The following is a 54684-nucleotide window of genomic DNA, read 5'->3' as shown; positions in this document are numbered from 1 at the left end:
CACCCACACCAGCAGGGCTGCGAAGGAGCCCGCGGCGCCCAACGCCGACTGCGTGGCCGTGGTGGCCACGTACAGGCTGATGCCGAAGCGCCCGAGCATGAACAGGCCCGCCGCCACGGCCGCGCCGATCAGCGCATGCCGCTTGGGCAGCCGGGTGGTCGGCAGCCAGCGGATCATGGCCGCGAACAGCAGCGTGATCACCGCCCATGACCACAGGCTTTCCACCAGCGCCAGCAGCGGCGCCAGCAGGGGCCAGCGCACCGACACCCACTTCAGCGCCACCAGCGCGGCCGTCTGCACCAGCAGCGCCACCGACAGCAGGAAGCCGCAGCCCAGCACCATGCCGGCGGCCAGCAGCCGCACCCGCAGCAGCCGCCACCAGGCCGCGCCGCTGGGCTTCTCGTTCAGCATGGACTGCAGCGCCGCACGCATCTCCACGAACACCGCGGTGGCGCCCACCAGCGTGGTGCCCAGCGCCAGCCAGGAGCCCCAGGCCGTGTTCTCGGCCGACAGCCGGCCCGAGGCCTGCTCCAGCAGCTGCTGCAGCACCTGCGTCTCGCGCTCGCCGATCAGCCGGGACATGGTCTCGAGCAACGACGCCTGCGCGCCCTGGTCGCCGAGCAGCCACACCATCACGCTGGTGACCACCACCAGCATCGGCGCGATGGAAAAGGCTGCATAGAAGGCCACCGCGCCGCCATGGCTGGCGCCCTTGGCATCGCTGAATCGTTCGAAGGCCGCCAGCGCGATGCGCAGCGGCAGCCATCGGGTGACACGTTCGGTCCAGGTGGTGACGAAGCTCATCCCGACAGTGTCATCCCTTGAGCAGGTAGGCCAGCCGCACGCCCCAGCGGGTGTGCGCGGCCACGGTCTTGAGCAGCGCGATCAGCACCGGGCCGAGGAACAGGCCCCATACGCCCCACAGCGCGCCCCAGAACACGATGCCGATGAACACCGCCGCCGGGTTCATCTTGGCCGCGCGGCCCTGCAGCCAGGCCGTCACCAGCATGCCGATGACGGTGGACAGCGCCACCACGAAGGCGGCCATGCCGATCATCGCGGTCCAGGTGCCGTGGGCCAGGAAGGCCTCGGCACCGGCGAGTGCCGTCATCAGCGCCATGCCGATGTACGGCACCATGTGGAGCACGCCGGCCGTCAGGCCCCAGCTGCCGGCGTCCGGCAGGCCGGCGGCCAGGAAGGCGATCCACACCGCCACGCCGGTGAGCACGTTGGTGATCATCAGCACCACGATGTAGCGGCGCACCTGCTGGGCGCACTCCACCATCGCGATCTCCACCCGCCGCCGGGTGCCGGGATGGTCGCCCCAGAGGTCGATCACCCGCAGCCGCATGCGGCGGCCACCGGCCAGCACGAAGAAGGCGGTGAAGAAGATGATGAGCAGGTCGGCCACGAACTCCAGCACCACGCCGGAGCCGCTGACCGCGGTTTCCTGCAGCGCGGCGGCGGCGCGGTCGCTGAGCGCGGGCGCCGAGGCCGCATCCGCCGGCGCGCCCGCGGCGGCCGGTGGCGCCACCCGCGTGCGGGCAGGCCGCGGCGCCGAATCCGGCGCGGGCGGCGAAGCGCCCATCACCCGGTTGGCCGCGCGGTCCAGGTCGCGCAGCGCACGGCGTGCGCGGCTGAACAGGGTGTCCTGCGCCGGCTCCATCTCGGCCACCCGCTGCGCGGCCAGCGAGATCATCTCCGGCACCCGCTCGGCCATGCGCACCAGCTGGCCGCCGAAGGCGCCCACCGCCACGCCGATCACCGCCAGGCACACCACCAGCGCGATGCCCGCGGCGGCGGCCTGCGTGCGCAGCAGCCGCCCCAGTGCCGCCACGGCCGGCATCAGCAGCATGGCCAGCAGCAGCCCGGTGACGACCGGGATCATGAAGCGCTGGCCCCACCACAGCACCGCCACCACCGCCAGCGTGGCCAGCACGATGGCCGCCGTGCTGGAACGCGGCCGTGGTGCCGGCGGGCGGGGCGCCGACTGCGGGTCGGCGGAGGCCAGGGCGGGCCAGGGAGGGTCGGCGGACTTCATGGGGTGGCTTCGAACAACAAGGGCCCGATGTCCACCAGGGGAGCATCGGGCCCGTGCGGGCCGCCCATGCGAAGGCTGCCCGGATCAGTCATGCAGGTGCGCCGTCAGATGCGGTCACGCTCGTTGGCAAACCAGTTGTCGGTGGCGCTGCGTTCCCAGCTCGCAACCTGGCGTTCGGCTTCGTCCCGGGCGACGCCGTAGCGTTCCTGGATCTTGCCGGCCAGCTGCTCGCGCCGGCCGTTGACGACGTCGAAGTCGTCATCGGTCAGCTGGCCCCACTGCTCCTTGACCTTGCCCTTGAGCTGCTTCCAGTTGCCTTCGATGCGGTCCCAGTTCATGGCGGGCTCCTGCAGGTCTCGCGGCTGCCTTACGGGCGGACCACGATGGAGTTGCGCACGCCCTTGACGTTCTTCACGCCGCCGGCCAGCGATTCGGCCATGGCCTTCTCGCCCGAGCTCTTGGCGAAGCCGGCCAGCTGCACGGTGCCGTTGAGCGTCTCCACGTTGATGGCGCCGGCGTCGACCTGCTTGCTCTCGATGAACTTGGCCTTCACCGCGGCGGTGATGGCGGCGTCGTCGACATAGGCGCCCGCGGTCTGCTGGTCGCGCACGACGGCGCAGCCGCCCATCACGGTCAGGGCAACGGCGGACACGACGGCGGCGAGGATGGTACGGACGTTCAGCATGGAGGTTCTCCTTCTCTTTCGGGTGCAGGGTCTGGGTGGTTGTTGCTGTCTGCGGGACTCACTGGTCCAGCAGGTCGGCCATCTCGTCGGCGTGCTCTTCCTCATCACGGAGCACGTCTTCGAGCAGCCTGCGGGTGGTCGGGTCCTTGTCGCCGATGAGGTCGATCATCTGGCGGTAGGTCTCGACCGCGACACGCTCGGCGACGAGATTGGCCCGGACCATGGCCTTGAGGTCCAGGTTCTCGTCGTAGTCGGCATGGCTGCGTTGCAGCAGCGTGGCCGGCGAATAGTCGGGTTCACCACCGAGCTGCACGATGCGCTCGGCAATCTTGTCGCTGTGCGCGGTCTCTTCCTGCGCATGCACCATGAACTCGTCGGCGATGGCCGGCGAGGCCATGCCCTTGGCGGTGAAGTGATGGCGCTTGTAGCGCAGCACGCACACCAGCTCGGTGGCCAGCGCGTCGTTCAGCAGCTTGACGATCTGGTCGCGCCAGGGGCCGTAGCTGGGCGTCACCGCGCCTTCGTCCAGGCTGCGCTTGGCGGCTTCGATGGCTTGCTCGTCCAGCTTCAGCTGGGGCGCGTCGTTCGATTCGTTGTCGTTCATGGGGTCTTGCCTTCTGGGTCGGACGGTTAGAGCTTCTTCTTCACCGCGCCGATGCCCAGCAGTGCCAGGGCCACGACCACGATGAACATCACCAGGAACACCACGAACAGCACCTTGGCGATGCCCGCGGCGCCGGCCGCCACGCCGCTGAAGCCGAGCACGCCGGCCACCAACGAGATGACCGCGAAGATCAGTGCCCACTTCAACATCGTGTGTCCCTCCTGCTGTGCGATGAGGTGACTCTAGGTTTCAGGCCTTGCGCAACGAATCGGAAGGCGGGCCCTCCCGCTGTAGGACGGGGCCGCGTGTGGTGTTACGTTTGAAACGCCTGGCTGCAGGCCAAAAAAAAGCGCGCCGAAGCGCGCCTGGAAAAGTCCATCGCTGGGGTTCCGAAGTGCTGAGGGAGGAGGGAGAGATGCACTTCGAGCGATGGACGTTGGGGTCCTGTCAGGGCGGCGGACCGCCGTTGGCGGGCTTGCCGCCGGTGAACTTCATCAGGGCGGCCATCACCGTGTCCAGCGGCACCGCCGAGACCAGCCGCGAGGCCACTTGCGAAGCCAGCCCGGCGAAGAGGGCCGACTTCAGCACCAACCGCCACGGCCGCATGCGCAGCAGCAGCGCGCCGCCCACCACCGCCGCGGCCACGGCCGCGACCGGATGGCGCCGTACCAGCGGGCCGGCCGCATCCCGCGCGGCCGAGCCGAGGATCACGCCGAAGGCATGCACCGGATGGCTCTTCCACCAGTTGGTCACCGCATCCACCACGGCCGCGGCCATGGGATGCTCCTGCAGCTTGGCCATGAGCAGGTCGATGCCCGGCAGCGCCGACGCATCGCCCACCGTGGCGCGACGGCGGCGGCCGGCCGCGGTGCGCTCCATCAGGAAGCCACGCATGCGGGCTCGCGAGATGGCCAGCCGTTCGGCCGGCGACAGCACCGGCAGCGGTTCACCCGCGGGCGGCAGCGGCGGCTCCTGGCCCGCGGCCTGCTGGTCGAAAGGATCGGGGGCCAGGCCGCTCATGACGCGCTCACTTCACGCAGCATCGCGGCATCGGCGGCCAGCTGCTCGCGCAGCGTGGCAAAACCGCTGCCCTTGGCCTGGCTGCTCAAGGCAGACCAGCAGCCGATGGCCACCACCGCCGGCACCGCGGGCACCACGACCAGCAGCCACGGCGCGCGCATCGCGGCGTCGGGGGTCACCGCCCACAGCATCAGCGCCATGCCCGCCAGCATCAGCATCACCAGGCCCGAGACGGCGCCCACGGTGCCCAGCACCAGGCTGCGCTTCCAGCGGGCACTGGCGGCCTGCATCTGCTGCGCGATGAGGTCGGCATAGCCTTCGGCATGCTCGGCCAGCAACTCCGGCTGCGAGGTGATGAGGCGGAATATCGCGTGGAACATGGGCGGCTGGAAAAAGGGGGAAGGGAAGGGGCTTGCCGGCTTGCAGCCCCGTACCGCTTCATCGGGGTGCACTCGTGACAGCGCCCGGACCTGCAGCGCACTGCAGGGCCCGGGCGCCCGGGTGGATCAGTCGTCGCGCGAACGGCTCAGCAGCGACACCAGCGCCATCAGCGCCGCACCGGTGGCGGCGGCGATCAGCATGGACTTGACCGGCTCGTCCTTGATGTAGCCGACGGTGTTGTCCGACACGCGCACCGCGCGGTCGCGGATCTGGGCGCTGCGCTCACGCATCGTGTCCAGGCCGCGGCGCGCCAGCGTCTCGGCTTCGCTGGCCAGGCGGTTGATCGCCGGCACCGCGGTGTCGCGCAGCTCGTGGATCTTGTCGGAGAGCTGGTCCAGCGACTCGTTGGCCAGGCGCTGGGTGGAACGGATCGCGCTGTCGGCAGACCGGGCGGCCTGGTCGGCAACGTCGTTCGCGCTCTTGGCCGGGGCTGCAGACGTGGTGGAAACCATGGTGGATCCTTTCTTTCGGTTCAGAGGGGAAGAAAAATCAACCGTCGAGACTGCATGCGGTGGCCTGCTAGGTTAACGGCTGACAACGGTGCGTCAACCCTTGCGGATCGCACCCATGATGAAGCTGGCAACGGCCAGGATCACGAACACGAAGAACAGGATCTTGGCGATGCCTGCGGCGCCGGCAGCGATGCCACCGAAGCCAAAGAGCGCTGCCACCAGCGCGATGACGAAGAAGACGACGGCGTAATGCAGCATGGGGCTCTCCTGTTCTCTTGGTGGGGGCTGGGATGGATACAGCGTAAGGCGAGGGCCCGGCGCCGCCCATGAGAGGGCGGGCCGCTGCGCTGTCGGTGGACCTGTTCGCGCGCTGTAGGACAAGGCCCACAGGCGGCGAAGTCTCAGGCGGTCGCGCCCGCCGGCTTCATCGGCAGCAGGGCCAGCACCTGCGTGCCCAGCCCGGGCGTGGAGACGATGCTCAGCTCGCCGCCCGCGGCCTCCACCCGGTAGCGCATGCCCAGCAGGCCATGGGCCGAGCGGGTCTTGCCACCGGTGTCGAAGCCCACGCCGTTGTCGCGCACCGCCACCTGCACCATGCCTTCATGCTCCTCCAGCGTCAGCTCCACGCGGCTGGCCTGCGCATGCTTGGCGATGTTGGTGAAGGCCTCCTGCACCAGCCGGTAGGCGGTGAGCTCGTCGGCCGGCTTGAGCGACACCGGCGACATGCGGTTGAACACCTCGATCTGGCTGCGCTCGCCGAACTCGCGCGCCAGGATCTCCAGCGCGGGCACCAGGCCGAAGTTGCTCAGTGTGGAAGGCCGCAGGTCCTCGATGATGCGGCGCTTGAGCGCGATGCCGCTGTTGAGCGTCTCGCTCAGGTGGGCCAGCCGCTCGGAGGCCTCGGGCGAGTTGCCACCCAGGCGCGACTTGATGCGCGCGGCGTCCAGCTTGGCCGCGGTGAGCAGTGCGCCCAGCTCGTCGTGCAGCTCGCGCGCCAGGCGGCTGCGCTCGTCCTCGCGTGCGGTCTGCAGGTGCTGCGCCAGCTCGGTGAGCTGCCGGGTGCGCTCCACCACCTCGCGCTCCAGCTCGTCGCGCTGGCGGGCCATGGCCTGCTGGCGCTCCTCCTGCTCGGCTTCCAGCGCGCGCGTCTGTCGCAGGTACATGAACAGCGCCAGCAGGCTCACGGCGCTCATCGCACCCACGCCGATGCGGTGCAGCAGCAAGGTGTCGTAGATGCCGCGACGTCCGCTTTCCACGCGACGCGACTCCACGCTCAACAGGTCTTCCGACAGGTTTCTGATCTCGGCCATCTTTTCTCGTCCGATGTCCAGCAGCAGCAGGTTGCGCCAGGCATCGTGTCTCCCTTCGCGGTAGAGCGTCATCACCGTGGCCAGTTCCGACAGCTTGGCATCCAGGGCCTTGTTCATGCGGGTCATCAGACCGGCGTGGTCCGGCATCGCGCCGTAATAGTCGCTCAGGAAGCGCTGCGACGCATGGATTTCATTCAGTGCCGCACGGTAGGGGTCCAGGTACTGCTCGCGCCCGGTCAGCAGGAAGCCGCGCTGGCCGCTCTCGGCATCCACGGTACGTCGCAGCAGCGTCTGCAGGTGCTCGCGCGCACGGGCGGTGCGGCCCAGGTCATCCAGCGTGCCGGTGGCCTGAACATAGGCCGTCTCGGTGATCAGCACCATCGCCATGCCGGCGACCAACGCCAACGGAAAGAGGAAGGGACTGCGCTTGACCCGCGCCAGGATGTTCAGGGCCGCGGCTTGCATCTACACTTGCCTTCGTATATCAGACGTTCGTTGGGGTTGTATCGAGCATGATCAGAATCGCCATCGTGGATGACCATGCCATTGTGCGCTCCGGTCTCAAGCAGTTTTTCTCCGAGCAGGTGGACCTTCGCGTGACGGGCGAAGCCTCCAACGGCCGGGAAGCGCTGGACCTGGTGCGCAAAGGGGAAGTGGATGTGCTGGTCATGGACTTGTCCATGCCTGACCAGAGCGGCGTCGATGCGCTTGCGGCCATCAAGGCCCGTGCGCCCGACCTGCCGGTGCTCATCCTGAGCGGCTTTCCGGAGGAGCACTACGCCACCACGCTGCTCAAGCAGGGTGCCAGCGGCTACCTCAACAAGGAATGCGATCCGGAAGAGATCGTCACCGCCATCCGCACCGTGTACCGTGGCCGCAAGTACATCACCTCGGGCGTGGCGCAGCTGCTGGCCGACGGCCTCTCGGGCGCGGGCGACAAGGCGCCGCACGAGACGCTGTCCGAGCGGGAGTTCCAGGTGTTCCTGCGGCTGGCCAAGGGAGAGACCATCGGCCACATGGCCGACAGCATGTCGCTGAGCGTGAAGACGGTGAGCACCTACCGTTCGCGCGTGATGGAGAAGATGAACCTCTCCTCCAACAGCGACCTGACGTACTACGCCCTGAAGAACGGGCTCATCCAGTAGCCTGCGGCGTGGCAGGGCGGCGGGTGCAAGGCCCGCCGCGAGCGGCCTCAGATGAGGTCGCCGTGGTGCGTGTCGCCGCTGCCGCCGGCAGCCAGGCGCTCGCAATAGTTGATCAACGCATCGATCTCGTTCGACTTGTCGAACACCTTGTCCGCGCCCAGTTCCAGGCACTTGCGCCGCATGTCCGGCGTGGCGTAGTTGCTGAACACGACCAGCTTGCAGCGCCCGCGTGCATTCACGGTGGAACGCAACACGCCCAGGCCGGAGCCGCCCTTGAGGAAGATGTCGATGATGACCAGGTCGCATTGCTGCGCGTGGTGGCTGAGCCAGTAGACGGCGCTCGATTCGTCCTCGGCGGTGCCTACCACTTCCAGCGGCACCATCTCCTCGAGCGTGGCGATCAGGTTTTCGCGAATGACCGGACTGTCTTCGACGATGTAGGTCTTCAGATTCACCATCGAATGCTGCGGCATCTGGGCACCGCCAGCGACGGCCTGCGGCGGCGTGGCTGGCTTGTTCTTCGCCGGTGGGTGATGGCTACCAATATTCAAAGACACGATCAAAGTCCCGGCGCGCTCGCAAAACTCTAACAGCCACCCGCAAGGCGAAGCGTCAGACGATTCCTACAGGAGCGCACGACCGTAGGAACCAGGCTGGCGAGGCGGGACGTATGGAGCACATTGGGCGCCTGCCAGGCTCTCGCTGCCATCGGCTTCCTGCCCGAGCCCATGTCGGACATCGCCTTGCCCGCGCCGGCCGGTAGGACGTGAACTACGGTGCATCAGGGCGCAGTCCGCTGGGGCCTGCGGCGGGCGCTCCAGATACTTTCGCCAGCCCTGCGGCACCCGCTGCGGGCCTTGAAGGAGAACAAGACATGAACAAGACCTTGATGCTGAAGAGCGTGTGCATGGCCGGCGTGCTGGCCCTGTGTGGCGGCGTGAGCGCGGCCGACAAGATTCCCGCGGCGGAGTACCGCGCCGCCAAGGACCGCATCGAGGCGGACTACAAGGCCGACAAAGCCCGCTGCGACGCGCTCTCCGGCAACGCCGAGGACATCTGCGAGGAAGAGGCCGAGGCCAAGGAAAAGGTGGCCAAGGCCGAGCTGGAATACCGCCGCACCGGCAGCGCCAAGGACGCCGAGAAGCTGGCCCTGGTGAAGGCCGAGGCCGCCTACGAGGTGGCCGAGGAACGCTGCGAGGACAAGGCCGGCAACGACAAGGACGTGTGCCTGAAGGAAGCCAAGGCCGCGCGCACCAGCGCCGAGGCCGATGCCAAGGCCGCGCGGGCCGGCGGCGAAGCCCGCCGCGAGGCCGCCGACGACAAGCGCGAGGCCAACTACGAGGCTGCCGCGGAGAAGTGCGACGCCCTGGCCGGCGATGCCAAGTCGCAGTGCATCGGCAGCGCCAAGGCGCGTTTCGGCAAGAGCTGAGTGACCGCCTCCATGTCTCCCGTGCTGGACAGCGTGGCCGCCGACGAGGCGCGGCTGGCCCGGCTGCTGGACACCTATGGCGTGGTGGCCGGCCGGGCCGATGCCGCCGCCGAAGCCCAGGCCATCGCCGAGCAGCTGGCGCTGGAGATGCATGCCTATTCGGTGGCGGTGCGGCAGGCGCTGTTCCCGGCGCTGCCGCAGCCTGGCGAACGCCGGCCGGAGGACAGCGACGCGCTGGCCAGCTGCGAATGGCTGGCCGCCCGCGCCGCCGCCAGCGACCTGAGCGGCCCGCAGCGCGACCAGCTGGTGGACCAGCTGCGGCAGGCCACGCTGCAGCTGGCCGCGCACCAGCGGGACCAGCTGTGGCCGCAGCTGCAAGGCGGCGACGGCCCCGCGCTGGCCGCCCAGTACCGCGCCGCCCACGAGGCCGCGCGCGAGACCTGGAAGCGCCTGCGTTCGCGCGGCCAGCCGCCGGAGGACGAGGCCGCCGATCCGGTGGGCACGCCCGTCGGTTGAAGGCGGCCCGGGGCGCGGCGCTTCAGGCGGGCAGCGGCCGCGGGCCGCAGAAGCGCCGCAGCGCCCACAGGCCGCTGGCGGCCGCCGCGGCGCTGAGCACCGCGCCCCAGGCGATGTCGATCACCACGATGTGCAGCGGCCAGCCCTTGAGCGTGGCCAGGTTGGTGAGGTCGTAGGTGGCATAGGCCAGCGCGCCGTACAAGGCGCCCAGCGCCAGCGCGCGCCGCGGGGCTGCTTCCCGCCACGCCGGCAGCACCGCAAACACCACGATGCCCACCGGATAGGCCAGGTAGAACACCGCGGCCGCGCCCCAGCGGGGCTCGGGCAGCAGCAGCTCGCCCAGCGCGGCCGTGTACACCGGCCCCATCACCACGCCCAGCCACACGGCGTCCAGCACCAGCAGGCCGAGCAGGGCGCCCAGGTAGGCGATCAGGAAAACAGGCATTCGCGCGCTCCGGGCCGGCAGCAGCGCCGGCAGCGCGGGTGAGAGTAACGCCTCAGGGCTCCAGTTCCAGCCGCGGCAGCATGTCCATCAGGCGGTCGGCGGCGGCCGCGCCGGCCAGCTGCAGCACGGCGTCGATCTCGGCTTCCTCGTAGGCCAGGCCATAGCTCATCGGATGGCCTTCCAGCCGGCGCGTGCCCACGCGCGTGGCCGCATGCAGGCGGCGGAAGCCGGTGTGGCGCGCATCGGCGGCGATGCGCAGGGCCAGCGCATGCACTTCGGCGGCCGGGCCTTCCAGGTACTGGCAGAAGCGGCCGCCGTCGAAGACGAGCACGCCGGTGATACCGTGGGCGGCGTTCCACACCCGCGCGCGACGGACGATGCCGGCGATGGCCGAGACCTCGACCGCCGGTTCCAGTTCGCTGGTGTAGAGCACTTCGTACAGTGTTGGTGCGGTCACTCTGCCTCTTGTCACACTTCGATGGAGCGGCAGGCTAACCGCCGGACCTGGCCGCCGCCATGTCAAATGACATCCACCATGCTGATTCCGCAGTTCCAGCGACATACCTACCCCGGCCCGCCTTGCGTGGCATGCCCCATGCGGCGGATGGACGCCTTCAAGCCCAACACCGCGGACGAGCTGGCCTTCCTGCAGAGCTTCAAGGAATCGCACCTGGCGGTGGCGGCCGGCCAGCCCATCGTGTGGCAGGGCCAGCCGGCCACGCTGAGCACGCTGTTCTCGGGCTGGGCCTTCCGCTTCAAGTCGCTGTCCGACGGGCGGCGGCAGATCCTCAACTTCATGCTGCCCGGCGACCTGATCGGCCTGCAGGACCAGAGCCACGAGGTCTCGCCGCACGGGGTGGAGGCCATCACCGACGTGGAGCTGTGCCGCTTCGACGCCGACAAGCTGTGGACGCTGTACAGCCGCTTTCCCAAGCTGGCCTACGACATCACCTGGTTGGCCGCGCACGAGGAGAGCCTCGTCGACGAGAACCTGCTGACCGTCGGCCGGCGCAGCGCGGCCGAGCGCATCGCCACGCTGATGCTGCACCTGTACAAGCGGGCGGTGTCGCTGGGCATGGCGCGCGAAGGGCGGGTGCCCTGGCCGATCAACCAGCAGCACATCGCCGATGCGGTGGGCCTGTCGCTGGTGCATACCAACAAGACGCTGCGCCGCCTTTACCGGCAGGGCCTGTTCGCGGTGGACGAGGGCTGGCTGTACCTGCCCGACGTGCATGCGCTGGGCCGGCTGGCCGACTACTACGAGCAGCCGGTGCCGCGCCGGCCGCTGATCTAGCGCCCCGCCGCGGCGGCGGTGCCGCCGGCCGCCTGGGCCACCGCGTCGGCCCAGCGGGCCACGGCGGTGCGCATGGCGGCCACCAGGGCGGCCTCCGAGCCGCCTTCGGCTGCCACCGTGGTGTCGAACACCCGCGGCGGCGGTGCGGCCTCGGTGCCGGCGGCCCGCAGCGTCCACACCACGCGCAGCTGCGCGCGCGCGGGCGTGCCAGCCAGGTCGAAGCGCTGCACGTCGGCGCTGAGGCGCCAGTCCGGCTGCGCCACGCCAGCGGCCGGCCAGGCGGTGACGGTGGCGCCGGGCAGGCGTTCGGCCAGCAGCAGGGCCATCGCCCGCGGCAGCTGGGCCTTCACCGGCTCGACCCAGCGCTGCCCGTCCAGCACCGCCAGCCCGCTGCCCTGCGCCACCACCAGCGGCGAGCGGTCGACCGCCTCGGGCACCGAGATGCGGCCGATGCTGATGCTGGGGCCGGCCGCGGCCGCCGGCAGGTCGGTGGCCGCACCGGCCGAAGCCGCCTCCGGCAGCAGGCTGTGCCAGGCGGGAGGCGGCGAGCTGGCGCAGGCGGACAGCAGCACGGCTGCCGACAGGAGGGTGGCGCGCAGCGGCTTCATCGGGCGGGCTCCAGTTCAGTCTCGCGCTTGCCGCGCAACAGGGATTCGGGCTGGCGCTCCAGGGTGTCGGCCAGCTGTCGGATGGCATCGGCCGCACGGGAGAGGTCCTGCATCGCGCCGCGAACGTCCTGCGGCAGCGGTGCATCCTGGGCCAGCAGGCCGCGCACGTCCTTCACCGCACCGCGCACCTCGTCCAGCGTCTGGCGCACGCTGGGCACCACCTCGCCCTGCAGGCCGCCCATGGTCGTCTCCACGCTGCGGGCTGCGCCTTCGATGCCCACCAGCGCCTTGCTCATGTCGCCGGCCAGCTTCTCGAACGGCACTTCCTCCAGCCGCTTGGCGATGCGGGCCACCTGCGCCTGCAGCTCGCCGAAGGCGTCCTGCACCGTCGGAATCTCGCGCTGGCCTTCGCTCAGGCCGGCCACCTTCTCGCCGCGGTGCTCGGGGAAGAAGTCGATCGCCACGTAGCGCTGGCCGGTCAGCAGGTTGGCGCTGCGCAGCTGCGCACGCAGGCCGCGGTCCACCGAGCGGCCCGACAGCAGCCGCTCGATCGGGAAGCGCGCGCCGTTGCCGTCGTCGGTGCGGCGGGCGGTGGCCTCGCGCGCGGCCACGGTGGCGGCGGTGTCGCGGTAGATGTGCAGCTTCACCGGGAAGGCGAAGCCGCCGCCTTCGCGGTCGAAGCGGATGCCCAGCGAGGCCACCTCGCCGATCACGAAGCCCTTGAACTCCACCGGCGCGCCCACCGCCAGGCCGCGCACGCTGTCGGTGAACACCGCGGTGTATTCCAGCACCTGGGCCGCGCCGCGGCGCAGCGCCGCCGCCTGGCCTTCGAACAGGTTGAAGGTGGTGCCCGCCTCGGCCGGCGTGCTGGCGTCCAGTTCGGCCGGCGTCTCGAAGGCCACGCCGCCCACCAGCACCGACAGCAGCGATTCGGTGCGCAGCCGCAGGCCGGTGCTGGCGTCGAAGGACACGTCCACCCCGCTGGCATGCCAGAAGCGCGCATTGCTGCTGACGAAGCGGTCGTAGGGCGCCCGCACGAACACCCGCAGCCGCAGGCCCTGGCCGTCGGGCGAGAGGTCGGCCGACAGCACCTGCCCCACGCGCACCCGGCGGAAGTACACCGCCGAGCCGATCTCCAGCGAACCCAGGCTGCTGGCCTGCAGCACGAATTCCTTACCGGCCTCGTCCACCGACACCACCGGCTGCGTTTCCAGGCCGGTGAAGCTGCGGCGGGTTTCTTCGCTCTTGCCGCCGTCCACCCCGATGTAGGCACCCGACAGCAGCGTGGTCAGGCCCGACACCTCGCCGCCGGCCACCCGCGCACGCACCACCCAGAAGCGGGTGTCGTCCACCAGCAGCGGCGCGGCATTGCGCTCCATCTGGGCGGTGACCAGCACGCCCTTCAAGTCGGGCGCCAGCCGCACCGCGCTGACCTGGCCCACGTCCACGTTGCGGTACTTGATGCGGGTCTTGCCGGCCTCGATGCCTTCGCCGGTGGCAAATCGGATGGTGATGCTGGGGCCGCGCTGCAGCCATTCGCTGGCGGCCAGCCAGCCCACGGCCAGCACCGCCACCAGCGGCACCAGCCAGATGGCCTGCGCCATCGACCAGCGGCGCCGCGGCGCGGGCACCGCGTCGGGGATGCTGGCGGGCAGCGGCGCGGCCGGCGGGCGGGCCGGCGTGTCGGGGGATTCATCAGGCTGCATCGGGCTGCCGGACCTCGGTTCGTTCGGGGGAAGGGGGAAGGCCCGCGGCGGCGGGAGGCTGCCACAGCAGCCGCGGATCGAAGCTCTGCGTGGCCCACATCGTCAGCCACACCACGGTGCCGAAGGCCACCACGCCCGGCCCGGCCGAGACCTGCGCGGCCGGGCCCAGCTGCACCAGGGCGGCCAGCATGCCCACCACGAACACGTCCAGCATCGACCAGCGGCCCACCGTCTCGATCAGCCGGTACAGCGTGGTGCGGTGGGTGCGGCCGCGCTGCCAGCCCAGGTGCACCGCCAGCACCAGGTAGCTCAGCACGCTGAGCTTGAGCAGCGGCACCATCACGCTGGCCACGAAGACGATGGCCGCCAGCACCCAGGAGCCGGCCTGCGCCAGCGCGGCGATGCCCGACAGGATGGTGTCGCCGCGCTCGCCCACGGCCGAGCGCGTGACCATGATGGGCAGCGTGTTGGACGGCACGTACAGCACCGCGGCGGCCAGCAACAGGGCGGTGGTGGTGGCCACGCTGCGCCGCAGCGGGCCGCGCAGCTGGGCTTCGCAGCGCGGGCAGCGTGCGGGGCGGCCGTCGCCGGCGGTCAGCAGCAGCTGGCAGGCCGGGCACTGGCGCAGCCCGCAGGCCGCCAGCGTGGGGCCTTCGGCGGCCGGCACGGCAGCGGATGCCGGCTGCGCATGCGGGGCCAGCGGAGGGCGGCGCCAGGGCCTCATCGCACCGGCACCTCGCGCGGGTCCAGCAGGGCCCACGCATCCACCGGCGACAGCAGGCGCAGCGCGGCCAGCCGCAGCGCCAGGAAGGCCATCAGCGCCACCAGGCCGGGGCCGACGATCAGCGTGGCCAGCTGCCCCAGCTTGACGAGCGCCACCGCCATGCCCAGCACCAGGATCTCGGTCATGTTCCAGTCGCGCATGCCCTGCCACAGGTGAAGCACCGGCGGCAGCCAGCGCGGCGGCGGGCCGGCCCGGCTGCCCGTGCGGGCGCGCCACCACAGCGCCGCGGCCACCAGCAGCATGGCGCCCATCTCGGTGGCCGGTGCCACCACGGTGGTGATGAACAGCGCCGTCGACAGCGCCAGCCGGCCCTGCTGCCACAGCACCAGGGAGGCGCCGCTGAGCGTGACCGAGCTCTCCAGCCCGCGCAGCGCCAGCGAGACCATCGGCTCGATGTGCGTGGCCACGATGCACACCCAGGCGGCCACCAGCAGCGCCACCACGCCCGACAGCCGCGCCGCCGATTCGGCGCTGCCGCCGTGGTGCAGCGTGTGCAGCGGCGAGCCGCAGCGCCAGCAGGTGGCGGGCTGGCCGGGCTGCACGCGGTTCAGCGCGTCGCACAGTTCGCAGCCGGCCAGCAGGCCGCCCGCGGCATCGCGCGGCGCATCGGTGGCGGCAGGCAGGGCAGGAGAGGACAAGGGACGCGCGACGGTGGTGGACCCGGACCACGCATGATGCACGGGCCAGCGGCTGGGCAGTGTAGGTGCTGTCCGACGGTGCTTGTGGGCGCGGTACGACCGACCCGCCAGGCGCCGCTTCCCACAATCGGAAGCATGGCTGCCAGCACCCCGACTTCCTCTTCCGCACCGGCCGCAGATGCCGCGCGGGCCCGGCGCAAGCGCCATCCGGTGCTGCGCTGGATCCGCATCGTGCTGGCCGTGCTGCTGGCCTTCGTGCTGGTGTCGGAGCTCCTGGGCTGGCGCTACCTGCGCGGCCCCATCGAGCGTTATGCTAGCGACAGCCTGGGCGTGCCGGTGCGCGTGGGCGCACCCTTCCGGCTGCACCTGCTGCGCCCGCCGCAGGCCAGCGCCGGCAGCTTGTGGGTGGCCGCGGCGCCGGGCAGCCAGGCGCCCTTCCTGGTGGATGCGCAGTCGGTGCTGCTGCGTTGGCGCTGGGGCGACATCAATGCCTTCCGCAAGGGCGAGGCGCTGCGCATCGTCGCGCTGCAGGCCGACCGGCTGGAAGCCCATGTGCTGCGCACCAAGGACGGCCAGGCGAGCTGGCAGTTCAAGACCGACCCGAACGAGCCCAAGACCGAACGCGATCCGCCCAAGGTGGAGCGGGTGCGCCTGCGCGAGGCCGCCATCCATGTGGACGACGCGGTCAGCCAGGTGAAGGTGGAAGCGCACGCGCGCATGAACGAGAGCGCGCCGCGGGCCGGCCAGCCGGCGGCCTCGGCACCGGCCGGCGACGCCGCGGCGCAAGGCGACTTCGGCCTGGTGGCCGATGCGCAGGGCACCTACCGTGGCATGCCCATCAAGGTGGAAGCACGTTCGCCACAGGTGCTGCCGCTGCTGGACGAGGACCAGCCCGCGCCGCTGCAGGTCAAGGTGGAGGCGCTGATCGGCCGCGCCCGCCTGGCCTATGACGGCGTGGTGCACGACCCGCTGGGCGCACGCGGCATCGAAGGCGAGGTGCGCCTGAGCGGCCCCTCGCTCGGGGCGGTGGGCGAGGCCCTGAACGTCACCCTGCCCACCACGCCGCCCTTCAACCTGCGCGGCACCTTGCGGCATACCGATCCGGTGTGGCATGTGGCGGTGGCCAGCGCCACCATCGGCAAGAGCGCGCTGCGTGGCGAATTCGCCTACGACCCGCAGCCCGGCACGCCCAAGCTCACCGGCACGCTGGCCGGCAGGCGGCTGGACCTGGCCGACCTGGCCCCCGCGGTCGGCGCCGACGGCAAGCCTTCCACGCCGCCGCCCAACACCCGCAACGGCGGCCCGCGCGTGATCCCCGACCGCAGCTTCGACCTGCCTTCGCTGAAGGCGATGGATGCCGACGTGCGCGTGGCGCTGGACGAGCTGAACCTCAACACCAGCGCGGTGGAAACGCTGCGCCCGCTGGCCGGCCGCATCGTGCTGGACGGCGGCGTGCTGCGCATCACCGAGCTGCAGGCCACCACCGCCGGCGGCAGCGTCACGGGCTCCACCGGGCTGGACAGCAATGCCAAGCCGCCGCGCTGGGACACCGACCTGCGCCTGCGCGGCGTGGACCTGGCCGGCTGGCTCAAGGGCGCGCGCAAGGACACCTCCGACGTCAACGCCCGCAGTAGCGCCACCAAGCTCAAGCGGGAGCGCGAGGCCGCCCGCAGCGGCGACGAGCCCGTCACCGCCTACATCACCGGCGAGCTGCAGGCCGAGATCAAGCTGCGCGGCCAGGGCAACAGCACCGCGCAGCTGCTGAGCACGCTGGACGGCAGTGCCCGCGCCGTGGTGCGCAACGGCACGCTGTCGCACCTGATCGTGGAAGCGCTGGGCATCGACGTGGCGCAGGCGCTGGGCGTGTTCGTCAAGGGGGATGCCAGCCTGCCGCTGAACTGCGCGGTGGTGGCCATGGATGCGAAGCAGGGCGTGCTCACGCCCAGCGTGGCGGTGCTCGACACCCGCGACAGCACGGTGACCCTGAGCGGCACCATCGACCTGAAGAACGAGCTGCTGGACCTGCGCAGCGAGACCAAGCCCAAGGACTTCAGCTTCGCCACCCTGCGCTCGCCCCTGCTGCTGACCGGCAGCTTTTCCTCGCCCGACGTCGGCGTGGCGCCCGGCCCGATCGCCGCGCGGGTGGCCGCCGGCGCGGCGCTGGCCGCGGTGGCCGGCCCGCTGGCCGCGCTGCTGCCGCTGCTGGACCCGGGCAGCGGCGACAAGGAGGACAACTGCCAGGCGCTGGTGCAGCAGTCCGACCCGGCCAAGGCCGCCCCCGCGAAGGCCGCAAAATCGCGGCCATGAACAAGGCGTTCACCAAAGAGACCGACCGCGAGGACGACGACGACGAGCTGGGCGGCCTGCCGCCCCTGCCCGCGGGCAGCAAGAACTACATGACGCCCGCCGGCTACCAGCGCCTGCGGGCGGAGCTGCTGGGCCTGATCGACGACGAGCGGCCGAAGATCGTGGAGATCGTCTCCTGGGCGGCCAAGAACGGCGACCGCTCGGAGAACGGTGACTACCTGTACGGCAAGAAGCGGCTGCGCGAGATCGATCGCCGCATCCGCTTCCTCACCAAGCGGCTGGACGTGGCCGAGGTGGCCGATCCCTCGGCCCACCACGGCAGCGACCAGGTGTTCTTCGGCGCCACCGTCACCTATGCCAACGCCAAGGGCGAGGAACGCACCATCACCATCAAGGGCATCGACGAGGTGGACAACCTGGCCGGCGAGGTGAGCTGGATCTCGCCCATCGCCCGCGCGCTGCTCAAGTCGCGCGAGGGCGACGAGGTCACGCTGATGACGCCCGGCGGGCTGGAGACGCTGGAGGTGGTGGCGGTGACCTACCCGGCCCCCGACGGAGCGGGCTAGGGCTTGACCCGCGCGACCCGCAGCACGGCGGGTGCGCGCTTGAGCACCCGCAGCACGTCGGCCAGGTGCAGCCGGTCGCGCACCGACAGCGTCAGCCGCATCTCGGCGGTCTGGCCGTCCAGCTGGTCGTCCATGTCGATGTGGGTGATGTCGGCCTCGGCGCTGTTGACCGACTGCGCCACCCGCGCCAGCACGCCCTTGCCGTTTTCCAGCAGCAGGCTGACGACGGTGTCGAACGGCCGGCTCAGCTCCTCGGCCCAGCCCACGCGCAGGAAATGCTCGGGGTCGCGCTCGTGCAGCCGCTTGCCGATGCTGCATTCGGCGGTGTGCACCGTCAGGCCTTCGCCGCGGCCCAGGTAGCCGACGATGGCATCGCCCGGGATCGGCCTGCAGCAGGCCGCCAGCTGCACCGAGGCGCCTTCGGTGCCGTCGATCATCACCATGCCCTGGCTGGGCACGCTGTCGTCCACCGCGTAGCGGCCCATGGACAGCGTGACCGCATCGGGCCGCGCGCCGCGCTCCACCATGTTGTGCGCCAGGCGCTTGGCCACGATGTTGGCGATCTTCTTGCCCAGGCCGATGTCGGTCATCAGCTCGTCTCGGGTGCGGTTGCCGCTCCAGCGGGTGAGCTGCTGCCAGGTGGCGGTGGCATTGGTGTCGGAGGGATCGTAGGAGGGCATCAGCATGCCCTCGGCGCGCAGCGCCTGCGCCAGCAGCTTCTCGCCCAGGGCGCGCGATTCCTCGTGCTCCATGTTCTTCAGGTAGTGGCGGATCTTGCTGCGCGCACGGCCGGTGCGCACGAAGTTCAGCCAGGCCGGGTTGGGCCGCGCGCCGGGCGCCGTCACCACCTCCACCACGTCGCCGCTCTTGAGCTCGGTGCGCAGGGCCACCGGCTCGCCGTTGACGCTGGCGGCCACGCAATGGTCGCCCACGTCGGAGTGGATGGCGTAGGCGAAGTCCACCGCGGTGGCGCCGCGCGGCAGCGCCAGGATCTTCGACTTGGGCGTGAAGACGTAGACCGCATCGGGGATGAGGTCGATCTTCACGTGCTCCAGGAACTCGGCCGAGTCGTTGTTCTCGTCCTGGATGTCGAGCAGCGACTTCAGCCACAGCGCGCCCAGGCGCTGCGCTTCCTCGGGCTGGTGCACGTCCTTGGTCTTGTACATCCAGTGCGCCGCGATGCCGCTCTCGGCCACTGCGTGCATCGGCTCGGTGCGGATCTGGAACTCCACCGCCGTGCCCAGCGGGCTCACCAGCGTGGTGTGCAGGCTCTGGTAGCCGTTGGCCTTGGGGATGGCGATGTAGTCCTTGAAGCGGCCCGGCACCGGCTTGTACAGCTGGTGCAGCACACCCAGCGACAGGTAGCAGTCGGAGAGCGTGGGCACCACGATGCGGAAGCCGAACAGGTCGCTCACCTGGGCGAACGACGTGTGCTTCTCGGTCATCTTGCGGTAGATCGAGTACACGGTCTTCTCGCGCCCGGAGACCTGCACCTTCACCTTGGCATGGGCGAAGGCCTTCTCCACCTCGCGCTGCACGCGGTCGACGATGTCCCGCCGGTAGCCGCGCGAGCGCTGCACCGCCTTCATCAGCGCCGCATGCCGCCACGGGTGCAGGAACTGGAACGACAGCTCCTGCAGCTCCCGGTAGGCGCGGTTCAGGCCCAGGCGGTGGGCGATGGGCGCGTAGATCTCCAGCGTCTCGCGGGCGATGCGTGCGCGCTTCTCGGGCGCCATGCCCGTCATCGTGCGCATGTTGTGCAGCCGGTCGGCCAGCTTGACCAGGATCACGCGCACGTCGCGCGCCATCGCCAGCAGCATCTTGCGGAAGCTTTCCGCCTGCGATTCCTCGCGGGTGCTGAAGTGGAGCTTGTCCAGCTTGGTCAGGCCGTCCACCAGGTCGGCGGTGGCGGCACCAAAGTGCTCGATCAGCTGCGGCTTGGTGACGCCGCAGTCTTCGATGGTGTCGTGCAGCAGCGCGGCCATGATGGCCTGCGCATCCAGCTTCCAGTCGGCCACCAGGCCGGCCACCGCAATCGGATGCGTGATGTACGGCTGCCCGGTGGCCCGGAACTGCCCGAGGTGGGCCTCGTCGGCAAACTTGTAGGCCTCGCGGATGACCTTGACGTCGGTCTTGGGCAGGTAGCCCAGCTTGTCCAGCAGGGCCGCGAACGAAGCGGCCTCCTGCGGTTCGGCCGTGCGTTGCGCAGCAGTGCGCGCGGCAACCAGCGCGCTTGGCAACAGTTCGGCGGCGAACGATCGAATCCCCATGGCACCGAATCTAGCAGGACTGTCGGCGCCGCCCGGCCGGCGGTGGCTTTATTCCAGGCCCACCAAGGAAAACGGGCGCCGAGGCGCCCGCTGTGCGTGGTGGCCGAGGCCGCTTACACCGGCACCTTGCGCAGCATTTCGAGGCCGATCTCGCCGGCGGCGATCTCGCGCAGGGCGGTGACGCCCGGCTTGTTCTTGCTCTCGATGCGCGGGGTGTGGCCCTGGCTCAGCATGCGTGCCCGGTAGGTGGCGGCCAGCACCAGCTGGAAGCGGTTCGGGATCTTGTTCAGGCAGTCTTCGACGGTGATGCGGGCCATGGCGTAGTCCTGGTGTGTTGTCAGATCAGGTCCAGCGCGGCAAAGACCTGGGATTTGTTACGCCGCTGGGCGGCGTACTTGAGGCGCTGCGAATGAACGACCGTCTTCAGGTCGAAAAGCGCCGTCTCGAAGAGGGCATTGATTATAACGAAGTCGAAGTGGCGGGCCTGGGCCACCTCGGTGCGGGCATTGGCCATGCGCTGGGCGATCACCTCGGGCTGGTCCTCGCCGCGGCGCTGCAGCCGCTGTTGCAGTTCGTTCCAGCTCGGTGGCAGGATGAAGATCAGCACCGCGTGCACGAACAGCTGCTTGATCTGCAGGGCGCCCTGCCAGTCGATCTCCAGCACCACGTCCTCCCCGCGGTTCAGGCGGTCCTCGATCGCCGATCGAGACGTACCGTAGAGGTTGCCATGCACCAGCGCCCATTCGAAGAAGTCGCCGCGGTCGATCATGTCGCGGAAGGTGGCCTCGTCGGTGAACACGTATTCCCGGCCCTGCTGCTCCTGGCCGCGCGGCGCGCGGGTGGTGTGCGAGACCGATACCGCCAGGTGCGAATCGAGCTCGAGCAGCGCCTTCACGAGGCTGGATTTGCCAGCGCCACTGGGGGCGGCGACGACGAAGAGATTGCCAGGCGTTTCCATGGGCGCAGGATGGTAGCAGCGGCGTGTGTCCTCGCCGCCGGCGCGGTGGCGGGGCTGGGCGGCTGCGCCGGGCCGCTGCCCGCGGCGACCAACAGCCTGGGCATGCAGTTCGTGCGCTTGCCGGCCGGTGAATTCCGCATGGGCAGCGACGAGCCGGCCGAGTCCCTGGCGCGCAGCTATCCGCAGCTGCCGGCCCGGCGCTTCGGCCTGCTGGACGACGAGGCGCCGGTGCATGTGGTGCGCATCACCCGGCCCTTCGAGATGGGACGCCACGAGGTGACGGTGGGCCAGTGGCGGCGTTTCCTGGCGCTGTCGGGCCATGTGCCGGAATCGGTGGCCGACGGCAGCGGCGGCTATGGCTACAGCGCGGCCTACGACCCGGCCGGCAGCGCGCGCGGCGATGCGTTCGAGGGCCGCTCGCCGCGCTACTCCTGGCGCGACCCCGGCTTCCCGCAGACCGAGGACGACCCGGTGGTCAACATCACCTGGGGCGATGCGATGGCGCTGGCACAGTGGCTCAGCCGCACCGAGCAGCGACGCTACCGCCTGCCCACCGAGGCCGAATGGGAATACGCCTGCCGCGCCGGCAGCCGTGGCCGCTATGGCAACGGCGACGACCCGGCCAACCTGCGGGGCGCGGCCAACCTGTTCGATGCCGACGCGCTGCCGCCATGGCGCGAGCGCTGGCCCGACTGGGTGCCGCAGGCGGCGCCCTGGCACGACGGCTTCGCCTTCACCGCGCCAGTGGGCCGCTTCGCGCCGAATGCCTTCGGCCTGCACGACATGCACGGCAACGTGTGGGAATGGACGGCCGACTGGTACGGCGAGCGTTACTACGCCGAGTCGCCGCGCGACGATCCCACCGGGCCGCCGGACGGCGAGGTGAAGGTGCGCCGCGGCGGCTCCTGGCACAGCTGGCCGTTCTATGCCCGCTGCAGCTACCGCAACTGGAACAGCGTGGCCACGCGCTACACGCTCGTGGGCATGCGCCTGGTGCGCGACGTGGCCGACTGACGGCCCGCGGGCTCAGAACCTGTGAATGAACCGGTCGCGACCGAGCGGCGCGACAGGGCGGCCTGGATCTAGGCGCAAAGCGCAGCCATAGCTCGGGCTATGGCGAGCATTTGCAACGACGAGCCGGGTCGTCAGGGCGCGTCGAGCGGGCGTGAGTGGTTCGTTCACAGGTTCTCAGTGATTCTGCGAGCCGCGGTGAGCCCAGGCGGTGGTGCGCTTCTCGATCACCGAAAACAGCTCGTACATGGCCATCGCCATCACGCCCACGGCCAGCAGGCCGGAAAACGCGAGGCCCATCTGCATCGAGCTGCCGGCGCTGATGAGCAGGTAGCCGATGCCTTCGTTGCTGGCCGTCATCTCGCTGACGGTGGTGCCCACGAAGGCCAGCGTGATTGCCACCTTGAGCGAGCCGTAGAAATACGGCATGGAGCGCGGCAGGCCCACCTTCATCAGCACGTCCCAGCGCTTGGCGCCCAGCACCCGCAGCACGTCTTCCAGCTCGGGCTCCAGCGTGGCCAGCCCGGTCGCGATGTTCACCATGATCGGGAAGAACGAGATGAGGAAGGCGGTGAGGATGGCCGGGCCCACGCCGATGCCGAACCACACCACCAGGATGGGCACGAACGCCGCCTTGGGCAGCGCGTTGAAGCCGGTCATCAGCGGGTACATCGCGTCGTACGCCAGCTTGGAGCTGCCCATCAGGAAGCCCAGCAGCACCCCCACCACGATGGCGATGGCGAAGCCCACCACCGTCACCCAGAAGGTGTGCCAGGCGTGGCCGAGGATCACCGTGCGGTGCTCCCACGACTGCTCGGCGATGCGCAGCGGGCTGGGGAAGATGAACTCGCTGACGTTGAAGCCGCTGCACACGATCTGCCACACCAGCACCACCGCCACGGCCAGCAGCGTGGGCGCGGCGCGGTAGAGCAAGCGGTTCTTCTTCATTGCGCCACCTCCGCGCCGGTCTTGCGCATCGCGCCGATGTAGCCGCGCAGCTCATGCACGATGGCGGTGAACTCGGGCGAGTAGGTCACTTCCAGGTCGCGTGGGCGCGGCAGCTCGATCTCGCGCCGCACGACGAAGCGGCCGGGGCTCTTGCTCATCACGTACACCGTGTCGGCCAGGAACACGCTTTCGCGCAGGTCATGCGTCACCAGGATGACGTTGAACTTCTGCGCAGCCTGCAGGTCGCGCAGCGCGCACCACAGCTCCTCGCGCGTGAAGGCATCCAGCGCGCCGAAGGGCTCGTCGAGCAGCAGCATCTTGGGCTCGTGCACCAGGGCGCGGCAGATGGCCGCCCGCTGCTGCATGCCGCCGGAAAGTTGCCAGGGGAACTTGTCCTCGTAGCCGCCCAGGCCCACGCTCCTGAGCAGCGCACGCGCCTTCTCGGTGTACTCGGCCTTCTTGGCGCGGAAGCTGGAGCGATAGGGCTCCACGATCTCCAGCGGCAGCATCACGTTGGACAGCGTGGTGCGCCAGGGCAGCAGGCTGGGCGCCTGGAAGCTCATGCCGGTGATCTTCAGCGGGCCCTTGACCTCCTGGCCGCCGATGATCACCGTGCCCTTGGTCGGCCGGCGCAGGCCGGTGGCCAGCTTCATGAAGGTGCTCTTGCCGCAGCCCGAAGGGCCGACGATGGCGATGAACTCGCCCTCGTTGACCTTCAGGTTGATGTCCTCGACGGCGTACTGCCCGGCGGCTTCCAACTCCTCGTTGTAGGCCAGCCAGACCTCGTGAAAATCCACGAAAGCGGTCATGTCGGCGGCCTTACTTCTTGCCCGCTGCGAAGATGTTGCGGTCGGCCGCCGCGGGCAGGTAGTCGCCATTCCACACGGCGGTGGCGTTGACGCGCTGCTTGGTGGCGAAGGCGTCGGACACCTGGCTGGCCATCAGCGTCAGGCGGGCCGGGTCGATGGCGCCGAAGCCTTCGGCGCGCGCATCGGCGGTCAGCACCGTCTGCTCCAGCGCCAGCTTCAGGCGGCGGGTTTCCAGGTCGGCGTTGATGATGCCGTCGCGCTCCTTCACGGTGGCGATGGCGGCCTTGGGGTCGGCGATCACGTCCTTCACGCCCTTGGTGAAGGCGCGCAGGAAGGCCTTCACCTGCTCCGGGTTCTTCTTCAGGAATTCCTCGCTGGCGATGACCACGTTGCCGTACAGCTTCACGCCGTACTGCGGATAGGGCAGCACCACCACGTCCTCGGTCTTCACGCCGCGGGCTTCCAGGTTCAGCAGCGAGGTGAAGGAAAAGCCGGTGATGGCGTCGATGTCGCCGCGCACCAGCATGGTTTCGCGCAGGGGCGGGTCCATGGCCGTCCAGGTGACGTTGGACACCTTGTTGGCCTGGGCGAAGATGGGCCAGGCCCGGCGGCCGGCGTCGAACACCGGAGCGCCCAGCTTCTTGCCGCTGAGGTCTGCGGGGGTCTTGATGCCGCTCTTCTTGAGCGCCAGCACCGCGGCCGGCGTGTTGTTGTAGACCATCATCACCGCCACCGGCTTGTTGGGTGCGGTGGGGTTGTTGGCGTGGAACTCCATCAGCGCGGCCAGGTCGGCGAAGCCCATGTCGTAGGTGCCCGAGGCCACGCGCGTGACGGTGCCGCCCGAGCCGTTGCCGGCGTCGATGGCGACGTTGAGCTTCTCGGCCTTGAAGTAGCCCTTGGCGGCCGGCACCAGGAACAGCGCGGCCGGGCCTTCGAAGCGCCAGTCGAGCTGGAACTTGATGCTGGTTTCCTGCGCGCGGGCCGGGCCCATGGCCATCAACGCGACGGTGGCGACGGTGGCGCTGAGCAGCAGGCGGCGGCGGGCGCGGGCGAACACGGGAACGACGAAGGACATGGGAAGGAACTCCAAAAAGCGGCTTGCGGGTTGTATACAAGCCGTTTGCAAGTTCCATGCACGCCGCAGCCGGGCGCAGGATGCACCAAAACAATGCGGCGCACCATGCGGGGACTACCTGCCCGCCGCTGGTGCGCCGCGTGTGTTTCCCTGGGGAGGGCGGATCAGCCCAGCAGGTCGAACAGGGTGCGGGCCACCACCTTGGTGGCCTTGCGCAGGTCCTCCAGCACCAGGTGCTCGTCGGCCCGCTTGGCATTGCTCTCCAAAACGGTGCGTGGGCCGGCGCCGTAGATCACGGCGGGGATGCCCCGCTCCACATACAGCCGCACGTCGGTGTACAGCGGGGTGCCGGAAGTGGGGATCTCCTGCCCGAACACCTCGCGCCCGTGTCTCTGGATGGCCTCCACCAGCGGCTGGTTGCCGGGCAGCGGCTTCATCGAGTTGGCCAACAGCAGCCGCTTGATGTCCACCGTGATGCCGGGCTGGCCCGCCGCGGCCTCGGCGATCACGCGGCGCACCTCGGCTTCCACTTCCACCGGGTTCTCTTCCGGGATCATGCGGCGGTCGAGCTTGAGCACCACCTTGCCCGGCACCACGTTGGTGTTGGTGCCGCCCTCGATGCGGCCGACGTTCAGGTACGGATGGGTGATGCCCTCCACCTTGGACGTCACTTGCCTATACAACTGGTTCTGGGCATACAGCGCGTTCAGGATGGCGACGGCACCCTGCAGCGCATCGACGCCGGTGTCGGGGATGGCCGCATGCGCCATCTTGCCGTGCACCGTCACCTCCATCTGCAGGCAGCCGTTGTGCGCCGTCACCACCTGGTAGCTGAAGCCGGCGGCGATCAGCAGGTCGGGCTTCGTCAGGCCCTGCTGCAGCAGCCAGCCGGGGCCCAGCTCGCCGCCGAATTCCTCGTCGTAGGTGAAATGCAGCTCCACGCCGCCCTTCAGCGGCGCGCCCAGCGATTCCAGCGCGCGCACCGCGAAGATGTAGCTGGCGAAGTCGCTCTTGCTCACCGCCGCGGCACGGCCGTACAGCTTGCCGTCCACCACCTCGGCGCCATAGGGCGGGTGGGTCCAGCCTTCACCCGGCGGCACCACGTCGCCGTGGGCATTCAGCGCGATGGTGCGGCCCTCGCCGTACTTGCGGCGCACGATCAGGTTGGTGATCGATTCCAGGCCGTAGTCCTTCACCGCCTCGGCCGGCACGGCATGTTTCTCGGGTGCCCAGCCAAGGCCTTCCAGCAGCGCGGCGGTGCGCTCGGCATGTGGCGCGTTGTTGCCGGGCGGGGTGTCGGTGGGCACCTGCACCAGGGCCTGCAGCGTCTTCACTTCCTCGTCGAAGTGGGCGTCGATCCAGGCGTCGAGTCGTTGGTAGGCGTTCATGCTTGGAGTTCCGTCGCAAGATGGTCGAGCAGGCGCTGGAAGGCCTGCACGCAGAGTTCGGTGTCGTCGTTGGTGATGCTTTCCAGCGGGTTGTGGCTGATGCCGGCATTCAAGCCGCGCAGGAACAGCATGGCCTGCGGCATCACCTCGTGCAGCTTCATCGCGTCATGCCCGGCGCCGCTGGGCATGCGGAAGATCGGCAGCGCCAGCGACTCCACCGCACGCTCCCAGCGCTGCTGCCAGCCGGCATCGCTGGGCGCCGCGGCGGCGCGCATCGTTTCCTCGGCCTTGAACGAGACACCGCGGCGCTCGCAGATGGCCGTGATCTCGGCCAGCACGTCGGCTGCGCATTCGTCGCGCACCTCGTCGGTGGTGGCGCGGATGTCCAGGCTGAACTGGCAACGGCCCGGCACCACGTTGATCGAGCCGGCCGGCACCTGCAGCATGCCCACGGTGCCCACCAGGTCGGCCACGCTGGACGCCCGCTCTTCCAGGTACAGGATGACCTCGGCCGCGGCCGCGGCGGCATCGCGCCGGCGGTTCATCGGCGTGGTGCCGGCATGGCTGGCCATGCCGGTGATCTCGCACAGCAAGCGCACGCTGCCGTTGATGGAAGTGACGATGCCCAGCGGCAGGCCCAGCTCGTTGAGCACCGGGCCCTGCTCGATGTGCACTTCCACGAAGCCGAGGTAGCGCGCGGGGTCGCGCCGCAGCGCGGGGATCTTCGCCGGGTCCAGCCCGGCCTGGGCCATCGCCTCGCGCATCGTCATGCCGTCGGCGTCCGCCTGGTCCAGCCAGCGGTGGTCGAACTGGCCGATCACCGCGCCCGAGCCGAGGAAGGTGGCCTTGTAGCGCTGGCCTTCTTCCTCCGCAAAGCCGATGACCTCGAAGCCGTAGGGCAGCCGGCGGCCGGCGCGGTGCAGCTCCCGCACGCAGGCCATCGGCACCAGGATGCCCAGGCGGCCGTCGTACTTGCCGCCGTTGCGCACGGTGTCGTAGTGGCTGCCGGTCAGCAGCCGGCGGGCCGACGGATCGGCGCCGTGGTACACGCCCACCACGTTGCCCACCGCATCGATCTGCACCTCGTCGAAGCCGCATTCCAGCATCCACGACTGCAGCTGCCGCGCACAGGCCAGGTGGGCGTCGGTCAGGTAGGTGACGGTGAGCTGGCCCTGCTCGGCATACCCCGGGTCGCTGTGCACGGCCAGCGCCTCGGCCCAGTCCCACACCTGGTTGCCCAGCGTGGGCTCGGCGCCGAACTTGTCGTTCAGCCGGATCTCGGCGATGCGGTGGATGTTGCGCAGCGCCTCGGCCAGCTCGTAGTCGGCGGGGTGGCCCAGCCGGCGCTCGAAGGTGGCGATGATCTCGCTGCGGTGCAGGCCCAGGCCGCGCGGGCCGCGCACCGCCATCACGAACGGGAAGCCGAAGCGGGCGTTGTAGGCCGCATTCAGCTGCTGGATCTTGTCGAACTCGGCCGGCGTGCAATCGGTCAGGCCGGCCTTGCCCTGCTCGTTGGTGGATTCGGCGGTCAGCGTCTTGCTGACCATGGCCTTGCCGGCCAGCTCGGGGTGGGCGCGCACCAGGGCCAGCTGCTGGTCCTGCGTGGCGTCGGTCACCACCTGGGCCAGCGCGAGCTTGAGCTGCGCGAGGCTGGCGAAGCCGCCAGCCGGCTTGCGCTCGAAGGCGGCTTCGGCGATCCAGGGCGAGTGTTCGTACACGCCGTCGAGCAGCGCCACGAATTCGGCCTGCGAGGCCTCGTTGAGGGTGAACAAACTGAGCATCGGTACTTCCTTCAAGGGCAGGGCGCTCAGCGCCAGGCGTGGGCGGTGGCCGGGTCGAACGGGTGCACCTGCTTCCAGTGGCGCGCGATGTCGATGCGGCGGGTGATCCACACCTGCTCGCGGCTGGTCACGTGGTCGAGGAAGCGCTGCAGCGCCGCAATGCGACCGGGCTTGCCCAGCAGCCGGCAGTGCATGCCGATGCTCATCATCTTCGGCCGGTCCAGGCCCTGCGGATCGCCCTCGGCATACAGCGCATCGAAGGTGTCGCGCAGGTAGGTGAAGAAGGCGTCGCCGGTGTTGAAGCCGTTGGCCTGCACGCAGCGCATGTCGTTGGTGTCCAGCGAATACGGCACCACCAGCATCGGCGCCTGGCCGCCTGCGGTCTTCTGCACGTTCAGCCAGAAGGGCAGGTCGTCGCCGTAGTAGTCGCTGTCGTATTCGTAGCCGCCGTGGTCCACCACCAGGCGGCGGGTGTTGGGGCTGTCACGGCCGGTGTACCAGCCCACCGGCCACTGGCCGCCGGTCATCTCGCGCACCACCTGCGTGCCCAGCGCAATGTGGCGGGCCTCGGTCTCGGCCGGCAGGTTCTGGTAGTGGATCCAGCGCAGGCCGTGGTTGGCGATCTCGTAGCCGGCCTGCACGAAATGCTGCGCCAGCTCGGGGTAGCGCTTCATGGCCATGCCCACGCCGAAGATGGTCAGCGGCAGTCCGCGGCTTTCGAACTCGCGCAGCACCCGCCACACGCCGGCACGCGAGCCATATTCGTACATCGACTCCATCGTCATGTGCCGGTTCTCGAAGGCCGACGCCGTGACCATTTCCGACAGGAAGGTCTCGGTGGACGGGTCACCGTGCAGCGGATTGTTCTCGCCGCCCTCCTCGTAGTTCAGCACGAAGGACACGGCAATGCGTGCACCGCCCGGCCAGCGGGCATGGGGCACGTCGCGGCCATAGCCCTTCATGTCGCGGGCATAGCCGGCGTAGGTGGATTCGCCGGCGCGGGGATCGGTGGTGTCAGGTGTACTCATGGCACTGCGGGTCAGAGGGTGGGGTCAGGGGCGCAGCGGTGCTGCATGCGGGCGCAGCACGGCCTGCAGGTCGGACATGCGGGGATGCAACCGCAGGTTGCGCTCCACGTTGCCCAGGTGGGCTTCGGTCAGGCGCACGGCGGCGCGGGCGTCGCGCCGCTCCAGCGCATCGACGATGGCGACGTGTTCCTCGCGCGAGTGTTCGGCCGAGTGCGACGACTGGTACATCAGCGAGATGAGCGAGCTGCGCGATAGCAGGTCGGCCAGCAGCTGGGCCAGCACCTCGTTGCCCAGCATGCGCGCCAGCACCAGGTGGAAGTCGCTCAGCAGCCAGGTGCGGCCGGGCACGTCGGTGCGCTCGATAGCGTCCTGCTCCGCCTGCAGGTGGGCGCGCAGCTCGGCGATCTGCACCGGGGTGATGCGTGCGCACAGCTGCCTGATCATCGCGCCTTCGATCAGCTTGCGGGCCTCGAACACCTGGCGCGCCTCTTCCACGCTGGGCTGGGCCACGAAGGCGCCGCGGGCCGGCTCCAGCGTCACCAGCCGGTCCCGGCTGAGCTGGTTGAGTGCCTGCCGCACCAGCGTGCGCGAGACATTGAACACGTCGGCGATCTGCTGTTCCACCAGCTTGGTGCCGGGCTGCAGCCGCCGCTCGACGATGGCCGCGGTGATGGCATCGACGATGCGCCGGGTGCTGCTGGTCTCGGCGCCATCGGCAGCGGCCGCGGGCGGGCGCGTTTCCTGCACGGCATCGGCCATGGGCACACGGGCGGTGCGCGGCTTGCGCGGCGCCGGTGCGGCCTGGGGCGTTGCGGTGGTGTAGGCAGGACGTGGCATGGCGGTCAGGGGAATCCAGTACTTGAACTGCACGCCAAAGTGTATACAGTTGAGCACACACTTCAAGCGATGAATAACCCGAACCCTGGAAGAAGCAGTCGATGGGCAAGCTGACCACGCACGTACTCGATACCGCCAGCGGCGGCCCGGCCGCCGGCATGGCCGTCACCCTGTATCGGCTGGACGACGGCCTGCCGCTGCAGCTCAAGCGCGTGGTGCTCAACCATGATGGCCGCGCCGATGCACCGCTGCTGGCGGACGACGAATTCGAGACTGGCCGCTACCGGCTGGTGTTCGAGGTGGCCTCGTACTTCGAGGCCATGGGCAGCACGCTGCCCGAGCCGCCCTTCCTGGACCAGGTGCCGCTGGACTTCGGCATCGCCGATGCCGGCGCGCACTACCACGTGCCGCTGCTGGTCAGCCCCTGGAGCTACAGCACCTACCGGGGCAGCTGAAACGCGGCAGCGTCCACTCACACATTCCATCGTCGCAGTGGGCCGGCATCACGCCGAGGCCGCGACAGCACTGAACACGGCTCGCAGCGCCCGCGGTGGCGAGCTTCGGAGACGAGGAGACTCCGGCGATGGAAGCGTATTTGTTCGACTGGCTCAACCTGCTGCTGCGATGGCTGCATGTGATCACCGCGATCGCATGGATCGGCGCCTCGTTCTACTTCGTGATGCTGGACAACAGCCTCACGCCGCCTGAAGACGAAGACCTGCTGGCGCGCGGCGTCAACGGTGAGCTGTGGGCGGTGCACGGCGGCGGCTTCTACAACTCGCAGAAGTACTTCGTCGGCCCGAAGAAGATGCCCAAGGGCAACCTGCACTGGTCGTACTGGGAGTCCTACTCCACCTGGCTGTCGGGCTTCGCGCTGTTCACCGTGATGTACCTGTGGCAGGCGCAGACCTTCCTCGTCGACCCGCGGGTGTTCGAATGGTCGCAGGGCGGCGCCATCGCCGCGGCGCTGGGCTTCCTGGTGGCCGGCTGGATCGTCTACGACCTGATCTGCCGCGTGTTCGGCCGCAACAAGGACGGCAGCATCGGCGGCGACCTGCGGGTGGGCGTGCTCATCTTCATCTACGTGTGCGCGGCCACCTGGCTGGCCTGCCACCTGTTCGCCGGGCGCGCCGCATTCCTGCTGATGGGCGCGATGCTGGGCACCATCATGAGTGCCAACGTGTTCTTCTGGATCATCCCCGGCCAGCGCAACGTGGTGGCCGACCTGAAGGCCGGCCGCCAGCCCGACCCGATCCACGGCCAGCGCGGCAAGCAGCGCAGCGTGCACAACACCTACTTCACGCTGCCGGTGCTGATCGCGATGATCAGCAACCACTACGGCATGCTGTACCTGCACGAGCACAACTGGATCGTGCTGATCGGCATGATGCTGGTGGGCGCGCTGGTGCGGCAGTTCTTCGTGCTGCGCCACCGCCACAAGGAGCGCTGGGAACTGGTGATCGTGGCCATCGGCCTGCTGGTCGGCCTGGTCTTCTTCGTCGCACCCGAGCGCAGCCCGCTGCCGCCGCCCGGCACTGCACAGCCCGGCACGCCGCCGCTGCAGGGCTTTGCCCGCGTGGAGCAGATCGTCACCCAGCGCTGCGCCATGTGCCACAACGCGGCGCTGGCCAGCAAGGGCGTGGCGCTGCACACGGCCGACCTGATCGTGCAGCACGCGGCGCAGATCCACCAGCAGGCGGTAGTCAGCAAGCAGATGCCGCTGAACAACGCCACGGGCATCACGGCCGAGGAGCGCGAGCTGCTGGGCAAGTGGTTCGACGCCGGCGCAAAACGCGACTGATGGTGCCCCCAAGCTCGCTGCCGCTCGCTCCCCCCCGGGGGGGCGCCCAGTCCCTTCGGGCGGCCGGGCGGGACTGAGTCACCCGTTTTCCACGGGCGGTGCTTTGCCGGCCCGCCTCTCCCTCCGTCATTGAGGAGTACGCGATGAGCGAATCCACACTGGTCCACCCGGTGGACGAGAAGCCGCCCCTGCCGCGCCTGGCCGCCCTCGGCCTGCAGCATGTGCTGGTGATGTATGCGGGCGCCATCGCGGTGCCGTTGATCGTCGGCCGGGCCTTGAAGCTCTCGCCCGACCAGGTGGCGCTGCTGATCTCGGCGGACCTGTTCTGCTGCGGCATCGCCACGCTCATCCAGAGCTGGGGCGTCACGCAGTGGTTCGGCATCCGGCTGCCGGTGATGATGGGCGTGACCTTCGCGGCCGTGGGGCCGATGGTGGCGATGGCCGATTCGACGCCGGGCACCGAGGGTGCACGCGCCATCTTCGGCGCCATCATCGCGGCGGGCGTGATCGGCATCTTCATCGCGCCGTTGGCCAGCCGCATGCTGCGGTTCTTTCCGCCGGTGGTCACCGGCACCATCATCGCGGTGATCGGCATCAGCCTGATGCGGGTGGGCATCGGCTGGGCGATGGGCGGACCCGCCTTCCTGGCCAAGGTGCCCGACCCGGCTTTCGCCGCCGCGGGCGGCACCGGGCCGGCGCCGATGATCGCCAACCCGAACTACGCGGCGCTGGACAACATGGCCATCGCGTTCTTCGTGCTGGCGGTCATCCTGCTCATCGCCAAGTACACCCGGGGCTTCGTGCAGAACATCTCGGTGCTGCTGGGCATCGTGGCGGGCGGCGTGGTGGCCACCGCGCTGGGCAAGATGCACTTCGACAAGGTGGCCGGCGCGCATTGGTTCGACGTGGTGCTGCCCTTCAGCTTCGGCATGCCCACCTTCGACCCGGTGCTGATCGCCACCATGGTGCTGGTGATGATCGTGACCTTCATCGAAAGCACCGGCATGTTCCTGGCGCTGGGCGACCTGACCGGCCGCAAGGTGACGCCGCAGGGCCTGACGGCCGGGCTGCGGGTGGACGGCCTGGGCACGGTGATCGGCGGGGTGTTCAACACCTTCCCGTACACCAGCTTCTCGCAGAACGTGGGCCTGGTGGGTGTGACGGGCGTGCGCAGCCGCTTCGTGTGCGTGGCCGGCGGCATCATCCTGATCGTGCTGGGGCTGATCCCGAAGATGGCCGCGCTGGTCGAATCGTTGCCGCAGTTCGTGCTCGGTGGTGCGGGGCTGGTGATGTTCGGCATGGTGGCCGCGACCGGCATCCGCATCCTGGCCGCGGTGGACTACAAGACCAACCGCAGCAACCTGTACATCGTGGCCGTGTCGATCAGCCTGGGCATGGTGCCGCTGGTGGCCCCGGCCTGGACCCAGCACATGCCGCACGGCCTGCATCCGCTGCTGGAGTCGGGCATCCTGCTGGCCACCTTGAGCGCGGTGCTGCTGAACCTGTTCTTCAACGGGGCGGGGTCGGCGGGTGTGGAGGAGGCGCGGGAGGCGGCGTTGGCTGCGGACGGCGGGCATTGATCTTTGGCGTGGCTGGGTGAGGCCTTAGGTGCTGTTTTTGTTCGGCCGCCACGCGGGGGGCGGTGCCCGGCGGGGCTCATGCTGGGGTGGTCGGCCGCTGCGCGGCCGACTTTGCTGCGGTGCTCGCGCCGAGGTCGCGCGGCCCAACTCGCTACGTTCACTGCGTTCACTGCGCTCGGACAACGGCCGCGGATCAGTCTACGAAGCACGCTGCGCGTGCCGACCTCGGCACTGCGCTCCTCGCCACCCCACAAATCGCCCCGCCGGGCACCGCCCCCCGCGCGGCTCTTCGGGCTGGTGGACGGGAGCGCTTGGCCACGGCGCTGCCGTCGACAGAGGCGGTGCCTCTTCACCGCAGCCGCGCGGCGCGCCTCCACTTGCAAACCGCGGCGACGATGCACGGCATTTCCAAGCGCAGCACCACCGCTGGACATTTGCGCAGGGCCGTGCGGGCCGGCTCGGGGGCGCATGTGGAGCGCCGAGCAGCGCAGGGCGGGTGGCCCGCGCGCGCAGCGCGCCACAACATCTGACTCGCAGGCGGGTGTTTGAGCGGAGATGGCAACGCCATCGCAGCGAGTTACGCGGCGTGGGCCACTCGACCGAGCAGCGCAGGGCAGTCGGTGCGCAGCACCGACCGCGGAAGCTAAGCCCCCGAGCCGGCCCGCACGGCCCTGCGCAAACCGCCCACACCAGGCAAGGAACGGAAGACAACCCATGACCCCCACGCTCCTCATCAAGAACGCCCGCCTCATCGCCACCATGGACGACGCAAGGCGCGAAATCCCTGACGGCGCCATCTTCAGCAGGGACGGCGTCATCGAAGCCGTCGGCCCGACCAGGGAGCTGCCCCAAGAGGCCGACCAAGTCATCGACGCCACCGACCAGATCGTCATCCCCGGCCTGGTGAACACGCACCACCACATGTACCAGAGCCTCACCCGCGCGATCGGCCCCGCGCAGGATGCGGAGCTGTTCGGCTGGCTGCAGGCGCTGTATCCCATCTGGGCGGGCCTCACGCCCGACATGGTGCGCACCTCCACACTGACCGCGATGGCCGAGCTGCTGCTGTCGGGCTGCACCACCTCCAGCGACCACCTGTACATCTACCCCAACGGCGTCAACCTCGAGCACAGCATCGAGGCCGCGCAGCAGATCGGCATGCGCTTTCATGCGGCGCGGGGCTCTATGAGCGTGGGCCAGAGCCAGGGCGGGCTGCCGCCCGACAGCGTGGTGGAGGCCGAGCCCGCGATCCTGAAGGAGACGCAGCGGCTGATCGAGCGCTGGCACGATCCGGCGCGGCATTCGATGCTGCGCATCGTGGTGGCACCGTGTTCGCCCTTCAGCGTCAGCCGCGGGCTGATGCGTGATTCGGCGCTGCTGGCGCGGCAGTACGGCGTGAGCCTGCACACCCACCTGGCCGAGAACGACAACGACGTCAGCTACTCGCGCGAGAAGTTCGGCATGACGCCCGCCGAATACGCCGAAGACCTGGGCTGGACCGGCCCCGACGTCTGGCATGCCCACTGCGTCAAGCTCGACGAGCCGGGGCTGCAGCTGTTCGCCCGCACCCGCACCGGCGTGGCCCACTGCCCGTGCTCCAACATGCGGCTGGGCTCGGGCATCGCCCCGGTGCGGCGCATGCGCGACGTGGGCGTGCCGGTGGGCCTGGGCGTGGACGGCTCGGCCTCCAACGACGGCGCGCACCTGCTGGGCGAGACCCGCATGGCCATGCTGCTGCAGCGCGTGACCGGCGCGGCGATGACCGCGCGCGAGGCGCTGGAGATCGCCACCCGCGGCGGCGCGCAGGTGCTGGGCCGCGACGACATCGGCGCCTTGGCGCCGGGCATGTCGGCCGACTTCGTGAGCTTCGACCTGAACCACGTCGGCCTGGCCGGCGGGCAGGGCGATCCGCTGGCGGCGCTGGTGTTCTGCGGCGCCCCGCAGGTCACGCACAGCGTGGTCGGCGGCCGCCACATCGTGCGCGACGGCCAGCTCACCACGGTGGAGCTGCCGCGGGTGGTCGAGCAGCACAACCGTTTCGCGCGGCTGCTGGCCGCGCAAGCCTGACGCCGCGCCCTACAGCAGCGCCAGCAGCAGCGGCACCAGCAGCGCGGTGGCGATGCCGTTGAGCGCCATCGCCAGCGCCGAGAAGGCGCCGGCCTGCTCATGCACCTGCAGCGCCCGTGCGGTGCCGATGGCATGCGAGGCCACGCCCACCGCAAAGCCGCGCACCGCCGGGTCGGCGATCTTCAGCAGGTTGAACACGCTGCGCGCCATGATGGCGCCCGAGATGCCGGTGACCGCCACCGCCACGGCGGCCAGCGAGGGCAGGCCGCCGATGCGCTCGGCCACGCCCATCGCGATGGGCATGGTGGACGACTTCGGCGCCAGCGAGCGCAGCGTCTCGGGCGTGGCGCCCAGCAGCCAGCCGATGCCCACCGCGCTGATGATGGCGGTGATGCAGCCGCTGAACAGCGCGATGCCGATCGGCAGTCCCATGCGCTTGAGCCGCTCCAGCTGGTTGTACAGCGGGATGGCCAGCGCCACCGTGGCCGGTCCGATCAGGAAGTGCACGAACTTGGCGCCGTCGAAGTACTGCGGATAGGGCGTGCGCGTGAGCAGCAGCACGGTGACGATGGCCGCCACCGAGATCAGCACCGGATTGACCAGCGGATTGAGCCCGCTCTTGCGGTAGAGCCACAGCGCGCCCAGGTACACCAGCACCGTGAGCGTGAGCCACAGCAGCGGTGATTGCGCGAGGAAGACCCAGATCTGGAAGAACTCGGCCTTCACGTGCGCGGCTCCCGTTCTTCGGCCAGGGAGTCGTCGGGCGGGCGGCGGCGCAGCAGCGCCTGCAGCACCAGCGCGGTGACGGCCAGCGTGATCGCTGCGCCGCCGATGCAGGCCACGAAGAAGGGCAGCCACTCCTGCGCCACGCGGTCGAACAGCATCATCACGCCGGCCACGGCGGGGATGAACAGCAGCATCATGTTCTGCAGCAGCACCTCGCCCAGCTTGCGCAGCGGCTCGGGCACGCCGCCGCGCCACACCAGGATGCCGAACAGCAGCAGCATGCCGATCAGCGGGCCGGGCAAGGGCAGCCCCAGCGATTGAACCAGCAGCTCGCCCACGAGCTGCAGCACCAGAAGTACAGCAAAGGCCTGGATCATGGGGGCGAGTTTTGCACCTCCAGCTGCCGCAAGAGCAACCGCGCCCCCGACACGTTGGTCGCACACGGCACGTCGTGCACGTCGCAGGCGCGCACCAGGGCGTTGATGTCGGGCTCGTGCGGCTGGGCGGTCATCGGGTCGCGCAGGAAGATCACCGCGTCCACCTCGCCCACCGACAGCCGCGCGCCGATCTGCAGGTCGCCGCCGAGCGGGCCGCTGAGCAGGCGCTCCACCTGGAGGCCGGCCTCGTCCTGCAGCCGCTGGCCGGTGGTGCCCGTGGCGCACAGCGTGCATCGGCGCAGGAAGCCCGCGAACTCCTGCGCCAGCGCCACCATGGCCTGCTTGCGGCCGTCGTGCGCAATGAGGGCGATGCGGGGCGCCATCACGCCTTGCCTCGCACTGCCGGGGTGGCCGCCAGCGGCATGTCCCGCAGCAGCTGCGCCAGCGCGTTGCCGCGCAGCAAGGTGATGGCGTTCTGGTTGGCGAAGCCCACCGCGGCTTCGCTGGGCTCGCCCAGGGCCACGTACAGGCCCGAGCTGGCCTCATGGCGGTCCACCGCCTGCAGCAGCTCGCGCAGCGGCTCGGTGCCCACGCGGGCGGCCTTCCAGCGACGCGCGCTGGCCACCACGGTGCGGCCCTGGCGCTCCAGCAGGAAGTCGGCCTGGCCGCCCTGCAGCCGCTGCACGCTGTAGCCCTCCCGCTGCCAGCCGGCCGCCAGGGCCTCGGCCAGTTCGGGCCAGCCCATGCCGGCCGCCGTCTTCAGCAGCGCCTCGGCCTTGGCCGGGCTCGGCAGGCCCCATTGCCGCCGCGCGGCCATCACCGAGATGATGACGAAGGGCGCGCCGCCCAGCGCACCCACCATGCGCACCGATTCGGGCAGCAGCGCGAACGACACCGCCACGAAGCCCGCGGCCACCAGCAGGCTGATCCACCAGCGTGAACGCAGCAGGATTGCAAAAAGGGAGTTCTCGGCCATGCGCAGTTTCATGGGCGCGGATTGTGATCGCATCGGGTCCGACCGGATGCGGCGGCCCCGTGCGGCGGCGCATCCTCGCGGGGCAGTCAAGGACACAAACCGATGATCGTTCCCGCTTCCCGCCGCCGCCTGGTGCTGGCCGCCGTGCCCGCCGCCTGCGCCCTGCTGATGCTCAGCGCCTGCGGCAGTTCGTCCGACGACGACGACCAGCCGATGGCCTGTGCCGAGCTGGCCGGCATGACCGTGCCCGCCGCCCGCATCGGCCTGCCCACCAGCGGCGCCACCGTCACCAGCGCCACGGTGGAAGCCGCGGGCGGCACCGCGCCCAAGACCTTCGGCGAATACTGCAAGGTGATGGCCGAGATCGCCCCGGTGGATCCGGCCGCGCCCAAGATCCTGATGCAGCTCAACCTGCCCGCCACCTGGAACGGCAAGGCGCTGATGCTGGGTGGTGGCGGCTACAACGGCACCATCCCCAACGTGGCGGGCAACGTGCCGGCCGGCCCGGCCGACCGGCCCAATCCCATCGGCCTGGGCTATGCGGTGTTCGCCAGCGACAGCGGCCACCAGGCGGCTACCGATCCGGCCAACCCGGGCGTGTTCGCGCTCAACCAGGAGGCGCTGCGCAACTTCTCGTTCGAGGCCCTGAAGAAGACCCGCGATGCCGCGATGTACCTGATCGACAAGCGCTACGGCGACGGCCCGCGCCGCAGCTACTTCGCCGGTGGCTCCACCGGCGGGCGCGAGGCGCTGGCCGTCACGCAGAAGTGGCCGGCCGACTTCGACGGCGCCATCGTGCTCTATCCCGCCTATGCGGCCGCCAGCCTGGACCTGCAGTTCGGCCGCATCACCCGGGCGCTGGCGCAGCCGGGGGCCTATCCCAACCTGGCCAAGCGGCAGGCGCTGTTCGACAGCGCGGTGGCCGCCTGCGACGGCCTGGACGGCGTGGCCGACGGCGTCATCAGCCACCAGGCGGCCTGCAATGCCAGCTACGACCCGGCCACCGCCACGCTCAACGGCCAGCCGCTGCGCTGCCCGGGCGGTGCGGACACCGGCGACAGCTGCCTGTCGGATGCGCAGATCACGGCGATGAAGGTGATCGACACGCCCATCGTCTTCGGCTACCCGGTGGCCAGCGGCGAGACCGGCTACCCCGGCTTCAACACCTGGGGCACCGACTTCGGCCGTCCTGGCACCGGCGTGCAGCAGACCGTCACCTACCTCGGCCTGAACACGTTGCAGCCCACCACGCCGATGCCGCCCTACCTGCCCACCGGCGGCGTGCCGTACCACTCCGGCTTCTGGAGCCAGTGGGCCAAGTACTTCGTCACCCGCGACCCCGGCTTCGACGCGCTGACGCTGGACCCGCAGAACCCCGGCCCCTGGCAGGCCCGCATCAGCGAGCTGACCGGCCTGCAGGACATCAACCAGGCCGACCTGTCGGCCTTCGAGTCCCGCGGCGGCAAGATCCTGATGGCCCACGGCACCTCCGACCAGCTGGTGAGCACCCGCGCCACCCAGGCGTATTACGCCCGGGTGCAGGCCGCCATGGGCGCGGCGCGCACCGCCGGCTTCCTGCGGTACTACGAGATCCCGGGCTACGGCCATGCGGCCAGCACCGTGTTCAACGCCGCCTGGGATTCGCTCACCGCGCTGGACAACTGGGTGGAGCAGGGCATCGCCCCGCCTGCCCAGACGGTGGCCGACACCGTGGGCGTGCCCGGCCGCACGCGGCCGCTGTGCGACTGGCCGGCCTACCCGCGCTACCGCGGCAGCGGTGACGTGAACGCGGCTGCCAGCTTCGTCTGCACCGCACCGTAGGCCCCGGCCGACAGCGCAACGGGCCGTCGGTTGATCCCGCTGGCCCGGCGGCTCCGGTTCAATGCGGCCATGCGCCTGGAAAGCAGGCGCCCGCATCCTGAGGAGACGCCATGCGCGCCGCGATGAACCTGTTCGGTGAACGATCGTTGACGCTGGTGGCCGCGCTGTTCGACAACGGCACCGCAGCCGCACGCGCGGCCGGCAGCCTGCAGCGACAGCAGCGCGGCGAGCGCTGCCCCGTGCTGGTGGTGGAGCCGCATGACCCGCGGCTCGGCCGCAAGCTGGAACCCGAATCCCAGGGCATCTGGCGAACGCTGCTGCGCAGCCACGGCAGGCTGGGCGCCGCCGGGCTGGTGGTGGGTGCCGCCGTCGGTGCGCTGCTGGCGGCCAGCGGCTGGGCCGCGGCCGAGGCCTCGCCCGGCATGACCATCGGCGTGGCCGCGCTGTACGGCCTGTTCGCGGGCCTGTTGCTGGCCGGGCTGCTGACCTTGCGGCCCGACCGGGGCCGCGTCATCAGCAGCGTGCGCGACGCCACCAGCCATGGCCGCTGGGCGGTGGTCGCGCATCCACGCTCGGCCGAGGAAGCCGACGAGGCCCGCGAGGCCCTGGCCCGCGAGGGCGGGGACGTGATCCGCTCGATGTGACGCCGAGGGCCTGATCGCAGGCCGGGTGCTTCAGCCAGCTGCTGCGCACGCCGATAAGGCGTTCGTGGCCCTGCTCATTTCTGGCGCGATGTGTCAGCAGGCGGGGCCGCCGAACCTTCGGCCTTCCCTGCGAGCCCTTCCATGAATCCATCCGTTGCTGTCCTGGCCCCCGATGTGCGTCATCGCCTGAAAGCGGTGGCCCGGGCGGGCGATCTGGTGATGCTGCTGGTCATGGCCGCCTCTGCCTTGGCGGCGCTGGCCATCGGCCAGTCCTTCGGCCAGCTGGGCCTGGCGCTGGGCTGGACGGTGCCGGTCTGCGCGGTGGGCTTGGCGGTGTTCTTCGCGGCACGGGGGCAGCCTGCTCTCGCAACTGGTGCTGGTGGGTGCCAACGTGGTGCTGGTGGCGCTGCACATCCAACTGGGCCGCGGCACGCTGGAGTTCCACTTCGGCGTGTTCGTGCTGCTGGGCATGGTGCTGGTGTACCGGGACTGGCGGCCGGCGGTACTGGTGGCCGCCCTGTTTGCCGTGCACCACCTGGTCTTCGACCGGCTGCAGGCCATGGGCTGGGCGGTGTACTGCACGCCCCAGCCCGACCTGCTCAAGACCTTGATGCATGCGGTGTACGTGGTGGCGCAGACCGCCATCGAGGTGCTGCTGGCGCTGCGGCTGCGCCGCGCCACCATCGAGGCGGCGGAGCTGTCGGCCCTGGTGCGCCAGCTCGACCGCGGCCATGCCTTGTGCCTGGACGTCACGCCGCTGGCGGTGACGGCGCCCACCGCCGTGATGCTCAAGGCGGCCGTGCAGAAGATGCATGCCGCGATGGGCGACGTGGGCCGGGCCAGCCTGGCCATCGAGCAGGCGGCGGCCGAGATCGCCACCGGCAACATGGACCTGAGCCAGCGCACCGAAGCGCAGGCCGGCAACCTGCAGCAGACGGCCTCGTCCATGGAGCAGCTCACCGGCGCCGTGCGCAACACCGCCGACACCGCGGCCCAGGCCGACGTGCTGGCCCGCGAGGCTTCGGCAGCCGCCGTGCAGGGCGGCGAGCTGGTGGACAAGGTGGTGCAGACCATCGGCCAGATCAGCGACTCGTCGCGCCGCATCGCCGACATCATCAGCACCATCGACGGCATCGCCTTCCAGACCAACATCCTGGCGCTGAACGCGGCGGTGGAAGCCGCGCGGGCCGGCGAGCAGGGCCGCGGCTTCGCGGTGGTGGCGGCCGAGGTGCGCGGCCTGGCCAAGCGCTCGGCCGACGCGGCCAAGGAGATCAAGGTGCTGATCGGCAACTCGGTGGAACGGGTGGAGGCCGGCACCCGCCTGGTGGGCGATGCGGGCAGCAGCATGCGCAACATCGTGGACCAGGCGCGCCGCGTCAGCCAGTTGATCGGCGAGATCTCCGGCGCGGCCAGCCAGCAGACGACCGGCATCACCCAGGTGGGCGGGGCCGTGACGCAGCTGGACGCGGTGACGCAGCAGAACGCCGCGCTGGTGGAGCAGGGCGCCGCCGCCGCCGAGAGCCTGCGCCGCGAGGCCGCGCAGCTTCATGCGGTGGTGGGCCGCTTCGTGCTCACTTCGTGAGCGGCATCTCCCACCATCTGGCCGCAGTGAACTGCTGCTGCAGGAAGTCCACGAAGCTGCGCACCTTGCCCGGCACCAGCCGCGGCGAGGGGAAGACCGCATGCATTTCCTGCGAGGGCAGCGCATGGCCGGTGAGCACCGGCACCAGCTCGCCCGCCTGCACCGACGGCCCGGCCACGTACCAGGGCAGGGCCGCGAAGCCCAGGCCGGCGCGGCAGGCGGCCAGCACGGCCGACAGGTTGTTGGAACGCAGCGGCCCCTTGACCGGCACCACGCTCATGCCGCCATCGGGCAGGCGGAACTGCCAGCGGTCGTCGCCCATCACGCTGCTGTAGACCAGGCAATCCTCCTGGACCAGGGCGGTCGGCTCGGCCGGCATGCCGCGGCGTTCCAGCAGCGCCGGCGCAGCCAGGACCGCCCACGGATTGATGCCCAGGTAGCGCGCACCCAGCGTGCTATCGGCCAGCCGGCCCATGCGCACCGCCACGTCGATGCCCTGCTCCACCAGGTTCACGTAACGGTCGTCGAAGCTCAGGTCCAGCGTCACACCGGGATGCTGCTGCATGTAGCGCAACGTCAGCGGCACCAGCACCCGCCGGCCGAAGGCCACCGAGCAGCCCACGCGCAGCGTGCCGCCCACGCCGGCCTGCAGCAGGCTGGCGAGGTTGCCCGCTTCCTCCAGTGCCAGGGCGATGTGCTTGCAGCGCTCGTAGTAGGCCTGGCCCACTTCCGTCGGCGTCACGCCGCGAGTGCTGCGGTGGAGCAGCCGCGCGCCCAGCTGCGCTTCCAGCGCGGCCACATGCCGCGTGGCGGTGGGCTGGGTCACGCCGAGGTCGGCGGCGGCCTTGCTGAAGCTGCCGGTCTCCACCACGCGCAGGTACAGCTCGATCCCGGTGATGCGGTCCATGCGGCGCACTGTAAGGGCAGCCGTGTGCGGCTTAGGGATACGCCGCCGCGGCGCCCGAGGCTAGGGTGCGGGACGCACAACACCGGAGGAACCAGCATGCCGACACCCGCATCTCGATCGACCGCGGTAGCGCTGGGCTGCATCGCCGCATTCGGTGTGGCATCGGCCCAGGTGACCATCGCTCCGGGCGGCAGCGCCTCCTTCAGCCTGCCGGGCTCGGTGAGCCTGTACCAGGTGTTCGGCCACAGCGGCTCGGTGTCGGGTGCGGCGTCGGACGCGCCATACGCCAGCTTCACCGCAGGCAGCGGCAAGGTGTTCACCTTCACCTCGGTGACCGGCGGGCTCAACTGCTGCAGCAACGGCGCCGACCTGGCCACGCCCGAGGGCGGCAACTGGCTGGGCCCGGCTTCCAATATCGGCGGGCTCAACGGCATCTCGAACGCAACCGGCAACACCCAGCTGCCGCTGGTGGCGATGTTCGGCTCCGAAGCCGATCCGTTCGGCCAGGCCGCGCCCGCCGCACTGCCGGCCTGGGACGCCGGCAACCCCGTGAGCCAGGCGCCAGCGCTCTACCAGGTGTTCTTCGTCGGCGACGGCCGCACCGGCCGGGACGACGCCAGCGGTACGCTGCTCACCTTCACCGCGCCGGTCAATGCCACCCGGCTGTACCTCGGCTTCGTGGACGCCTTCAACTTCAACGGCACATCAGGCTATTACGACGACAACCCCGGCGTGGTGAACGCCACGGTGACGCTGGCCGTGCCCGAGCCGCAGACCCATGCGCTGATGGCGCTGGGCCTGCTGGGCCTGGCGCTGGGCGTGGGCCGCAGCCGGGGCCGCCGCTGCATCGGTTGACCGCGCGCCGGTGGCGGCCCGCGCTGCGCCGCGGCCCTGCGCTAGAGTGCCGCGCCATGCCCCCGCCGCCCAGCAGCCACCCGCCCAGCATCGCCGAGCGCATCGTCGGCTCGATCCTCGCGCGCCGGCTCCAGCCGGGCGAACGGCTGGGCGAGCAGGACCTGGCCGAGCAGTTCGACGTCAGCCGCACCCTGGTGCGCGAGGCGCTGATGCAGGTGCAGGCCCGCGGCTTCGTGGAAGTGCGCAGCCGCAAGGGCTGGTACGTGGTGGAGCCCTCCATCGAGGAGGCGCGCGACGCCTTCGCGGCCCGCCGCGCGGTCGAGGCCGGCATCTTGCGCCAGACCGAGGGCCGGCCGCTGCAGTCGGTGCTGGGTCGGCTGCGCCGGCACCTGGCCGACGAGCGCGCCGCGCTGGACGATGCCGACCCCGCCACCCGCGCCTTCCTGCTGGCCGACTTCCATGTGTGCCTGGCCGAATGCCTGGGCCACCGGCTGCTGGCCGACCTGCTGCGCGACCTGACGGCCCGCACCACGCTGGTCTCTACGCTGTACCAGACGCGGCAGGCGGCTGCCGAATCCTGCGCCGACCATGAACGCATCGTCGCCGCGCTGGCCGAAGGCCGCATCGACCTGGCCGAGCGGCTGATGGTCGATCACATCGGCCAGGTGGAATCGTCCATCGGCCACCGGGCGGCGCTGCAGGTCTCGGCGCCGTGAAGGCCTAGTCGTACCGGCCACGGCCGCGCCAGCCGCGGCGGTCGTCGCGGTCATGCCGGTCCCAGCGGTCGCGGTGGCCGTGGCCGCGGTCCCAGCGGCCGGGGACCCATTCGCGGCCACTGCCGCGGCGGCTCCAGTAGCCGTCGATCCACACCGCGCCGGGATACGGCGCCACGCCGATGACGGCAGGTGCCGGCGACACCACGGCCACGCCATAGGGATCGTAGGGCGTGACCACCGCGCAGCCGCCGAGCAGCAAGGCCGCCAGCAGCGCGGCGGCCGCGGCCCCGCGGCGGGCCAAGGAAGTGGAGGGCATGCTGTCGTCTCCCGCAAGATGATCGTGTGGCCTTCCAACGCCGGGCGGCGCACCGGGGCCGACCGGTGGCCCGCATCGCTTTGTTCGGATGTGTGAGGGGCGGCAACCAGGCCCGGCGCACCGGCTGTCCGTCGGCGGTCGGCCGGGTAGGATTCGCGCCCGCCCGATGCCGCCCTCCGCCTGCCTGCCCGATTGCCTGCCGTGAAGCGCCTGCGTTCCCTTGCCCTCGTGCTGACGGTGCTGCTCGCCGTGGCCCTGGTGGCCGCCGCGGCGCTCGGCGCCCATTCGGCCGGCCGGCGGGCCGCGCTGCAGCGACTGGACGACGCGGCCCAGCACCGGCTGGACATGATCGCCAGCACGCTGGAAGCGGAGGTGGCCCGCTTCGACTACCTGCCCTCGCTGCTGGAGATCACGCCCAGCGTGCTGGACCTGCTGGAGCGCCCCGGCGACACCGCGCTGCGCGACGAGGTGAACCGCATGCTGCGCGCCATCAATGCCACCGCCGGCGCGGACATGCTCTACGTGGTGGACCGCCGCGGCATGGCCCTGGCCGGCGCGGACTGGGACCAGCCCGGCACGCCGGTGGGCCACGACCTCTCCTTCCGGCCCTATGTGCGCGCCGCGCTGGCCGAGGGCAAGGGCCGCTTCTACGGCGTGGGCGTCACCAGCCGGCGGCCGGGCTATTACCTGTCCTACGGCCTGACCCGCGGCAAGCGCCTGCTGGGCCTGGCCACCGTCAAGGTGCGGCTGGCCGATGCCGAGCAGGCCTGGCGCCGCCTGCCCGGCCAGGTGCTGGTGGTGGACGAGCACGGCGTGGTGGTGCTGAGCACGCAGGACGTCTGGCGCTTCCGGCCGCTGCAGCCGCTGGCCGCGACGGCCCGTGCCGAGATCGAGCGCAGCCGCCCTTACGGCCAGGCCGCGCTCACGCCGCTGGACTGGCAGCCGCAGGGCGCGGCCGGCCACGCGGCCACGCAGCTGGTGCTGCTGGGCGGCACCCAGTACGTGATGTCGGAGCGCACCATGCCGCGCACCGGCTGGCGCCTGATCGTGCTCGACGAGACCTGGCCGGTGGTGGACCAGGCGCGCACGCTGGCGCTGGCTGCCGGCATGGCCAGCCTGGTGGGCCTGATGGCGCTGCTGATCTTCTGGCTGCGCCGGCGCACGCTCCGCCAGCGCATGGCCAACCAGGCCGCGCTGCAGGTGGTGCTCAAGGCCGCGCGCGACAGCCTGGAAGCCAAGGTGCAGGAGCGCACCGCCGAGCTGCGCGCCGCGCAAAGCGAGCTGCTGCATGCCGGCAAGATGGCCGCACTGGGCCAGATGTCGGCCGGCATCGTGCATGAGCTGAACCAGCCGCTGGCCGCGCTGCGCACCATGGCCGACAACGCGGTGGTGCTGCTGGACCGCGGCCAGGCCGACGACCTGCGCTGGAATCTCGGCCGCATCGGCCAGCTGGTGGACCGCGTGGGGCGCTTCACCCAGCAGCTCAAGGGCTTCGCGCACAAGGGGCCGCCGGCGCTGCAGCCGGTGCCGCTGCAGCGGGTGCTGCAGGGCGCGCTGCTGCTGGTGCAGCCGCGGCTGCGCACGCTGGGCATCGAGCTGCAGCAGCGCATCGAGCCGCCCGCGCTCACCGTCATGGCCGAGGAGCCGCGGCTGGAGCAGGTGCTGGTGAACCTGCTGGCCAATGCCGCCGATGCGATGGCCGAGGCGCCGCGCCGGTTGCTGCAGCTGGACGCGGTGATCGACGACGGCCGCTGCCGCCTCACGGTGGCCGACAGCGGCCCGGGCATCGCCGACGACATGCTGCCGCGACTGTTCGAGCCCTTTGCCACCAGCAAGCCGGCCGGTGCCGGCCTGGGCCTGGGGCTGATGATCTCGGCCCACATCGTGCGCGAGCTGGGCGGCACGCTGGAGGGCCGCAACCGGCCCGAAGGCGGCGCCGTCTTCGTGCTGACCCTGCCGCTGCGGCCCGCCGCCGCGGCCTGAACCTGCAGGAGGCTGCTGCCATGAGCGACGACCCCCGGCCGCCCGAGGACACGATCCGCGTGATCCTGGTGGAAGACGACGAGGACGTGCGCATCGGCTGCCGCCAGGCGCTGGAGCTGGCCGGCTTCCCGGTGCAGGCCCATGCCAGCGTGGAAGCCGCACGCGGCGCGCTGCAGCCGGAGCCGGCGGCGCTGCTGCCGGTGGTGGTGCTGTGCGACGTGCGGCTGCCCGGCACCAGCGGCCTGGACTGGCAGCGCGAGCTGCAGGCGCTGGATGCGGAGCTGCCGGTCATCCTCATCACCGGCCATGGCGACATCGCGATGGCGGTGCAGGCCATGCAGCAGGGCACCTACGACTTCATTGCCAAGCCCTTCGCTTCCGACCACCTGGCCTCGGTGGTGCGGCGCGCGGCCGACAAGCGCCGGCTGGCGCTGCAGGTGCGCGCGCTGCGGCGGCAGCTGGAGCAGCGCCAGGGCATCGAGGCGATGCTGCTCGGCCGCTCGGCCGCCATGGAGCGGCTGCGCCAGCGGGTGCAGGCCCTGGCCGCCACCTCGGCCGACGTGGTGATCTACGGCGAGACCGGCACCGGCAAGGAGCTGGTGGCCCGCTGCCTGCATGAGCATGGCCCGCGGCGCAAGGCCCACTTCGTGGCGCTGAACTGCGGCGGCCTGCCCGAGAACCTGGCCGAGACCGAGCTGTTCGGCCACGAGGCCGGCGCCTTCACCGGCGCCCAGCGCACCCGGGTGGGCAAGTTCGAGCATGCGCACGGCGGCACGCTGTTCCTCGACGAGATCGAGAGCATGCCGCTGGCGGTGCAGGTCAAGCTGCTGCGCGCGCTGCAGGAGCGCAGCATCGAGCGCATCGGCTCCAACAAGCCGATCGCGGTGGACTGCCGGGTGATTGCCGCCAGCAAGGAAGACCTGAAGCTCATGGCCGAGCAGCAGCGCTTCCGCGCCGACCTGTACTACCGCATCGGCGTGGCCTTCATCGAGCTGCCCCCGCTGCGCGAGCGCCGGGAGGACATCCCGCTGCTGTTCGAGCACTTCTCGCTGGCCGCGCAGCAGCGCTTCCAGCGCGCCGCGCCCGCGCTGACGCCGGCGCAGACCGCCACGCTGATGGCCCATGCCTGGCCCGGCAACGTGCGTGAGCTGCGCAACGTGGCCGAACGCCATGTGCTGGGCCTGGCCGGCGACGACCTGCCTTCCACCCACGGCCCCGGCGCGGGCGGCGCCGCCGCGACACCGGCCGCGGGCGCCAGCCTGCCGCAGCAGCTGGAGCATGTGGAGCGCACCCTGGTGGCCGATGCGCTGCGCCGCCACCAGGGCGATGCGGCGGCCACCGCGCAGTCCCTGGGCATCGGCAAGCAGACGCTGTACGACAAGCTCAAGCGCCTGGGCCTGCGGGCGGAAGCCTTCCGCTGAACCGCCGCTGCCCGGGAACCCGGGCTGGCCGCCGGCGGCCTGCACGAAGGTCCGGGCAGCGACGCCTGTCGGTCGGGAGAAAAGACTGTTGAATCAACGGCTTACCGCATCACCGGACAGCCGTGCCGCTGGTCCCTGGCTTGCTAAAGGCACCCGCCTTCCGCACATTCCAGGAGACAAGCCCATGGACACCCCGGCCACCAAGCAGCCGATCTACCGCTCCCTCTACTTCCAGGTCATCGTGGCCATCGTCATTGGCGTGCTGCTCGGCCATTTCTGGCCGCAGACCGGCGCGGCGATGAAGCCGCTGGGCGACGGCTTCATCAAGCTCATCAAGATGATCATCGCGCCCATCATCTTCTGCACCGTGGTCGTCGGCATCGCCGGCATGGAGGACATGAAGAAGGTGGGCAAGACCGGCGGCCTGGCGCTGCTGTACTTCGAGATCGTCAGCACCGTGGCGCTGGTGGTGGGCCTGGTCATCGTCAACCTGGTGCGTCCCGGCGCCGGCATGAACGTGGACGTCAGCGCGCTGGACACCAAGGCCATCGCCGCCTATACCGAGCCCGGCAAGATGCAGGGCACGGTGGACTTCCTGCTGCACGTCATCCCCAACACCTTCGTGGATGCGTTTGCCAAGGGCGAGATCCTGCAGGTGCTGCTGATCGCGGTGATGTTCGGCTTCGCGCTGCACAAGTTCGGCGGCCGCGGCACGCTGGTGTTCGACTTCATCGAGAAGTTCTCGCACGTGCTGTTCGGCATCGTCGGCATGATCATGAAGGTGGCCCCCATCGGCGCCTTCGGTGCCATGGCCTTCACCATCGGCAAGTACGGCATCGGCTCGCTGGTGTCGCTGGGCCAGCTGATGGCCACCTTCTACGCCACCTGCCTGATCTTCATCTTCGTGGTGCTGGGCGGCATTGCCCGCGCGCACGGCTTCTCCATCTGGAAGTTCATCAAGTACATCAAGGAAGAGCTGCTGATCGTGCTGGGCACCTCGTCGAGCGAATCGGTGCTGCCGCGCATGATGGCCAAGCTGGAGAACCTGGGTGCGCGCAAGTCGGTGGTGGGCCTGGTGGTGCCCACGGGCTATTCGTTCAACCTGGACGGCACCTCCATCTACCTCACCATGGCGGCGGTGTTCATCGCCCAGGCCACCAACACCGACATGACGCTGACGCAGCAGCTCACGCTGCTGGCGGTGCTGCTGCTCACCAGCAAGGGCGCGGCCGGCGTCACCGGCAGCGGCTTCATCGTGCTGGCGGCCACGCTGTCGGCGGTGGGCCATGTGCCGGTGGCGGGGCTGGCGCTCATCCTAGGCATCGACCGCTTCATGTCCGAGGCCCGCGCGCTCACCAACCTGATCGGCAACGGCGTGGCCACGCTGGTGGTGGCCAAGTGGACCGGCGACCTCGACAGCGCCCGGCTGGATGCGCACCTGAACGGCGAAACGCCGCTGGAAGCGGATGCGCCTGAAGCCGTGCTCGACCAGACCGAGGCGCACATGCCGGCCGGCGCGCGTTGACGGGGTCGGCCGGCGGGTCGGATGCCTAGGGCAAATAAGTGCCGTTGCCGCACTGCACGGCCGGGTGCGGCCGAACTACAGTGCAGGCCCCGACCCGAGGGCCACCATGCAACAGGACACCGCTGCAGTCAGCCGCAAGGAATACGCCGTCACCCGCGTGGGTGACGTGCAGGTGCCGCAAGGCAATACCAGCCGCGGCGTCAATCGCGAGATCTTCAAGTACCTGCAGGAGGCCGCCCCGGCCGCCGGCTGGAAGACGCTGCTCGACCTGCCCTGCGGGCATGGCCTGTTCGTGCAGACGGTCAACCGCCACCTGCCGCTGCAGGCGCACGGTGCCGACATCATGCCCAGCCCGGCGCATCTGGCCCCGCACGAGTACACCCGGTTCGATGCCTCGGCCGCGCTGTCAGGGCCGCTGCCGGAACCACTGCAAGGCCGCTACGACGTCGTCACCTGCATCAGCGGCATCATGGAGTTCGGCAACACCTCGCAGTTCTTCGACTTCTGCGCGCAGCGGCTGGCGCCCGGGGGCTGCTTCATCGTCACCAACGATTCCATCTTCACCGTGCAGGACAGGCTGCTGTACCTGCTGCTGGGCCGCACCCGGCGCCTGAAGCTGTTCCGGGTGCGCAACCAGAGCGTGTGGCACATCATCCCGATGCCGACGACGGTGGGCATGCTGCATGCGGCGGGCTTCCGCGTCGAGCGCGTGGTGCATGTGCTGGGCAAGCCCAAGGACCTGTGGATGCTGCCGCTGGCGGCGCTGCTGTACCCGCTGCTGCGGCTGTACGTTGGCTGCTCGTCCTTCTTCGAGAAGTCGTCCATCGACCCCGGGCTCAAGGCCGGGATGTACAGCTTCCGGTCGCTGTTCTGCACCAGCTACGTGCTGATCTGCCGCCGGCAGGCGGATGCCCCGGGCCCCGCCGACACGGCCACGCGCAGTTGAAGTTGGGGGCGCTGACGCACCGCTGTCACGCCACCGTCATGCCGCGCTGGCAGCATGCCGGCTTGCTGCGGCCGGACCCTCCGCGTGACGGCCGCGCACCCGCTGCCGATCACCGACCTGGACGTGCACACCTTCCCATGACCCCCGGCACTATGCCTTGAGCCCCCTGACGCAAACGGGCTACGGGGCCGATGAATCCGGCCTCATCTGCGGCTGGCGGCTGGCTCCCGACCGCCGCGCCCAGGAGATCGGCTCGGCCGAGGCGGCCGCCTGGCTGGCGCAGCGGCGCAGCCACGGCGCCCCGGCGGGCGGCGAGTTCCTGTGGCTGCACTTCAACCTCAGCCACACCGGCGCGCAGCCCTGGCTGCAGCACCGGGCGGAGCTGCCCGAGGCCTTCTTCGACGCGCTGAAGGAGGACCTGCACTCCACCCGCATCGAGCGCACCGACCAGCATGCGCTGGTGGCGGTGGTCAACGACGTGCACTTCGCCTTCAGCTTCGAGCCGTCGGACATCTCCACGCTGTGGATCCATGTCGACCACGACCTGGTGGTGACGGCGCGCCGCCAGGCGCTGCGCTCCATCGACGCGCTGCGCACCGCGGCCAAGCGCGGCGACAGCTTTGCCTCGCCCATCGAGCTGCTGGAAAACCTGCTGCGCGCACAAGCCGACGTGCTGGTGCGCATCGTGCGCGACGTGACCGGCCGCGTTGACGACGTGGAGGACGCGCTGCTGGCCAACCGGCTGGACCACCGCCGCGCACGCCTGGGCGCGATGCGGCGGCTGCTGGTGCGGCTGCAGCGGCTGCTGGCGCCGGAGCCGGCCTCGCTGTTCCGGTTGCTGCAGCATCCGCCGGCCTGGATCGACGAGGCCGGCGTGCTGGCGCTGCGCCAGTCCACCGAGGAGTTCTCGGTGGTGCTGCGCGACATGTCGGCGCTGCAGGAGCGCATCAAGCTGCTGCAGGAAGAGGTGGCGGCGCGCGTGAACGAGGACAACCACCGCAGCCTGTTCGTGCTGACGGTGGTGACCGTGCTGGCCCTGCCCATCAACCTCATTGCCGGCCTGCTGGGCATGAACGTGGGCGGCGTGCCGCTGGCCGATTCGCCGCGGGGCTTCTGGGTGGTGGTAGGCATCGTGCTCGGCTTCACCTGCATCGCGGGCTGGGTGGCCTGGCGTTCGCGCCATTCGCGGGCGGAATAGCGCTTATCCGCGGCCTGCGGTTCCGCCGTGCGGCGGCTGCCGGAATCATCGACGCCAGTGCAACAGGAGACGATGCAATGGCCAAGATGAAAGCCGCGATGGCGGCAGTGCTGGTGATGGAGAAGGAAGGCATCTCGCAGGCCTTCGGCGTGCCGGGCGCGGCGATCAATCCGCTGTATGCATGCCTGCGCGAGCGCGGCGCCATCGCCCATGTGCTGGCACGGCACGTGGAAGGCGCCTCGCACATGGCCGAGGGCTACACCCGGGCGCGGGCCGGCAACATCGGCGTGTGCATCGGCACCTCGGGTCCGGCGGGCACCGACATGATCACCGGGCTGTATTCGGCCCAGGCCGACAGCATCCCCATTCTGTGCATCACCGGCCAGGCGCCGCGGGCCCGGCTGTACAAGGAAGACTTCCAGGCGGTCGACATCGAGTCGATCAGCAAGCCGGTGACCAAGTGGAGCGTGACGGTGCGCGAGCCGGCGCAGGTGCCGCGCGCCTTCCAGCAGGCCTTCCACCTGATGCGATCGGGCCGCCCGGGCCCGGTGCTGATCGACCTGCCGTTCGACGTGCAGATGGCCGAGATCGAGTTCGACATCGACACCTACGAGCCGCTGCCGGTCTACAAGCCCGCCGCCTCGCGCAAGCAGGTGGAAAAGGCGCTGCAGATGATGCAGGCCGCCGAGCGCCCGCTGATCGTGGCCGGCGGCGGCATCATCAATGCCGATGCGTCGGACCTGCTGGTTGAGTTCGCCGAACTCACCGGCGTGCCGGTGATCCCCACGCTGATGGGCTGGGGCACCATCCCCGACGACCATCCGCTGATGGCCGGCATGTGCGGCCTGCAGACCAGCCACCGCTACGGCAACGCCACCATGCTGGCCAGCGACTTCGTGCTGGGCATCGGCAACCGCTGGGCCAATCGCCACACCGGCTCCACCGAGGTGTACACGAAGGGCCGCACCTTCGTGCATGTGGACATCGAGCCCACGCAGATCGGCCGGGTGTTTGCGCCCGACCTGGGCATCGTGTCGGACGCCCGGGCCGCGCTGGAACGCTTCGTGGAGGTGGCCCGCGAGATGAAGGCCGCCGGCACGCTGAGAAGCCGCACGGCCTGGGCCGGCGAATGCCGCGAACGCAAGCGAACGATGCTGCGCAAGACCAACTACGACACCGTGCCGATGAAGCCGCAGCGGGTGTACCAGTGCATGAACAACAACTTCGGCCGCGACACCACCTACGTGTCGACCATCGGCCTGAGCCAGATTGCCGGGGCGCAGTTCCTGCACGTCTACGGCCCGCGGCAGTGGATCAATTGCGGCCAGGCCGGCCCGCTGGGCTGGACGATTCCCGCCGCCCTGGGCGTGCGCGCTGCCGACCCCACCCGCAAGATCGTGGCGCTGTCGGGTGACTACGACTTCCAGTTCATGATCGAGGAGCTGGCCGTGGGTGCGCAGTTCAAGCTGCCTTACATCCACATGGTGGTCAACAACAGCTACCTGGGCCTCATCCGCCAGGCGCAGCGCGGCTTCAGCATGGACTACTGCGTGCAGCTGGGCTTCGAGAACATCAACACGCCCGAGCTGCAGGGCTACGGCGTGGACCACAAGGCGGTGGTGGAAGGCCTGGGCTGCAAGGCCATCCGGGTGCACCGCCAGGAAGAGATCAAGCCCGCCATCGAGCAGGCCGAGCGCTGGATGGCCGAGTTCCAGGTGCCGGTGGTGATCGAGGTGATGCTGGAGCGGGTGACCAACATCTCGATGGGTACCGAGATCGACGCCATCAACGAATTCGAGGAACTGGCGCTGACGCCGGCCGACGCGCCCACCGCCGTGGGGCTGCTGGACTGAGCGCGGCCTTGCCGAGTTGTCTAGACAAGGAGAATCCATGCCGAAGTTCGCGGCCAACCTGACGATGCTGTTCACCGAACGGCCCTTCCTCGACCGCTTCGAGCCCGCGGCCCGGGCCGGTTTTGATGCGGTGGAGTTCCTGTTCCCGTATGCCTTCGAGACAGCGGAGATCCGCCGCCGGCTCGATGCCAACGGCCTGAAGCTGGTGCTGCACAACCTGCCTGCCGGCAACTGGGACGCCGGCGAGCGCGGCATCGCCTGCCACCCCGACCGGCAGGCCGAGTTCCGCGATGGCGTGATGCGCGCCATCGACGTGGCCACCTCGCTGGGCACGCCGCGGCTCAACTGCCTGGTGGGCAAGGCGCCGGCTGGCGTGGACGCGGCCACGCTGCGCCGCACGCTGGTGGACAACCTGCGCTTTGCCGCGGCCGAGCTGAACAAGGCCGGGTTGAAGCTGCTGGTGGAGCCGATCAACCGCTTCGACATCCCCGGCTTCGTGCTCAACCGCACCGACGACGCGGTGGCGCTGCTGGACGAGGTGGCCGCGGCCAATGCCTACGTACAGTACGACATCTACCACGCGCAGCGCACGGAGGGCGAGATCGCGGCCACGCTGCAGCAACACCTCTCGCGCATCGACCACATCCAGCTGGCCGACAACCCGGGCCGCAACGAGCCCGGCACCGGCGAGCTGAACTGGAACTTCCTGTTCCGGCACATCGACCGCATCGGCTACACGGGCTACATCGGCTGCGAATACAAGCCGCTGTCCACCACCGAAGCCGGCCTGAACTGGCGCCAGCGCTTCATCTACTGAAGGACACACGCATGAAACTGGGATTCATCGGCCTGGGCATCATGGGCGCACCCATGGCCGGCCACCTGCTGGCCGCCGACCACACGGTGTTCGCCACCACCCATGGCCGCGTGCCCGAGGCGCTGCTGCAGGCCGGCGCCGTGGCCTGCGCCAACGCGACGGAAGTGGCGCAGCAGGCCGACATCGTCTTCCTGATGGTGCCTGACACGCCGGACGTAGAGAAGGTGCTGTTCGGCGAGAACGGCGTGGCCGCCGGTCTGTCGAAGGGCAAGACCGTGGTGGACATGAGCAGCATCTCGCCCATGGAAACCAAGGCCTTCGCCAAGCGCATCAACGACCTGGGCTGCGACTACCTGGACGCGCCGGTCTCAGGCGGCGAGGTCGGCGCCAAGGCCGCCAGCCTGACCATCATGGTGGGCGGCGACGAGGCCGTGTTCGCAAAGGTGAAGCCGCTGTTCGAGCTGATGGGCAAGAACA

At 70.2% G+C, this 54684-nt stretch carries 58 protein-coding genes (1 of these 58 only partly in view); 24 read left to right on the top strand and 34 right to left on the bottom strand.

Features of this window, described 5'->3' with window-relative positions; genetic code table 11:
* The 11 genes from VO99_RS24075 to VO99_RS24025 form a co-directional block, all read right to left on the bottom strand.
* Positions 1-804: the 5' portion of a YihY/virulence factor BrkB family protein gene (locus VO99_RS24075; protein ID WP_046115491.1), read on the bottom strand. Its footprint begins 99 nt before the window's first position; only the first 804 of its 903 coding nucleotides appear in the window; its start codon is at positions 802-804; the stop codon falls past the left edge of the window.
* Between the two features lie 10 nt (positions 805-814).
* A complete protein-coding gene (locus tag VO99_RS24070) occupies positions 815-2041 on the bottom strand; it encodes an AI-2E family transporter (RefSeq protein ID WP_046115490.1) in 1227 nt (408 codons plus the stop codon).
* Between the two features lie 104 nt (positions 2042-2145).
* A complete protein-coding gene (locus tag VO99_RS24065) occupies positions 2146-2379 on the bottom strand; it encodes a CsbD family protein (RefSeq protein ID WP_046115489.1) in 234 nt (77 codons plus the stop codon).
* Positions 2380-2408: 29 nt separating this feature from the next.
* Complete coding sequence (locus tag VO99_RS24060; RefSeq protein WP_046115488.1) at positions 2409-2726, bottom strand: BON domain-containing protein; 318 nt, start codon at positions 2724-2726, stop codon at positions 2409-2411.
* 58 nt (positions 2727-2784) lie between these two features.
* Positions 2785-3330, bottom strand: a complete 546-nt coding sequence (locus VO99_RS24055) for a ferritin-like domain-containing protein (protein WP_046115487.1) — start codon at positions 3328-3330, stop codon at positions 2785-2787.
* 26 nt (positions 3331-3356) lie between these two features.
* Positions 3357-3539, bottom strand: coding sequence for a DUF1328 domain-containing protein (locus tag VO99_RS24050; RefSeq protein ID WP_046115486.1), 183 nt, complete (start codon positions 3537-3539; stop codon positions 3357-3359).
* Positions 3540-3777: 238 nt separating this feature from the next.
* Positions 3778-4350 carry a hypothetical protein gene (locus VO99_RS24045; protein ID WP_046115485.1) on the bottom strand — a complete coding sequence of 191 codons (573 nt, stop codon included), beginning with the start codon at positions 4348-4350 and terminating at the stop codon, positions 3778-3780.
* Complete coding sequence (locus tag VO99_RS24040) at positions 4347-4730, bottom strand: hypothetical protein (RefSeq protein WP_046115484.1); 384 nt, start codon at positions 4728-4730, stop codon at positions 4347-4349. The genes VO99_RS24045 and VO99_RS24040 overlap by 4 nt, the downstream gene beginning before the upstream one ends.
* A gap of 126 nt (positions 4731-4856) precedes the next feature.
* Entirely contained in the window at positions 4857-5243 is a 387-nt protein-coding gene (locus VO99_RS24035) for a hypothetical protein (protein WP_046115483.1), read from the bottom strand.
* Between the two features lie 93 nt (positions 5244-5336).
* The gene (locus VO99_RS29770) at positions 5337-5501 is read right to left on the bottom strand and encodes a DUF1328 domain-containing protein (protein ID WP_046115482.1); all 165 of its coding nucleotides are present in this window, start codon (positions 5499-5501) and stop codon (positions 5337-5339) included.
* A 143-nt stretch (positions 5502-5644) separates the two neighbouring features.
* Complete coding sequence (locus tag VO99_RS24025; RefSeq protein WP_046115481.1) at positions 5645-7018, bottom strand: CHASE3 domain-containing protein; 1374 nt, start codon at positions 7016-7018, stop codon at positions 5645-5647.
* Positions 7019-7065: 47 nt separating this feature from the next.
* Between VO99_RS24025 and VO99_RS24020 the strand changes: the two genes are divergently transcribed.
* Entirely contained in the window at positions 7066-7698 is a 633-nt protein-coding gene (locus VO99_RS24020) for a response regulator (protein ID WP_046115480.1), read from the top strand.
* 47 nt (positions 7699-7745) lie between these two features.
* Here VO99_RS24020 and VO99_RS24015 read toward each other — a convergent pair whose 3' ends face one another.
* On the bottom strand, positions 7746-8255 hold the full coding sequence (locus VO99_RS24015; RefSeq protein ID WP_310733672.1) for a response regulator: 510 nt from the start codon (positions 8253-8255) through the stop codon (positions 7746-7748).
* A 317-nt stretch (positions 8256-8572) separates the two neighbouring features.
* On the opposite strand from VO99_RS24015, the gene VO99_RS24010 reads away from it, so the two are divergent.
* Both VO99_RS24010 and VO99_RS24005 read left to right on the top strand, forming a co-directional pair.
* The gene (locus tag VO99_RS24010) at positions 8573-9127 is read left to right on the top strand and encodes a hypothetical protein (RefSeq protein ID WP_046115479.1); all 555 of its coding nucleotides are present in this window, start codon (positions 8573-8575) and stop codon (positions 9125-9127) included.
* A 12-nt stretch (positions 9128-9139) separates the two neighbouring features.
* Positions 9140-9643 carry a hypothetical protein gene (locus tag VO99_RS24005; protein ID WP_157039751.1) on the top strand — a complete coding sequence of 168 codons (504 nt, stop codon included), beginning with the start codon at positions 9140-9142 and terminating at the stop codon, positions 9641-9643.
* Positions 9644-9665: 22 nt separating this feature from the next.
* Here VO99_RS24005 and VO99_RS24000 read toward each other — a convergent pair whose 3' ends face one another.
* Both VO99_RS24000 and VO99_RS23995 read right to left on the bottom strand, forming a co-directional pair.
* A complete protein-coding gene (locus VO99_RS24000) occupies positions 9666-10088 on the bottom strand; it encodes a DUF2177 family protein (RefSeq protein WP_046115477.1) in 423 nt (140 codons plus the stop codon).
* Between the two features lie 52 nt (positions 10089-10140).
* Positions 10141-10545 (bottom strand): BLUF domain-containing protein, encoded by a 405-nt coding sequence (locus tag VO99_RS23995; RefSeq protein WP_198157042.1) that lies wholly within the window; start codon positions 10543-10545, stop codon positions 10141-10143.
* Positions 10546-10683: 138 nt separating this feature from the next.
* Here VO99_RS23995 and VO99_RS23990 point away from each other — a divergent pair, with 138 nt between their 5' ends.
* Positions 10684-11382 (top strand): Crp/Fnr family transcriptional regulator, encoded by a 699-nt coding sequence (locus VO99_RS23990; protein ID WP_157039750.1) that lies wholly within the window; start codon positions 10684-10686, stop codon positions 11380-11382.
* On the opposite strand, the gene VO99_RS23985 is transcribed toward VO99_RS23990, so the two are convergent.
* From VO99_RS23985 to VO99_RS30985, 4 genes are read right to left on the bottom strand one after another with little or no spacing between them, the layout of a single operon-like run.
* Positions 11379-11990 (bottom strand): PqiC family protein, encoded by a 612-nt coding sequence (locus VO99_RS23985; protein WP_046115475.1) that lies wholly within the window; start codon positions 11988-11990, stop codon positions 11379-11381. The genes VO99_RS23990 and VO99_RS23985 overlap by 4 nt on opposite strands.
* On the bottom strand, positions 11987-13696 hold the full coding sequence (locus VO99_RS23980) for a PqiB family protein (protein ID WP_046115474.1): 1710 nt from the start codon (positions 13694-13696) through the stop codon (positions 11987-11989). The genes VO99_RS23985 and VO99_RS23980 overlap by 4 nt, the downstream gene beginning before the upstream one ends.
* The gene (locus tag VO99_RS23975; protein WP_083440892.1) at positions 13686-14420 is read right to left on the bottom strand and encodes a paraquat-inducible protein A; all 735 of its coding nucleotides are present in this window, start codon (positions 14418-14420) and stop codon (positions 13686-13688) included. Before VO99_RS23975 ends, VO99_RS23980 begins: the two co-directional genes overlap by 11 nt.
* Positions 14417-15118 carry a paraquat-inducible protein A gene (locus tag VO99_RS30985; protein WP_046115473.1) on the bottom strand — a complete coding sequence of 234 codons (702 nt, stop codon included), beginning with the start codon at positions 15116-15118 and terminating at the stop codon, positions 14417-14419. Before VO99_RS30985 ends, VO99_RS23975 begins: the two co-directional genes overlap by 4 nt.
* A 135-nt stretch (positions 15119-15253) precedes the next feature.
* On the opposite strand from VO99_RS30985, the gene VO99_RS23965 reads away from it, so the two are divergent.
* Together VO99_RS23965 and greB are read left to right on the top strand one after the other, a co-directional pair.
* Positions 15254-17425 (top strand): AsmA family protein, encoded by a 2172-nt coding sequence (locus VO99_RS23965; RefSeq protein ID WP_046115472.1) that lies wholly within the window; start codon positions 15254-15256, stop codon positions 17423-17425.
* On the top strand, positions 17422-17991 hold the full coding sequence (greB, locus tag VO99_RS23960; RefSeq protein ID WP_046115471.1) for a transcription elongation factor GreB: 570 nt from the start codon (positions 17422-17424) through the stop codon (positions 17989-17991). The genes VO99_RS23965 and greB overlap by 4 nt, the downstream gene beginning before the upstream one ends.
* Here greB and VO99_RS23955 read toward each other — a convergent pair.
* The 3 genes from VO99_RS23955 to gmk form a co-directional block, all read right to left on the bottom strand.
* Positions 17988-20261 carry a RelA/SpoT family protein gene (locus VO99_RS23955; protein WP_052736589.1) on the bottom strand — a complete coding sequence of 758 codons (2274 nt, stop codon included), beginning with the start codon at positions 20259-20261 and terminating at the stop codon, positions 17988-17990. The genes greB and VO99_RS23955 overlap by 4 nt on opposite strands.
* Before the next feature lie 113 nt (positions 20262-20374).
* Positions 20375-20578: a DNA-directed RNA polymerase subunit omega gene (gene rpoZ / locus VO99_RS23950; protein ID WP_046115469.1), complete on the bottom strand. Its 204-nt coding sequence runs from the start codon at positions 20576-20578 to the stop codon at positions 20375-20377.
* 20 nt (positions 20579-20598) lie between these two features.
* Positions 20599-21219: a guanylate kinase gene (gene gmk / locus VO99_RS23945; protein ID WP_046115468.1), complete on the bottom strand. Its 621-nt coding sequence runs from the start codon at positions 21217-21219 to the stop codon at positions 20599-20601.
* 9 nt (positions 21220-21228) lie between these two features.
* Here gmk and VO99_RS23940 point away from each other — a divergent pair, with 9 nt between their 5' ends.
* A complete protein-coding gene (locus VO99_RS23940) occupies positions 21229-22233 on the top strand; it encodes a formylglycine-generating enzyme family protein (RefSeq protein ID WP_052736588.1) in 1005 nt (334 codons plus the stop codon).
* 174 nt (positions 22234-22407) lie between these two features.
* Here the strand turns inward: VO99_RS23940 and VO99_RS23935 are convergent, their stop codons facing one another.
* The 7 genes from VO99_RS23935 to VO99_RS23905 all read right to left on the bottom strand — a co-directional run bounded on the left by VO99_RS23935 (position 22408) and on the right by VO99_RS23905 (position 30018).
* Positions 22408-23178: an ABC transporter permease gene (locus tag VO99_RS23935; protein WP_046115466.1), complete on the bottom strand. Its 771-nt coding sequence runs from the start codon at positions 23176-23178 to the stop codon at positions 22408-22410.
* Positions 23175-23987, bottom strand: a complete 813-nt coding sequence (locus tag VO99_RS23930; protein ID WP_046115465.1) for an ABC transporter ATP-binding protein — start codon at positions 23985-23987, stop codon at positions 23175-23177. The genes VO99_RS23935 and VO99_RS23930 overlap by 4 nt, the downstream gene beginning before the upstream one ends.
* A gap of 10 nt (positions 23988-23997) precedes the next feature.
* Positions 23998-25062 (bottom strand): ABC transporter substrate-binding protein, encoded by a 1065-nt coding sequence (locus tag VO99_RS23925; RefSeq protein WP_046115464.1) that lies wholly within the window; start codon positions 25060-25062, stop codon positions 23998-24000.
* A 164-nt stretch (positions 25063-25226) separates the two neighbouring features.
* Entirely contained in the window at positions 25227-26450 is a 1224-nt protein-coding gene (locus tag VO99_RS23920) for a M20 family metallopeptidase (RefSeq protein ID WP_046115463.1), read from the bottom strand.
* Positions 26447-28231: a 2-oxo-4-hydroxy-4-carboxy-5-ureidoimidazoline decarboxylase gene (gene uraD, locus VO99_RS23915; protein WP_046115462.1), complete on the bottom strand. Its 1785-nt coding sequence runs from the start codon at positions 28229-28231 to the stop codon at positions 26447-26449. The genes VO99_RS23920 and uraD overlap by 4 nt, the downstream gene beginning before the upstream one ends.
* Positions 28232-28257: 26 nt before the next feature.
* Positions 28258-29259 (bottom strand): allantoinase PuuE, encoded by a 1002-nt coding sequence (puuE, locus tag VO99_RS23910; protein ID WP_046115461.1) that lies wholly within the window; start codon positions 29257-29259, stop codon positions 28258-28260.
* 24 nt (positions 29260-29283) lie between these two features.
* Complete coding sequence (locus tag VO99_RS23905; RefSeq protein ID WP_052736591.1) at positions 29284-30018, bottom strand: GntR family transcriptional regulator; 735 nt, start codon at positions 30016-30018, stop codon at positions 29284-29286.
* A 179-nt stretch (positions 30019-30197) separates the two neighbouring features.
* On the opposite strand from VO99_RS23905, the gene uraH reads away from it, so the two are divergent.
* The 4 genes from uraH (at position 30198) to VO99_RS23885 (ending at position 35544) form a co-directional block, all read left to right on the top strand.
* Positions 30198-30551, top strand: coding sequence for a hydroxyisourate hydrolase (gene uraH, locus VO99_RS23900; protein WP_046115460.1), 354 nt, complete (start codon positions 30198-30200; stop codon positions 30549-30551).
* A gap of 128 nt (positions 30552-30679) precedes the next feature.
* Positions 30680-31897 (top strand): urate hydroxylase PuuD, encoded by a 1218-nt coding sequence (locus tag VO99_RS23895; RefSeq protein ID WP_046115459.1) that lies wholly within the window; start codon positions 30680-30682, stop codon positions 31895-31897.
* A 143-nt stretch (positions 31898-32040) separates the two neighbouring features.
* A complete protein-coding gene (locus VO99_RS23890; RefSeq protein WP_046115458.1) occupies positions 32041-33477 on the top strand; it encodes a nucleobase:cation symporter-2 family protein in 1437 nt (478 codons plus the stop codon).
* 714 nt (positions 33478-34191) lie between these two features.
* On the top strand, positions 34192-35544 hold the full coding sequence (locus VO99_RS23885; protein ID WP_046115457.1) for an 8-oxoguanine deaminase: 1353 nt from the start codon (positions 34192-34194) through the stop codon (positions 35542-35544).
* 9 nt (positions 35545-35553) lie between these two features.
* Here the strand turns inward: VO99_RS23885 and VO99_RS23880 are convergent, their stop codons facing one another.
* The 4 genes from VO99_RS23880 to VO99_RS23865 are packed head-to-tail and all read right to left on the bottom strand — an operon-like array spanning position 35554 to position 37623.
* Positions 35554-36270 (bottom strand): LrgB family protein, encoded by a 717-nt coding sequence (locus VO99_RS23880; protein ID WP_046115456.1) that lies wholly within the window; start codon positions 36268-36270, stop codon positions 35554-35556.
* Positions 36267-36647 (bottom strand): CidA/LrgA family protein, encoded by a 381-nt coding sequence (locus VO99_RS23875; RefSeq protein WP_046115455.1) that lies wholly within the window; start codon positions 36645-36647, stop codon positions 36267-36269. The genes VO99_RS23880 and VO99_RS23875 overlap by 4 nt, the downstream gene beginning before the upstream one ends.
* Positions 36644-37030, bottom strand: coding sequence for a methylglyoxal synthase (locus VO99_RS23870; protein WP_046115454.1), 387 nt, complete (start codon positions 37028-37030; stop codon positions 36644-36646). The genes VO99_RS23875 and VO99_RS23870 overlap by 4 nt, the downstream gene beginning before the upstream one ends.
* Positions 37030-37623: a restriction endonuclease gene (locus tag VO99_RS23865; RefSeq protein WP_046115453.1), complete on the bottom strand. Its 594-nt coding sequence runs from the start codon at positions 37621-37623 to the stop codon at positions 37030-37032. Before VO99_RS23865 ends, VO99_RS23870 begins: the two co-directional genes overlap by 1 nt.
* A gap of 102 nt (positions 37624-37725) precedes the next feature.
* On the opposite strand from VO99_RS23865, the gene VO99_RS23860 reads away from it, so the two are divergent.
* From VO99_RS23860 to VO99_RS31910, 3 genes are all read left to right on the top strand, one after another.
* Entirely contained in the window at positions 37726-39444 is a 1719-nt protein-coding gene (locus VO99_RS23860; RefSeq protein WP_198157041.1) for a tannase/feruloyl esterase family alpha/beta hydrolase, read from the top strand.
* Positions 39445-39554: 110 nt separating this feature from the next.
* Entirely contained in the window at positions 39555-40088 is a 534-nt protein-coding gene (locus VO99_RS23855; RefSeq protein ID WP_046115452.1) for a hypothetical protein, read from the top strand.
* A gap of 379 nt (positions 40089-40467) precedes the next feature.
* Complete coding sequence (locus VO99_RS31910; RefSeq protein WP_310733670.1) at positions 40468-41670, top strand: methyl-accepting chemotaxis protein; 1203 nt, start codon at positions 40468-40470, stop codon at positions 41668-41670.
* Here VO99_RS31910 and VO99_RS23845 read toward each other — a convergent pair.
* Complete coding sequence (locus VO99_RS23845; RefSeq protein ID WP_046115451.1) at positions 41660-42577, bottom strand: LysR family transcriptional regulator; 918 nt, start codon at positions 42575-42577, stop codon at positions 41660-41662. The two genes, VO99_RS31910 and VO99_RS23845, sit on opposite strands and share 11 nt — an antisense overlap.
* A 96-nt stretch (positions 42578-42673) precedes the next feature.
* Here VO99_RS23845 and VO99_RS23840 point away from each other — a divergent pair, with 96 nt between their 5' ends.
* Positions 42674-43432, top strand: a complete 759-nt coding sequence (locus VO99_RS23840) for a hypothetical protein (RefSeq protein ID WP_157039747.1) — start codon at positions 42674-42676, stop codon at positions 43430-43432.
* 56 nt (positions 43433-43488) lie between these two features.
* Complete coding sequence (locus VO99_RS23835; protein WP_046115450.1) at positions 43489-44148, top strand: GntR family transcriptional regulator; 660 nt, start codon at positions 43489-43491, stop codon at positions 44146-44148.
* A 4-nt stretch (positions 44149-44152) separates the two neighbouring features.
* Here VO99_RS23835 and VO99_RS23830 read toward each other — a convergent pair whose 3' ends face one another.
* Positions 44153-44464 carry a YXWGXW repeat-containing protein gene (locus tag VO99_RS23830; RefSeq protein ID WP_046115449.1) on the bottom strand — a complete coding sequence of 104 codons (312 nt, stop codon included), beginning with the start codon at positions 44462-44464 and terminating at the stop codon, positions 44153-44155.
* 201 nt (positions 44465-44665) lie between these two features.
* On the opposite strand from VO99_RS23830, the gene VO99_RS23825 reads away from it, so the two are divergent.
* The 8 genes from VO99_RS23825 to VO99_RS23790 all read left to right on the top strand — a co-directional run.
* Positions 44666-46447 carry a sensor histidine kinase gene (locus VO99_RS23825; protein ID WP_232315508.1) on the top strand — a complete coding sequence of 594 codons (1782 nt, stop codon included), beginning with the start codon at positions 44666-44668 and terminating at the stop codon, positions 46445-46447.
* 20 nt (positions 46448-46467) lie between these two features.
* Positions 46468-47868: a sigma-54-dependent transcriptional regulator gene (locus VO99_RS23820; RefSeq protein ID WP_046115447.1), complete on the top strand. Its 1401-nt coding sequence runs from the start codon at positions 46468-46470 to the stop codon at positions 47866-47868.
* Positions 47869-48052: 184 nt separating this feature from the next.
* Positions 48053-49393 carry a dicarboxylate/amino acid:cation symporter gene (locus VO99_RS23815; RefSeq protein WP_083440888.1) on the top strand — a complete coding sequence of 447 codons (1341 nt, stop codon included), beginning with the start codon at positions 48053-48055 and terminating at the stop codon, positions 49391-49393.
* A 106-nt stretch (positions 49394-49499) separates the two neighbouring features.
* Complete coding sequence (locus VO99_RS23810; protein ID WP_046115446.1) at positions 49500-50339, top strand: class I SAM-dependent methyltransferase; 840 nt, start codon at positions 49500-49502, stop codon at positions 50337-50339.
* Between the two features lie 157 nt (positions 50340-50496).
* Positions 50497-51537: a transporter gene (locus VO99_RS23805; protein ID WP_046115445.1), complete on the top strand. Its 1041-nt coding sequence runs from the start codon at positions 50497-50499 to the stop codon at positions 51535-51537.
* Between the two features lie 77 nt (positions 51538-51614).
* Positions 51615-53390 (top strand): glyoxylate carboligase, encoded by a 1776-nt coding sequence (gene gcl, locus VO99_RS23800; RefSeq protein WP_046115444.1) that lies wholly within the window; start codon positions 51615-51617, stop codon positions 53388-53390.
* A 37-nt stretch (positions 53391-53427) separates the two neighbouring features.
* Entirely contained in the window at positions 53428-54207 is a 780-nt protein-coding gene (hyi, locus tag VO99_RS23795; RefSeq protein WP_046115443.1) for a hydroxypyruvate isomerase, read from the top strand.
* A gap of 11 nt (positions 54208-54218) precedes the next feature.
* On the top strand, positions 54219-54684 hold a 466-nt coding region (locus VO99_RS23790), incomplete at its 3' end, for an NAD(P)-binding domain-containing protein (RefSeq protein ID WP_046115442.1).

Origin of the sequence: Aquincola tertiaricarbonis, assembly GCF_000969605.1 — a bacterium.
In the GTDB taxonomy this organism is placed as follows: Bacteria; Pseudomonadota; Gammaproteobacteria; order Burkholderiales; family Burkholderiaceae_C; genus Aquincola; species Aquincola tertiaricarbonis.
The sequence above is the reverse complement of the archived record's forward strand: the minus strand, read 5'-3'. Positions and strand labels throughout refer to the sequence as shown.

Coding starts and splice junctions, on each gene's coding strand:
- hyi (WP_046115443.1), top strand. CDS start 53,428: ATGCCGAAGTTCGCGGCCAACCTGACGATGCTGTTCACCGAACGGCCC.
- VO99_RS24040 (WP_046115484.1), bottom strand. CDS start 4,730: ATGTTCCACGCGATATTCCGCCTCATCACCTCGCAGCCGGAGTTGCTG.
- VO99_RS23940 (WP_052736588.1), top strand. CDS start 21,229: ATGGTAGCAGCGGCGTGTGTCCTCGCCGCCGGCGCGGTGGCGGGGCTG.
- VO99_RS24005 (WP_157039751.1), top strand. CDS start 9,140: ATGTCTCCCGTGCTGGACAGCGTGGCCGCCGACGAGGCGCGGCTGGCC.
- VO99_RS23955 (WP_052736589.1), bottom strand. CDS start 20,261: ATGGGGATTCGATCGTTCGCCGCCGAACTGTTGCCAAGCGCGCTGGTT.
- VO99_RS24055 (WP_046115487.1), bottom strand. CDS start 3,330: ATGAACGACAACGAATCGAACGACGCGCCCCAGCTGAAGCTGGACGAG.
- VO99_RS23985 (WP_046115475.1), bottom strand. CDS start 11,990: ATGAAGCCGCTGCGCGCCACCCTCCTGTCGGCAGCCGTGCTGCTGTCC.
- VO99_RS23965 (WP_046115472.1), top strand. CDS start 15,254: ATGGCTGCCAGCACCCCGACTTCCTCTTCCGCACCGGCCGCAGATGCC.
- VO99_RS23815 (WP_083440888.1), top strand. CDS start 48,053: ATGGACACCCCGGCCACCAAGCAGCCGATCTACCGCTCCCTCTACTTC.
- VO99_RS23935 (WP_046115466.1), bottom strand. CDS start 23,178: ATGAAGAAGAACCGCTTGCTCTACCGCGCCGCGCCCACGCTGCTGGCC.
- uraD (WP_046115462.1), bottom strand. CDS start 28,231: ATGCTCAGTTTGTTCACCCTCAACGAGGCCTCGCAGGCCGAATTCGTG.
- VO99_RS24060 (WP_046115488.1), bottom strand. CDS start 2,726: ATGCTGAACGTCCGTACCATCCTCGCCGCCGTCGTGTCCGCCGTTGCC.
- gcl (WP_046115444.1), top strand. CDS start 51,615: ATGGCCAAGATGAAAGCCGCGATGGCGGCAGTGCTGGTGATGGAGAAG.
- VO99_RS24035 (WP_046115483.1), bottom strand. CDS start 5,243: ATGGTTTCCACCACGTCTGCAGCCCCGGCCAAGAGCGCGAACGACGTT.
- VO99_RS24025 (WP_046115481.1), bottom strand. CDS start 7,018: ATGCAAGCCGCGGCCCTGAACATCCTGGCGCGGGTCAAGCGCAGTCCC.
- gmk (WP_046115468.1), bottom strand. CDS start 21,219: ATGGAAACGCCTGGCAATCTCTTCGTCGTCGCCGCCCCCAGTGGCGCT.
- greB (WP_046115471.1), top strand. CDS start 17,422: ATGAACAAGGCGTTCACCAAAGAGACCGACCGCGAGGACGACGACGAC.
- VO99_RS23860 (WP_198157041.1), top strand. CDS start 37,726: ATGATCGTTCCCGCTTCCCGCCGCCGCCTGGTGCTGGCCGCCGTGCCC.
- VO99_RS23810 (WP_046115446.1), top strand. CDS start 49,500: ATGCAACAGGACACCGCTGCAGTCAGCCGCAAGGAATACGCCGTCACC.
- VO99_RS23870 (WP_046115454.1), bottom strand. CDS start 37,030: ATGGCGCCCCGCATCGCCCTCATTGCGCACGACGGCCGCAAGCAGGCC.
- VO99_RS23865 (WP_046115453.1), bottom strand. CDS start 37,623: ATGGCCGAGAACTCCCTTTTTGCAATCCTGCTGCGTTCACGCTGGTGG.
- VO99_RS23925 (WP_046115464.1), bottom strand. CDS start 25,062: ATGTCCTTCGTCGTTCCCGTGTTCGCCCGCGCCCGCCGCCGCCTGCTG.
- VO99_RS23820 (WP_046115447.1), top strand. CDS start 46,468: ATGAGCGACGACCCCCGGCCGCCCGAGGACACGATCCGCGTGATCCTG.
- VO99_RS24020 (WP_046115480.1), top strand. CDS start 7,066: ATGATCAGAATCGCCATCGTGGATGACCATGCCATTGTGCGCTCCGGT.
- rpoZ (WP_046115469.1), bottom strand. CDS start 20,578: ATGGCCCGCATCACCGTCGAAGACTGCCTGAACAAGATCCCGAACCGC.
- VO99_RS24045 (WP_046115485.1), bottom strand. CDS start 4,350: ATGAGCGGCCTGGCCCCCGATCCTTTCGACCAGCAGGCCGCGGGCCAG.
- VO99_RS23830 (WP_046115449.1), bottom strand. CDS start 44,464: ATGCCCTCCACTTCCTTGGCCCGCCGCGGGGCCGCGGCCGCCGCGCTG.
- VO99_RS29770 (WP_046115482.1), bottom strand. CDS start 5,501: ATGCTGCATTACGCCGTCGTCTTCTTCGTCATCGCGCTGGTGGCAGCG.
- VO99_RS23835 (WP_046115450.1), top strand. CDS start 43,489: ATGCCCCCGCCGCCCAGCAGCCACCCGCCCAGCATCGCCGAGCGCATC.
- VO99_RS24010 (WP_046115479.1), top strand. CDS start 8,573: ATGAACAAGACCTTGATGCTGAAGAGCGTGTGCATGGCCGGCGTGCTG.
- VO99_RS23920 (WP_046115463.1), bottom strand. CDS start 26,450: ATGAACGCCTACCAACGACTCGACGCCTGGATCGACGCCCACTTCGAC.
- VO99_RS24065 (WP_046115489.1), bottom strand. CDS start 2,379: ATGAACTGGGACCGCATCGAAGGCAACTGGAAGCAGCTCAAGGGCAAG.
- VO99_RS23975 (WP_083440892.1), bottom strand. CDS start 14,420: ATGAGGCCCTGGCGCCGCCCTCCGCTGGCCCCGCATGCGCAGCCGGCA.
- VO99_RS23990 (WP_157039750.1), top strand. CDS start 10,684: ATGCGGCGGATGGACGCCTTCAAGCCCAACACCGCGGACGAGCTGGCC.
- VO99_RS23895 (WP_046115459.1), top strand. CDS start 30,680: ATGGAAGCGTATTTGTTCGACTGGCTCAACCTGCTGCTGCGATGGCTG.
- VO99_RS23885 (WP_046115457.1), top strand. CDS start 34,192: ATGACCCCCACGCTCCTCATCAAGAACGCCCGCCTCATCGCCACCATG.
- VO99_RS23905 (WP_052736591.1), bottom strand. CDS start 30,018: ATGGCCGATGCCGTGCAGGAAACGCGCCCGCCCGCGGCCGCTGCCGAT.
- VO99_RS24050 (WP_046115486.1), bottom strand. CDS start 3,539: ATGTTGAAGTGGGCACTGATCTTCGCGGTCATCTCGTTGGTGGCCGGC.
- VO99_RS24070 (WP_046115490.1), bottom strand. CDS start 2,041: ATGAAGTCCGCCGACCCTCCCTGGCCCGCCCTGGCCTCCGCCGACCCG.
- VO99_RS23875 (WP_046115455.1), bottom strand. CDS start 36,647: ATGATCCAGGCCTTTGCTGTACTTCTGGTGCTGCAGCTCGTGGGCGAG.
- VO99_RS23845 (WP_046115451.1), bottom strand. CDS start 42,577: ATGGACCGCATCACCGGGATCGAGCTGTACCTGCGCGTGGTGGAGACC.
- puuE (WP_046115461.1), bottom strand. CDS start 29,259: ATGAGTACACCTGACACCACCGATCCCCGCGCCGGCGAATCCACCTAC.
- VO99_RS23930 (WP_046115465.1), bottom strand. CDS start 23,987: ATGACCGCTTTCGTGGATTTTCACGAGGTCTGGCTGGCCTACAACGAG.
- uraH (WP_046115460.1), top strand. CDS start 30,198: ATGGGCAAGCTGACCACGCACGTACTCGATACCGCCAGCGGCGGCCCG.
- VO99_RS23980 (WP_046115474.1), bottom strand. CDS start 13,696: ATGCAGCCTGATGAATCCCCCGACACGCCGGCCCGCCCGCCGGCCGCG.
- VO99_RS24000 (WP_046115477.1), bottom strand. CDS start 10,088: ATGCCTGTTTTCCTGATCGCCTACCTGGGCGCCCTGCTCGGCCTGCTG.
- VO99_RS23890 (WP_046115458.1), top strand. CDS start 32,041: ATGAGCGAATCCACACTGGTCCACCCGGTGGACGAGAAGCCGCCCCTG.
- VO99_RS23840 (WP_157039747.1), top strand. CDS start 42,674: ATGCCGACACCCGCATCTCGATCGACCGCGGTAGCGCTGGGCTGCATC.
- VO99_RS23855 (WP_046115452.1), top strand. CDS start 39,555: ATGCGCGCCGCGATGAACCTGTTCGGTGAACGATCGTTGACGCTGGTG.